Consider the following 57289-nt stretch of genomic DNA (forward strand, 5'->3'; position numbering starts at 1 on the left):
CTTGACCTCGACGGACTGGTTCTCCTTGTAGAATTGGAGCAGTCCCGACCCGTCGCGGATGTCGTCAGGGGTAATCGGCAGCTTCTCGGCGTAGTTGAGGCGTCCCGCGTCGATCTCCTCCATCGCCTTGCTCATCACGGCGACCTTGATGGTGCTGGCGGTCGGGAAAATCTCGTCGCCGCGCAGGTCAATCCGATGGTTGTGGCGGGTGTGATACAGGCTGTAGCCCATTACGCCGCGAAAGCGTTCGCAAATCGCGTCCAGCTTCGCCTTGAGTGGTCGTGGGTCGCGCGCCATGCTCGAGATTGTACCTAACGCCGTTGGGTACACTTCGGTTATGCCGCGCAAGTGCCCCTATTGCCGCGCGGAGTTGCCCTCCGACGCGCCCGAACAGGAGTGCCCCGTGTGCCGCAATATCGTGCGCCCGCCGAACCCGCACGCCCGCCGATTCGCGTGGGTCGCGCTCATCACCGCAACGCTGTACCTCGTCGCGATGTTCTCGATGCTGGCGCGCGACACGGGCTGGTGGATTGGGGTCATCTTCGGCGCGGCGACGCTGAGCGGAATCTACCTGATGATTACCATGTACCACTTCTTCAAGGCGGGATAGGGGGTATAATCCCGCCTGCAGGAGTTTCGAACAGCGAGTCGAAAATCCGCACTGTACGAAGGAGGCGTTATCGATGCTGAACGAACATTCGACCACAGGCAGAGCCGCCGTGCTGGGCGCAGGCACGATGGGCGCGCAAATCGCCGCGCACTTAGCCAACATCGGCTGGCAAGTGTTGCTGTTAGACCTCACACTCGACCACGCAAAACAGGGACTGGAGCGCGTGAGCAAACTTAAGCCTGCGCCGTTTTACTTGCCCGAACTGGCAAGCCGTATCGAGTTAGGAAGCTTTGAGACCGATTTCCCCCGCCTGAAGGAAGCCGACTGGGTAATTGAAGCCGTCGTTGAAAAGCCCGACATCAAGCGCGAGTTGTGGACGCGCGTGCAAGACTATGTCGCCCCTAATGCCGTGCTGTCCACCAACACGAGCGGGCTGTCGATCCACGAGATGAGCGACGCCTGCCGCGAGGACATCAAGCGACGCTTTCTCGGCACGCACTTTTTCAACCCCCCGCGCTACCTGAAACTGCTGGAGCTAATCCCTCGCCGTGAGACCGACCCCGACATTCTGGAGGGCGTCGCACGGTTCGCCGAGCGCGTGCTGGGCAAGCGCGTGGTGATTGCCCGCGACACGCCGGGCTTCATCGCCAACCGACTCGGCGTCCACTCGATGATGGTCGTCTTCCCACTGATGCAGGAGTTCGGGATGACCATCGAGGAGGTGGACGCGCTGACGGGTCCGCTGATTGGCAACCCGCGCAGCGCGACCTTCCGCTTGGCAGACATCGTGGGGCTCGATGTGATGGCGAGCGTGGCGGGCAACCTGCACGAGCGACTGGCGACCGACGCCGAAAAGCGCGTCTTCGCCCTGCCCGAGGTGGTGCAACGCCTGATTGCCGACGGGCGACTGGGCGAGAAGACGGGCGCGGGCTTCTACCGCCGCCAGAAAGACGGCACCATCGAGGCGTTAGACCTGAACGCCTACGAGTACCGCCCCCGCCAGAAGGCGAAGTTCCCGCACCTGGACGCGCTGGAGAAGCTGCCGCTGGAGGAGCGACTGCGCGCGCTGGTGAACCACGACAGCCGCGAGGGACGCTTCCTGTGGCGGCTGCACGCGGAGACGCTTGCCTACGCTGCGCAGCACGCCCCCGACCTCGCCGATGACCCGATTGCGATTGACCACGCCGTCAAGTGGGGCTTCAACCGCGAGCTGGGTCCGTTCCAGACTTGGGACGCGCTGGGCGTGCGCGAGACCGTCGAGCGCATGGAGCGCGAGGGGCTGCCCGTGCCTGAACTGGCGCACAACCTGCTGCGCTTCGGCAGGACGCGCTTCTACGAGACCGCCGACACGGGCGACACGACCGTCTATGTGTGGCTGGGCGCAGGGCAAGTCGCCCCGTACCGACCCGACCCTGAGTTCCTCACGCCCACCAACATGGCACGCCACTGCCCCGAAGTGGAGCGCAACGCCGACGCCTCCATCTACGACCTTGGCGACGGCGTGTTCTGTGTCGGCATCCACAGCAAGATGAATGTGCTGGGACCAGGCGTGATGGAGATGCTGTATAAGGGCGCGGAGCGCGCCGAGCGCGAGGGCATCGGGCTGGTCATCACGGGCATTGGCGAACACTTCTCCGCTGGGTTCAACCTGCAGCTGTTTCTGATGATGATTGGCACGGGCGATTTTGATGAGCTGCTGATGGGCGGCAAGGCGTTCCAAGACTCGCTGCTGCGCCTGCGCTATGCGAAGGTTCCCGTCGTGGCGGCGACTTTCGGGTACACGCTGGGCGGCGGATGCGAGTTGGCGATGCACTGCGACCGCGTGGTCGCCAGCGCGGAGACCTACATCGGGCTGCCCGAAGTGGGCGTCGGTATCATTCCTGCGGGCGGCGGCACCTCAACGATGCTGTATCGCGCCCTCAGCAGCCTGCCCCCGAACGCCGACCCGTATCCCGCGATTCGGCGCGTGATGGAGACGCTTGGCTTCGGCAAGGTGGCGACCAGCGCACTGGAAGGCGTGCAGTACGGCTTCCTGCGGCATGGCGTGGACACCATCTCGGTCAACCCCGACCGTATCCTGTGGCTGGCAAAGCAGGAAGTGCAGCACCTCGCGGCGCAGGGCTACACCCCGCCCGAAGAGCCGAAGGTGATGGCATATGGCAACCAAGTGCTGACCCGACTGCTGATTGAACTGCACAACCTCAAGCGAGGCAACTTCATCACCGAGCATGACTTCACCGTCGCCTCGCAGATTGCCTATGTGCTGGCAGGGGGCGACTTGAGCCAGCCCGCCGAGATGCCGCTGTCGTACTTCTACCAGCTGGAGATTCAGGTCGTCGGCTACTTGGCGCAACAGCCCAAGACTTGGGAGCGCATGCGCCACATGCTCGAAACGGGCAAGCCGTTGCGCAACTGAGGGGCTACCCTCACCCCCAGCCCCTCTCCCACCTTGTGGGAGAGGGGAGCCGCAAGCTGACCTGTTTGGAGTGCTGAAGCATCAGCTTCAGCGTGGGCGGAAGCTTCGCTTCCGCACTCCATAATCACTCGCTTGCTTGCGGGCGCGGGGAACCGCGCGCGGGTTCGGTTCCCCCTGCGGGCAGGGGGAACCTGAAGGAGGGGGTCATCCAAAGAGTTCACGGATTCTGGGGCGGAGTGTCCTTCTTTTCCTCTTTTTTCTCGCCCTGCTGCTGTTGCTGCTGCTGGTCGCGTTGGCGCGCCTTGTCCCAGCGCTCCTGAAGGGCTTTGGGCAGCGCGTTGCGGATTTCCTGCAGCATCTGCTCGTTGACTTCCTGCAGGCGTCGCGCGCGCTGGTCGGGTGTGAGGGAGGTGTCCTGCGTAATCTGCTGGCGGATTTTGTTGTAGCGCTGCACGATTTCGCGGATTTTCTCCATCTGTTCGGGACTAAGGCGCATATCGGCGAGGCTGCTCAGCGCGGGCGACTGCTCTTCGAGCAGCGCCTCGAATTTTTTGAGTTGCTCCTCGTTGAGGACGGTGCGGATAAGGCGCACATACTCTTCACGCGCTTGACGCAGGCGTGCGATGCGCTGCTCGGCGGTCAGCGAGGTGTCGCGTCGAATCTGCTCGCTGCGGTCGTTGTATTGTTTCCACAGCCCATCGATGCGGGCGCGCTGTTCTTCGGTGAGGTTCAGGCGTGTCGCCAGATTCGCGGGCGCGAGCACATCGCCGCGCGCGGGCTGCCGTTGCGGTTGCGCCTGCACGGAAACGCCAGGCGCGCCTTTCTCATCTTGAGTCTCTTGCGCCCACAGCGGCGCGAGCGTTGTCAAAGCGAGTGTCGCTATCAGTATGCCTATCTGTCTCATAGCGGTTTCCTCCTGTAAGCGGGGCGGTTTGTCCCCTCTTCGAAGTATACCACACTTTTGGACGGCTGTGCATAGGAAGCGTGTTGCGAACTTCGTGTGGGGTAGAATCGTATAACTACTGATGGGGCTGCAACGGACGGCTTTGGGCGGCGCGCCGCCGCTGGCGGCGTATGGCGCAGCATGGCTGCTGACATTCGCATGCGTGCTGGTGGTGCAACTGGCGCGGGTCTCTGAGTTCTCGGCGATGCCGTTTGTGATCCTGCTGACGCTGGGGGTGGGCGCAAGCGCGTGGGCGAGTCGGTTCCCTCTCTCGGAGGGCGCGCGGCTGGTGTACGGGTTCCTGGACGGCGCACTCGCGCTGATTTGCCTTACGGGACAGTCGTTCCTAAATAGCATTTTTGGCATCGGGCTGGACGCCTCCATCGAGAACTACCTCAGCCTGTCGTTTCTGTGGTATCTGTGCTTGCGCAGCGCGTTGATGGTCACGATGAACGCGCTGGTGTTCCAGAGCGTGCCCGCGCTGGCGCTGTTCGGGCTGATTGCGACCTACATGCTGGCGGCGCAGATTCTGTGGTTGTTTGCGCTGATGCTGTTAGGGGTGCTGTTTCTGATGTTGGCGAGCCATCGGCTGGAGTGGGGTCGGGCGCGGGCGTCGCTGGAGACGGGCTACGCGCTGCGCACGGTGTTCGCGTCGGGGGCGTTGGCGGGGCTGCTGGCGTTTCTGGCGACGCCGATTCTTGCGCTGACCATCGGGCGCGCCATCTCGACGGTGGTGGTTGGGATGCCGCTGCGCGGGAATTTCCGCACGACGCCGTCCGAGACGCCGCCCGAACTGCAGGCAGGCGTAGGCGCGGTCAGCCTCAGTGAGATGGAGGTGCTGCGCGTGCGCATCGAAGGCAACGCGCAGCCCAACTACCTGCGGATGGAGTCGTACAACATCTACACAGGGCGCGGCTGGAATCGCGGGCGCGTGTTCTACGAGGAGATGCTGCCGCTGGGTCAGGGCAAGTTCGTGCCCCAGCGCGTCCCCGACGCGCCCGAAACACAGCAGGTTACGGCGACCGTGACTCTCAGCACGGGCTGGCATCGTATCCTGTATTCGCCGGGCTACCCACTGGAAGTGGAGGCGCCTGTGCGCCAGTTGCAGTATATGCGCTGGGTGGGCGCGGTCAGCAGCTACCGTCCGCTGGGCGCGGGCGAGCGCTACACGGTTCGCGCTTACCTGCCGCCCGACGACCCACGCATCCTGCGCCAGTTGCCGCCTTCGGCGTTGCGGTTCCCGTTCCAAGTGCCCACGCGCTCTGGGGCTCGCAGCGATAGCAGCGGACGGCGCACACCTCTGCAGGAGTTGGCAGACCGCCTCACCCGCAACCAGCCCACCCAGTACGACAAGGTGATGGCGCTGGTGCGCTACATCGAGCAGAACACCGCGTACAATCTGAATGTGGAGGCGTACCCGACGGATGTGGATGTGGCGGAATACTTTCTGTTCGAGGCGAAGCAGGGCTACTGCGTGGAGTTCGCCACCGCGCTGGCGGTGCTGTGTTTGTATGCGGACATCCCCGCGCGGGTGGCGTCGGGGTTCATTTTGCAGGAGCGCGACCCTGAGACGGGCGAGTTTATCGTGCGCGAGAAACACCGCCACCTATGGACAGAGGTCTATTTTGAAGGCGTTGGCTGGGTGGCGTTCGATGCGACGCGCAATGCGCCCGTGATAGAGGGCGGGGCGAACGACGCGCTGACGGGCGAGGCGACGGAGCAGGCGCGGCGGCAGTGGCTGCAGCGCGCGTTGGATGTGCTCATCGGCGCGGTCGTGCTGGCGATGCTCTACCTGCTGGTCGCGCCGCGCGTGGGTTGGCGGGCGGGCGCGGCGACGCCCCGCGCCCAGCGACTCTACGGGCAACTGCTGTTCGCGTTGCGCCTGCTTGGGCTGGAGCCGCCCGCGACGGGTCAGACACCGCGCGCCTACCTCGAGGCAGCCGCCGTGCGCCTAAACCAGCAGGGCAGCCGCGCAGCGGACGCCCTGCGCACGCTCACCCCCGCGCTCGTCGCCTACCTCTACGCTCCACCCGAACAAAGCGCGGCGCAGGAACCCGAACTCACACGGCAAATCGCCCGAATCCGACGCCAAATTCTGCAGGAACTCGGCGTCCGACGGCTTACTCTGCAGTTGCTCACCTTGGGATGGCAGCGGGTTTATGGCGGTCAAAAGATATAGCGAGCTGAAAGCGAGCGACTGGCGCACGCCAGCGACAGTCTACCTGTTGGAAGGAGAGGAGCCCGTGCTGCAGCGCGAGTTTCTCGCGCAGCTGCGCCGCGCGCTACAGGTGGAAACGGGCAGCATCGACGAATCGGTGCTGGACGCCCGCGAAACGCCCACAGCGACAGTAGGCGCAGTCGTGCAGACGATACCGATGGAAGCCGAGCGGCGGCTGGTGATACTCACGCACGCGAACCGCTCCAGCCCCAACGAGTTGCAGGCGTTGGCGCGGCTGGTGGAGCAGGTTCCGCCGTTTGCGTGTCTGGTGCTGCTGCCCGCGCCCGCCGATGAGAGTGAAGGCGCGAAAGCCGCGTGGAACGCGCTCACCAAAGCCGTCGAAAAGCACGGGCTGGTGATCAAGCTCACTGCGCTCACGGGCGCGTCGCTCACCCGCCGACTGGTCGCCGAAGCGCACGCCGCAGGCAAACAGCTGCGCCCCGAAGACGCCGAGTACCTGCAGACGCTGGTCGACGGCGTCGCCGAACGCGCCCTCGCCGAACTGGAGAAGGTGTTGCTGTTCGTGGAACCGCGTATGGAAATCAGCCGTCATGATGTGGATATGGTTGTGAGCGCGTCGCAGCAAGCGCAGGTGTTCAAGCTGGTGGACGCCATCGTCGCGCGGGACGCCCCCGCCGCGATGCGCCACCTGCGCCTGATGTTCCAGTCGGGCGCACGCGCCGAAGAGACCGCCCTAAAGACCCTCGCGCTGATTGCCCGCCAGTACCGCCTGATTTGGGGCGTGCGGGTGCTGATTCAACACGGGCAGCCCATCAAGCAGCCCAGCCGCGTCAGCCCAGAGGTCGCCCAACGACTGCCCAAAGACCCCGATGTGCTGCAGGTGCTGACGCGACAGGCGTTCCTGCAGGACAAACTGCAGCGTCAGGCGGAGCGGCTCAGCTGGGCGCAACTCTGTGCAGCGTTCCACGCGCTCGACGAGGCAGACCGCGCGCTCAAGGGGCTGCGCCCCAGTGTGAACGCCGCCGAAATTGTGGAAAGACTCATCGTCAGGCTCACAGTGGACGGCGAGCCTGCACCAGCGCACCGAAGACAAGGAGGTTAGCATCTGTGGCGAAGCGTGTGGCGGAGAATCCGATTATTACGCCCGAAATGGTCAAGCCTTCGGCGCCGAATCTGGAGGTGATTGGCGCGTTCAACCCCGGCGCAACGCGGTTCGGCGACGAGATTATCTTGCTGCTGCGCGTGGCGGAGCGACCGATTATGGACGACCCTGACCTGGTGGGCGTGCCCGTGCTGAACCTGAACCATGCCGATTCGGGGCGACTGGAGATTCTGACCTTCCCGCGCCACTCGCCGCTCACAGATCTTAGCGACCCGCGCGCCGTCGTCTACGAAGGGCGCGTGTACCTCAGTTCCATCTCGCACCTGCGCCTGGCGCGCAGCAAAGACGGCGTCCACTTCACCATCGACGACGAGCCGACGCTGTTCCCCGAAACCAAGTACGAAGAGTACGGCATCGAAGACTGTCGCATCACCCCCATCGACGGGGTGTATTACATCTCGTACACGGCGGTCTCGCGTTATGGAATCTGCGTTGGGCTTGCCTGCACGGAGGATTTCAAGCGTTTTCAGCGGCTGGGGCTGATTCTGCACCACGAGAACAAAAATGTGGCGCTGTTCCCGCGCAGGGTGGGCGGGCGGTATGTGGCGATGCACCGCACGGCGTCGTCGGCGTTCAACGGACCGAACATGTGGGTGGCGTACTCGCCTGACCTGTTGCACTGGGGCGACCACCAGTTCCTGATGGCGCCGCGCGTGCATCACTGGGATTCGCGCCGTATTGGGGCAGGCGCGCCGCCTGTGGAGACGCCCGAAGGCTGGCTGATTGTCTATCACGGCGTGAACGCCAAAGACGGCTACTGCGCGGGCGTCGCGCTGCTGGACTTGGACGAACCGCACAGGGTCGTCTGCCGTTCCCACGAGCCGCTGATTGCCCCCACCGAAGACTACGAGGTGAGCGGCTTTTTCGAGCGCGTGGTGTTCCCCACTGGCTTGACTCCGCTGGGCGACGGGCGGTGGATGGTCTACTATGGGGTTGCCGACCGCTCAGTCGCCGTCGCTGAGACGACGATGGACGAACTGCTCGCCGTCGCCAAAGGCGAACTCGCGCTGACGCGCTGACAACCGCGCCAGCGCAATTGCACCCGCAACGGGTACAATACCCCCGCCGCGATGGAGCATGACCTGAGTTTGGAGACGCTGCTGCAGCACTTGGGCGAGGAGACGCCGTTCCCCTACGGCTCGGTGACGCCCCCGATTGTGCAGACGACGCTCTTTACCGCGCCCTCGCTGCGGGTGCGCAACGAGCAGGGCGGGCTGAACGACGCAGGCTATGTCTACACGCGCGAGTCGAACCCCACCGTGCGCCTTGCCGAGCAGAAACTCGCGGCGTTGGAGCAGACCGAAGACGCGCTCTGCTTCGCATCGGGCATGGCGGCAATTGCCTCGGCGATTTTGACCTTCACGCGCACGGGCGACCATGTGGTGTGCGTCGAGAGCGCGTATCCCCCCACACGCACGCTGCTCGAATCGTGGCTGACGCGCTACGGGGTGCAGGCGACCTTTGTGGCGGGCAAGTGCCCCGATGAGTTCGAACGCGCTCTGCAACCAAACACGCGCATGATTTACCTCGAAAGCCCCGCCAGCATGGTGTTCCACCTGCAAGACCTGTCGGCGGTGAGCGCACTGGCGCGCGAGCGCGGGATCTTGACCCTGTGCGACAACAGCTGGGCGACGCCGATTTACCAGAACCCGCACGCGCTGGGGGTAGACCTCGTGCTGCACAGCGCGAGCAAGTATCTGGGCGGGCACAGCGACCTGCTGGCGGGCGTGGTCGCAGGGCGCACGGAACACATCGAGCAGGTGCGCCAGACCCGTTCGCTGCTGGGCGGGGTGCTGGAGCCGTTCGGGGCGTGGCTGCTGCTGCGCGGGTTGCGCACGCTGCCCGTGCGGATGACGCGCGCCCACCACAGCGGGCTGCAGGTCGCCGAATGGCTGGAGCAGCAGCCGCAGGTCGCGCGGGTGAACCACCCTGGCTTGCCCTCGCACCCGCAGCACGCGCTGGCGCGCAAGCAGATGCGCGGCTACGGCAGCCTATTCAGCTTTGAGACGCACCCCATCCGCGCGGAGCAGGCGTATGCCTTCGCCGATTGCCTGCGCCTGTTCCGATTCGGCTGCAGCTGGGGCGGCTACGAGAGCCTGCTGCTGGGCTGGGCACAAGCCGACACGGAGCCTGCGCCGTGGCTGTTCCGCATCTACATCGGGCTGGAGAACCCCGACGACCTGATCCGCGACCTGCAGGGCGCGCTGCCCGCCCTGACGCCGTAGGGTATACTCCTGCCGATGGCGAAGACCCGTTCCCGCACGGCGCATGCGCGACGCGCCGAAACGCCTGCCACTGTGGGACGCTACAGGTTCACCCCCGAAGCGTTCCACCGCTTGGGCGCGTTGGGCTTCCTGGACGATGCCACGCGCTACGAACTCATCGAGGGAGACATCTACGCCATGCCGCCGATTGGTCCCGAACACAGCGTCACGGTGGAGGTTGCCAGCCGCGTGCTGCGCCGTCAGGAGCGACTGCCGCACTACCATGCCCGCGTGCAGAACCCGTTGCGCTTAGGCGACAGCGAGCTTGTGCCCGACCTCGCCGTCGTGTCGGGCGACCCCGAAGACTACCTCGCGCAGCACCCGACGCACGCGCTGCTGGTGGTGGAGGTCGCCGACACGACGCTGGAGTTCGACCGCACGCGCAAGTTGCCGCTCTACGCGCAGGCGGGCGTGCCTGAGTGCTGGATCCTGAACCTGCGCGAGCGCGTGCTGGAGGTCTATCGGGAGCCGTCGAGCATGGGCTACCGCGCACAGCGCATCTACACGCCCGACGAAACCGTCGCGCCCCTGTTCGCGCCTGAATGGGCAATCCCCGTGCGCACTCTGTTCGGGCGGGAGAGTCGGTAGGCTACTGTTCCTCGCGTTCGTTTTGCTCAGGCATCTCGCCCGTGAACAGCGGCAGGGTCAAGTTGTACGGGTCAAACGCCTCCGCGCCTGTCAACTGCATGAAAAAGCTGCCGAACATGTGGTACGGGATCTCTTCCGCAGCCGAGTAGGGAGGAATATCAAGCAACGCCTCCGCGACGGCGAGCAGTGCAGACGCCCAAGCGCGGTGGGTATCGAGTCCTGATCCGCGCAGCTGCTCGATGGTCGGCGCGGCGTCGATGAGGGCTTGCGCGTTGCCCAACTCTGCGAGGCATCGCGCAGCGAAGGAGACGCCCACCTCGCGCTGCAGTTCGGCGTCCTCTACAAGCGACCGTAGTGTTTCAGCAGCGCGGTGAGAATGTCCACACTGCGCCCAGCCCAGCGCCAGCAGCGGCAGATAAATCGCGCGTTCCTCTGGCAATAGCCGAAGCGACGCCAGTATCGCAGCAGCCTGCTCCAGCGACACGACGGCAGCCGCCTTCTGGTCAAGGCGGATGCGAGCAAACGCCATCCCCAGCCGCGCGGTTAGCCGCGCACGCGGCGGCTCGATTAGCTCGGCGAGCGACTCCAGCGTCGGTATCAGCGACGGCGCTGCAGCAGGCTTCTCCATCACCAGCGCCCAGTAGCCCCAAAAGCGTCCCAGCGGCGACGCAATCCGCGAGAGGAACGCCTGTGCTTTGTCAAGGTCATTCGCGCGCGCTCGTGCAAGCGCCAGCGAGAGATACGCCTGCTCGCGCTCGCGGGCGGATTCTATGCGCGGCGCATACGACGCCGCCAACTGCCACTGCCCCTTCTCGATCAATCGGTAGAGTATCCATTCCTGCCTTCCCTTGAGGCGCAACCAGTTCTGGGGCGTCAGCAGTTTGGCGAGCATGTCGTACTGTCCGTAGTCAATCAGGGCATCGACGACGGAATAGCCATTAAGGTTGGCTTTCAGGGCGGTTTCATGCGCCAGGCGCACGATTCGTGCCGCTTCAGAGAGCCGATTCGCCTCCAGTAGGGCGCGTGCGAGGCGCAGCCAAGCGTCGGCGCGGATGCGTGCGTCTTGGATGCGCCGCACAGATTGCTCGGCTTGTGCATAGTCGCCCAACGATGCGTGAGCTTCTGCAAAGAATTGACGCAGGGAGTCCTGTGCGCGTGCCTGCTTGGTGAGCGGCGCGAGTCGCTGCAGCAGTTGCTGGGCGCGCGCCCGCTGCCCCAAGCGTGCGTAGCCCTGCACGATTCGGCACCCCACACGCGCCCGTGTATACGGCTCTAACTTGGGCAACAGCGCCTCGGCTTCGGCGAGCAGCGGCAGCGCGTCCTGTGGGGCTTGCGCTTCGATGTACGCCGTTGCAAGTCGGGTGAGCCAGTCCGCGCGTTCGGGCAGCTTTCGAGTCGCACGCACAGCGTGGGTCGCCTCGCGCAGCAGGGCGCGCGCCTCCGCAAACGCGCGATTCTCCAGCCGACGACGGGCGATATGATACAGCGTGTCGGCGCGGCGCAGCGGGTTGCGCATCTGCGCGAGTGCTTGGTCGCGCAGCGCGAACTGGCGACTCTCATCCGCCGCTTTGGCAAGCGGCTCAAGCACCATTCCTTGAGTAGTGGGGTCTTGGATAGCACGCGCTATTGCGAGCGACTCCTGTAGGCTACCGACGCTCGTACAGCGCGCAGCCATCCGTTGTAGCACCGTGTCGCGCTCGATGCAGGGCGTGGTCGCCACAAGCTGACGCGCCTGCTCCACCTGCCCTGCCAACGCAAGCGCCATCCCCAGCAGCGTGCAGGCGTACTCCATGTCGAGGCGCGCCCCGGGCGTGTCGTCGCAGGGCAACTCGGCGAGTAGGGCGCGCGCCGCCGAAAAGGCGTTCTGGGCGCGTTCGGGCTTGCCCAGCTTCGTCCATACGACGCCGAGCCTGCACCACACATCCAGCAAGGGCGGGGTTCTCTGAAGCTCAAACAGAATCGCATCCGCCCGCTGCGCGGCTTGCTCGGCTGTCTGACGCAGTGATGGCTTCTGTATCCTCATATAGATCTCACTCCTCCCCAGCGTCCACCTCGTGCCCGTTGAGCGCGTGCAGGAGTTCGTTCACGAGTTCCTCGCCTTCCAGTTCGCGTTCGGCGGGGGGCGGGGGTGTGAGGGGCGGCTCTTCGGGGCGCGCCTCGTCCGAGTACGCCAGCTGCACAGGCGCGTTCGGCGCGCCCAGCGTCTTGCGCACCTCCTCAATCAAGTTCGACTCGCGGCGCGCCTGCTGCTTGAAATACTCATAGCCGAACCGCGTCGGCAACACCACGCGCACAAGACCACCGTCCAGTTCCAGCCGCGAGCCGCGCAGGTGTATCCTTCCCGCAGGGCTGCGCTGCACGAGTTCCTCCACACGCTGCTGCCAGAGTTGGTTCGCCGTCGTGGGGTCTACGGGCAGCGCGGTCGCCGAGTCGGTTGTCGGAGCAGGTTGGGACGCGCGGGGTGCTGGCGCAGGGGGTGAAGCAGCGGACGGCGCAGGCGGGACGGGGCGCGGCGTCGGCGCGGCAGGCTGCACAGAGGCGACATACTGCGGCGCGGGCGCAACGCTCGGCTCGCACGCCAAGCGCAACAGGTACAGCTCCAAAATCGCGCGGGGCGAACCCGAAGTGCGCATCTCGCTCAGTGCGCCCGCCATCTGCTCCCACCACGCCAGCAGGCGCGGGATACCCGCCCGACGCGCCTGCTCGATCATCGCGCTCCACACCGTCGGGTCATACGCGCCCGCTCGGTCGTGCGCGTGCAGGGCTGCCTGAATCAGCGCGCGCCAGTGCTGAATGAGCGATTCGGCGAACACGCGCGGCTCGCGCCCCAACAGCATCTGCCCCTCCAACAGGTGCAACGCCTTGCCCGCGTCGCGCTCCAGCAGGGCGTCCGTGAGTTGCATCAGCGTCTCGTCTTCCAGCAGTCCCAGCGCGTTGTAGACCGTCTGCGCCGTGATTGTGCCGCCCTCGCTGAAGGCGATGACCTGCTCCAGCGCGGTGAGCGCGTCGCGCCACGAGCCGTCCGCTGCCCGCGCCACCAGATGCAGCGCCGCAGGCTCCGCCGTGAACCCCTCCGCCGTTAGTACCTGCTCCAGTCGTCGCGTGATGTCGGCAATCGTGCCCCTGTGGAAATCGAACCGCTGGCAGCGCGAGCGTATCGTCGGCGGCACGCGATGGAACTCCGTCGTCGCCAAGATGAACACCACATGCGGGGGCGGCTCCTCGATGGTCTTCAGCAGCGCGTCGAACGCCTTCGCCGAGAGGTCATGCACCTCGTCGATGATGTAGATTTTGTAGCGCGCCTCCATCGGCGGGTACTTCGCGTTCTCGATAATCGAGGTGCGCACATCGTCGATGCTGGTCTCGGAGGCGGCGTCCATCTCGACCACATCGACGCAGTTGCCCTCTTGAATGGCGCGGCAGAATCGGCACACCTTGCACGGGTTGGGCGTCGGACCCTGCTCGCAGTTGAGCGACTTGGCGAGCAGGCGCGCGGTGGAGGTCTTGCCCGTGCCGCGCGGACCGCAGAACAGGTACGCATGCGCCAGCCGACCCTGCTGAATCGCGTTCCGCAGGGTGACCGTCACATGGGACTGCCCCAGCAGCTCCTCGAAATCCTGCGCCCGATACTTGCGGTAGAGGCTGATGTACGCCACGCGGTAATTGTACCTGCGCAGGCTGCCGTCAGGTATCCTTTCCGCAGGAGGACGACGATGACCCAGCGCGTGTGGAACTTTTCGGCAGGACCAGGCGTGTTGCCCCTGCCTGTGTTGGAAGAGGCGCAGCGCGATTTGCTTTGCCTGCCTGGCGTGGGCGCGTCGGTGCTGGAGATTAGCCACCGCTCCAAGCACTTCGACGCGATTATCCAAGAGGCGGAGGCGAACCTGCGCCAACTGCTGAACATCCCCGAACACTACCATGTGCTGTTTCTGCAGGGCGGTGCGAGCCTGCAGTTCGCGATGGTTGCGATGAACCTGCTCGGCGACGGAAGCGCGGACTACCTCATCACAGGCTCGTGGGGCGAGAAAGCCCTGAAAGAGGCGCAACTTATCGGCAAGGCGCGCGCCATATGGAACGGCAAGCCCGAGAACTTCGTCCGCACCCCCCGCCCCGACGAATACACAATTGACCCCAACGCCCGCTACGCGCATTTCACCTCCAACGAGACGATTCAGGGCGTAGCGTTCCCGACCGAGCCGCCCGTCGGCGATGTGCCGCTGGTGTGCGATATGTCGTCCGACTTCCTGTCGCGCCCTGTGGACATCACCCGCTACGCGCTGATTTACGCAGGCGCACAGAAAAACGCGGGTCCCGCAGGCGTGACGATGGTGATTATCCGCGACGATTTGGTGCAACGCGCGCCCGAAACCCTGCCCGCGATGCTCAACTACCGCATCCAAGCCGAGAACAAGTCGCTGTATAACACCCCGCCCGTGTTCGCGATTTACATCGTGATGCTGGTCACGCGCTGGCTGCTGCACACCATCGGCGGGCTGGAGCAGATGGCGCGAATCAACCGCGAGAAGGCGAGCCTGCTGTATCAAGTGATTGACGAGAGCGGCGGCTTCTATCGCGGGCACGCGCACCCCGAACACCGCTCGGTGATGAATGTCACCTTCCGCTTGCCGAACGAGGCGCTGGAGAAGCAGTTCCTGCAGGAGGCGCAGGCGCACGGCTTGCACGAACTCAAGGGGCATCGCTCGGTCGGCGGCTGCCGCGCGTCGATTTACAACGCGATGCCGATTGAGGGCGTGCAGGCGTTGTGCGACTTTATGCGGGACTTCGCGCGGCGGAACGGGTGACGCCCACCGCGCGCGCCCCGTTGCGAAACCTGCCCCTATCGGGTACAATCGGTAGGGCTGGCGCATGATTCCGTGCGCAACAGGCTGGGTGAGAGCATGGCGTCCAAGAAACGCAATGGCAAGGCGCGCGGCGCGGGCAAGCGCAAGGTCGCCGATGCACCCAAAGAGCGACCGCAACAGTTTTACGACCGCATCGCGATTGGACTCGCGCTGCTGGGGCTGGTGGCGCTGGTGAGCCTGACCGTGCCCAACAGTGGGGTGGTGGGCGCGGCGCTGCGCGACGGGCTGAAACTGCTGTTTGGCAACGGCGCGTTCCTGCTGCCTGTGGTGCTGTGGGTCGCGGCGGGCGCGCTGGTATTCGGCTACGGCAAACTTGCGCTGCCCGAAGTGCTGACGGGCGGTCTAATCGTGTACCTTGCGCTGCTGGGCTGGCTGGCGCAGCCGAGCGCGTCGGGCGACTGGTTCGCGGCGGACGCGCTGCGGGCGTCGGGCGGCTATCTCGGCGCGGTGCTGGGCTATGTGCTGCACCTCGCGCTGGGTCAGGCGAAGGGTGTGGTGTTGGGCGCGCTGGGCGTGCTGGGTCTGCTGATGCTGTTCAACCTGCCGCTGGCGCAGGTGCTGCGCGGGGTCGGGCGCGCAGTGTGGCACGGCTGGCGTGGCGCGTCCAACGCCACCAAGACGGTTGCCTCGGTAGCCAGCAGCGCTGCCAGCAAGGTCTCCGAGCGTGCGCAGCGCAAGTCCGACGAGCGACGCCAGAGCGTATCTGAACGCGCCGTCGTCGCCCCGCGCACAACCGACACTGCGACCCGCCGCGCCGACACGCCCTCCCCCGAACGCGCCAGCACACCCGTCGCCGATACCGCCACCGCCGACACGCGCGACGCGCCCAAACCCGCCCTGCCCACCCCCAGCGCGTCGGGCAACTACACCCTGCCGCCCTTGTCGCTGCTGCGCGAGCCACCCGCGCCGCCCAAACGCAACCAAGCCGAAATCAAAGAGAAAATCGCCAAACTGGAAGAGACCCTACAGGACTTCGGCATCGACGCAAATGTCGTGGAAGTGGCGCACGGACCGACCGTCACCCGCTACGAGATTCAACTCGCGCCAGGCATCAAGGTCAATCGCGTGGTGAACTTGGCGGACAACCTCGCGATGGCGTTGGCGGCGATCGCCGTGCGCGTGGAGGCGCCCATCCCTGGCAAGAGCGCAATCGGCGTGGAGGTGCCCAACGACCACCCGCATGTGGTCGCGCTGCGCGAGGTGATGGAGAACGCCGAGTTCTGGAACGCGCCGAGCCTGCTGACCGTCGCGTTGGGCAAGGATGTCGCAGGCGCGCCCAAGTACGCCGACCTTGCCCGCATGCCACACCTGCTGATTGGCGGCGCGACCAACTCGGGCAAGAGCATGTGCCTGCTGTCGATGATTGCCTGCCTGCTGTTCCGCGCCACCCCGCGCGAGTTGCGCTTCGTGATGATTGACCCCAAGCGCGTGGAGCTAACGCTGTTCGATGGCATCCCGCACTTGATGTGCCCTGTGGTGCGCGATGTGAAGTTGGCGGCGGGCGCGCTGCGCGCCCTGCTTAAGGAGATGGACAGGCGCTACGACCTGTTCGCCGAGAAGGGCGTGCGCAACATTCAGGGCTACAACGAGCGCGCCCCCGACGACGAACGCCTGCCCTATGTGGTGGTCATCATCGACGAGTTGGCAGACCTGATGATGCAAGCCGCGTCGGAGGTGGAGACCTCTATCGCGCGGCTGGCGCAACTCGCCCGCGCAACGGGCATCCACCTCGTCATTGCCACGCAGCGCCCCTCCGTCGATGTCATCACGGGCACAATCAAGGCGAACATCGCCAGCCGAATCGCGTTCGCCGTCTCCAGCCAAGTGGACAGCCGCACGATCCTGGATATGGTCGGCGCGGAGCGGCTGCTGGGGCGCGGCGATATGCTGTTTTTGCCGATTGACGCTTCCAAGCCGACGCGCATTCAGGGCTGCTTCGTGACGGAGGGCGAAATTGAGGCGTTGGCGGACTTCTGGCGCGCGCAGGAATCGCCGACCTACCTACTGCACCCGACCGACTTCGACGCGCCCATCGGCGGCGAGTTCGAGGAGGACGACGCCGACGACGAACTGTACCCTGCGGCGGTGCGCTTGGTCGTGGCGCACGGGCAGGCGTCCACCTCGATGCTGCAGCGGCGGTTCAAAATCGGCTACGGGCGCGCTGCGCGGTTGCTGGATCTCATGGAACGGCGGGGCATCGTGGGACCGCTGGACGGCGCGAAGCCTCGCCAAGTGCTGGTCACCCGCGCCGAAGCCGAGCAGATGCTCCGACAATACGAATAGAACAGCAGCGAACTCCATCCATGCGGGTATAATCTGCGTGCGCTGGAGTGGAAGGAGGCGCGCATGCGCAACGCCGCGAGGTATTACAAGCCCTACTTGTGGGCGACCGTCGGCGGGGGGATTGTGCTAATCACCCTTGCAGTGTTCTTTGCGTGGCAAACGATGCAGGCGCTACCAGAGGCGAAGCGCGTTGGCGACGCCGCAATCGACGCACTCGTCCGCTTAAACCAACCCCAGTTTAAGCAACTGGCGTACTGCCCCAACTGCGCGGCACACCTCTGGGCGCGTTGGCTACATCTGACCCACAGTTCAGGTAGACCGCAAAACTGGCGTTTCCAACGGGCAGGGAGAATTCTCGAATTCGGCGCGACCCGTTCGGGCAAGTCGTCGTTCTCCACGCCCTTTTTCGAGATAGAGTATCAGGTGCGCTTCGGATGGCTCCACAACGCCACGATTGTGCTGGAGGTAGTTTACACTGAGGGTGGCTATCGAGTGATGGGGATACGCCTGTCCCAGTAGGACGAGTCGTTCACCCCCTCGGATGCGCCTTTTTGTAGACCTCTTTGAGGCGGTCGAGGCTGACTTGGGTGTAGATTTGGGTCGTGCTGATGTCTTCGTGTCCGAGCAGTTCCTGCACGGCGCGGAGGTCTGCCCCGCCATTGAGCAGATGCACGGCGAACGAGTGGCGCAGGGTGTGGGGCGAGATATTTTTCTCGATGCCCGCGCTGGCGGCATACTCTTTGAGTTTGTTCCAGAAGCTGATTCGGCTCAGCGGTGCGCCGCGGTCGTTCAGAAACAGCGCGTTGCAGGGGCGTTTAGGGCGGGCGAGTTTGGGGCGTGCGTCGCTGAGATACCGCTGCAGCCAGTGAACCGTGCTGGTGGGCAGGGGCAGCCACCGTTCGCGCCCGCGCTTGCCCGCCACGCGCACTAACGCCTCGCTGAGGTTCAGTTGCTCCAGCGTCAAGCCGAGCAGTTCCGAGACGCGCATGCCCGTCGTATACATCGTCTCCAACATCGTGCGGTCGCGCAGCCCGTGTGGGGTATCCAGCGGAGGCTGGAGCAGCAGGCGGCGCAGTTCGTGCGGGGTGAGCGTGCTGGGCAGGGCGCGATGCACGCGCGGGGTCGCCAGCGCGTCGGGCGGCTCGTGTTCCAAAACCCCGCGCCGATAGAGGTGCTTCAAAAACGCCCGCGCCGCGCTGAGCTTGCGGGCGATGCTGGATTCGCTCATCGACCGTCGGCGCAGGTAGTGCATAAACCCTTCCCAGAGCGTGGCGTCCCAGTCGTCGGGGTCAGTGCGCCCTGATCGCTGCAGGTAGTCGCAAAACTGGCGCAGATCGACGGCGTAGGCGTTCACCGTGTGCGCCGACGCCTGCCGCTCCCGCGCCAGATAGTCCAGAAACCCGTCGATGTAGGCGTCCATTAGCCCGCTTCGCCTTCCACCTCGCCGACCTTGAGTTGCAGCTCGCTGCGCTTTTCGATGCGCTCGATCTTGCCGTCGCGTATCCACACGATGCGGTCGGAGATGTCGAGCATCTTGAGGTCGTGCGTGGCGGAGATGATGGTCACGCCGCGCTCTTTGTTGAGTCGCTTGAGCAGCTCGATGATTTCCTTGCCTGTTTTGAGGTCGAGGTTGCCCGTTGGCTCGTCGGCGAGGATGATGGAGGGGTTATTCGCGAGCGAGCGTGCGATGGCGACGCGCTGCTGCTGTCCGCCCGACAGCTCGGTCGGCTTGTGGTGCAGGCGTCCGCCCAGCCCGACCAGCGTCAGCAGCTCCACCCCGCGCTCGCGCGCCTCGTCGGCGTTGACGCCCGCGAACACCATCGGCAGCGTCACATTCTCCAGCGCGGTCATCACGGGGATCAGGTTGAAGGTCTGGAAGATGTAGCCAATCCGATGGCACCGCAAAAACGCCAGCTCCTGCGGATCCAGCTGCGCCATGTCCACATCGTCGATAAACACCGACCCCGAAGTCGGCTTGTCCAGCCCGCCAATCATGTTGAACAGCGTGCTTTTGCCCGACCCCGAGGGTCCCATAATCGAGAGGTACTCGCCGCGATAGATGTCAAGGTTCACGCCGTCGAGCGCGCGCACGGTCAGTTTGCCCATCTGGTACTCTTTGACCACATCGCGCACGCGCACCACGAACTCTGTCGCCGCTCCGTCGCCTGCGGTCGGTTGCGTCCCAAGTTGTGCTTGCGTCATCGTGCGATACAGATTCGCCGCACTGCCGAAAGTTCCTGCTATGGGCGGTATAATTCGCGTGTGCGACCGTTGCCGAAGGTTTCGCTGGAAGGTTCGGTAGAGCGCGGCTACTCCATCTGGTTCGTGATGGTGGTCGCGCTGTTTTTGACGAGTCTGCTGGTGTCGAACATCATCGCGGCGAAGCTGATTAGCGTCGGCGGGCTGGTGCTGTCGTCAGCGATTGTGATTTTCCCCGTCAGCTACATTATCGGCGATGTGCTGACGGAGGTGTACGGCTATCGTCGGGCGCGGCTGGTGATTTGGATTGGCTTCGCGTGCAACCTGCTGGTTGTGCTGATTATCAGCGCGGCAATCGCGATGCCCCCCGCGCCGTTCTACGAGCATCAGGAGGCGTTCGCGACGGTGCTGGGCGTTGCGCCGCGCCTGATGCTCGCCTCGCTGGTGGCGTATCTGGTGGGCGAGTTCACCAACTCGTATGTGCTGGCGAAGCTCAAAATCGCCACGCGCGGGCGCTGGCTCTGGACGCGCACCGTCAGCTCCACGATGATTGCCCAGCTGCTGGACACGGCGATTTTCACCGCGGTTGCGTTTGCAGGGGTCTACCCGACGGCGGAGTTGGTCAAAGTCAGCCTGATCGAGTGGGGCGCGAAGACGCTGTATGAGGCGCTCGCAACGCCCGTCACCTACCTCGTGGTCGGCTTTCTGAAGGCGCGCGAGGGCGTCGATGTCTACGACACCGACACGAAGTTCAACCCGTTCCTCGTGTGGGAGTAGCTACTTCAGCAGGGGCGACTCCCAGTAGATGTACGAGGTGCAGGCGTCTGCGTCGGCGGTTGATTGCATGCGCGCGCGGGTCGCCCCCAACAGCGCGACAATCGCCATCAGCCAGAGTATCCAAAGTGCGTATCGGCGCATGGTTCCACTTGGTTAGAGGCGCGACTGCCCCGAAAGGTTTCATCGAAACAGCAGGCTGCCCTCGATGAACACGAATCGGTTGCCCGTGTGGTCGAAGCCGAAGCCGACGCGCAGCCGCTGCAGCAGGCGATTCCGAAACGGCAGGCGGTAGAAGAGGCGCGCTTGATATTCGTTGCCCGCCACGCCAATCCCACGCCGATAGGCGATTCCGACGCCGTCGAAGAGGTTCTTGACGAGGTAGAGGCTGGCGGGGCGCAGTCCCGTGTAGTCCAGCGTGAACTGTTCCAAGTCGAACGCGTCGGCGATGCCTGTCTCCAGCGGCGCAAGCAGTCCAGGTAGCACTTGGGCGGTGAGGATGTCGCCGAGTTGCTCGCGGAATACCCGCGCGGGGTCGTCGCCACGCGCGATTGCCGCCAGCACCTGCCCGCGTCCCAGCAGGCTCAAGATGCGCTGCTCCGACAAGCCAGGCGGGTCGGAACGCGCGGTCAATTGCAGCCGTTCGGGGTCGTCCAGCGGTCCGCGCACATCGACTTCTACGCGGTAGCGGATGGGGTCGCCCGTGAAGTCGGGCGCGACGACGCTTGTGCTGGCGCGCACATCCAGTTCGATGCGGGCGATGGTCTCGCCTGCGGCGTTAGTGAAGGGGTAGTTCAGGCGGGCGACGCTGTCGGGTTCGATGCGCAGGCGCGCGGTAGGCAGGCTGAGCGCGCCGCTGCGCAGGTTGAATTCGCCCGCGAGACTCGGCGCCTGCAGCGCGCCGCCAATCTGCAGCGCGCCTTCCATGCGGGCGTCGAGGTTCGGGTTGCGCAGGGTGAACTCGTCGGCGATGTCCACGCGCAGGTCGAAGCGCGGGTTGATGGGCAGCGGCTCGCCTGCCGTGCGTTCGGGCAGTTCGGGCGGCAGGTACAGGAAGCCCCGCTGCACGCGCAGCGCGCCCTGCACCTGCGGCTCGGTCAGCGCGCCCTGCACCTGCACCGCGCCCGAAACAACCGCCTGCGCGCTGCCCTCCAGCACGGGCAACTTCGGCTCGCGGAGGGTTAGCCCGTCGGCGCGCAGGGTGAGGTTGGCAACTGCCTGCTCGCCCGATAGGTCAACGCCGCCCTCGATGCGCAGGCTGCCGCCTTCCGACGACCGCGCCTGCGCCTGCACGATGCGCGCCTCACGCCCGTCGAACGCCACCTGCAGCCCGATGCCCTGCAGGGCAGTGCGCAAATCCTGCAGCGCGAGTGCGCCGTCGGTGATGGTGAGGCGTCCGCGCGGCTGCGGCTCGGCAAGCGTGCCTTCGATCTCCAGCAGCGCGTCGATGGCGCCCTGCGTGCGGGCGGGGTCAATCGGCGCGACGAGGCTCAGAATCGTGAGGGGCTGCTCGCGCAGGCGCGCCTGTATCCGAATCGGCTCGTCGTCGGGGATGGCGATTGGCAACCAGCGAAATGGTAGGCGTCCCGACAGGCGCGCTTGGTAGTCGCCCATGCGTATTAGCGCGTCGTCGGTCTGTATCGCGCCCTCGCGCACTTCGATTTGGCTGAACAGGATTTGGTCGACGGTGTAGCCTGCGTAGTTGAGTTGGCTTAGCGTCGCGCTGAGGGTCAGTTCAGGCGATTCGGGCGCGCCGTCAACGACGAGGCTCAGGTCGAACGCGCCGTCGACTTCGGGCAGGCTGGGATCCCACAGGCGCGCCCAGCGCAGGGGCAGTTGCGCGGCTTCGAGGTCGGCGGTGAGGCGTTCGGGCGTGTAGCGGGCTTGTGCCTCGAGGCGTGCGGTCTCGGCTTGCCAGCGCAGTTGCTGCAGCGCGGCGCGTTGGGTGCGCAGGCGGCGGACGGTCTCCACCGCGCGGGCGAGGTCGGTGTCGGCGTCGGGGGCGTCCCCGCTGGACAGCCCGACCCATTCCGCCTGCAGGCTGAGGCTCCCCAGCGATTGGGCGCGCCACGCCAGTTGCTCGGCGTTCAGGCGCAGTTGGGCAAGCGGTTCGCGCATCGCGCCCTCAAGGCTCAGGGACGCCTGCACCCTGCCCTGCAGCGTCTCGATGCGCTCGGCGACGGCGGGCGGCAGCGCATCGGGCACAGCGCGAACCACCCGCTGCAGCCACTCGATGGGCAGCGCGCTCGTCTCAGCGGTCAGGCGCACCTGCTGACGCTGCAGGTCGCACTCGTGCAGGACAAGGCGCGCCTCGCCGTCGGGGGTGCGGAGGGTGAAATCGGCGGTGAGGTTGCCCCCGCTTTGCTCCGCGTAGGGAAAGTTTTGGACTACCTCCACCCCCCTCCTTAAGGTTCCCCCCGCTTCGCGAGGGGAACCGAGAAGCGCGCCCTGAAAAGCTCCCCCCGCTTCGCGAGGGGAACCGAACCACGCGCCCGCTGAGGTTTCCCCTGCTTCGCGAGGGGAACCGAACCACGCGCCCGCTCGGTTCCCCCTGTTTACAGGGGGAACCTTAAGGAGGGGGTTCTCGACTTCTTGTTCCCCTTGCTGTAAGATTACCCCCGCAGGCGTAGCGTACCGTGTGGATGGATTAGCCTCGAACGCGGCCCACCCCTCCACATCGCCCAGCAGTGCGCCGTTGAGGGCGATTTGGTTGCCTTGCAGTTGCACGCGCACATTCGGCGTATCGGGCGTGCCTGACGCCTCGCCCTTCACGGTTGCCCGCCCCGTGAGGCGGTACTCCACAGGCAGGTAGGGCGCAAGCGCGTCCAGCGCGGCGTTCTCCAGAAGCCACTGCGCCTCGAACTGCCCGTTGCTACGCCACTGCCCGCGGGCAAGCAACGCGCCGTCGCCTACCCGCGCCTGCGCCGAGACCACATCGACCTGCACCGCGCCGTCCCGCGCCTGCACGATGACCTGCGCCGTGTTGTCGCGCGCGACGATCTGGTCGTACTGCAGGCTCTCGGCGTAGAGGCTCGCGCGGAGTTGCCACGCCTGCGGCTCGCCCTGCGCCTCGAACCTGCCCGACGCCAACCCCGTCAACGGCAGTTCGCGGCGCAGCCAGTCGGGGATGCTCGCCAAGTCGAACTCGTACAGGTCGCCCGCGAGTTGGAAGCGCGGGGGCTGGTCGGGCGTTTCAGGCAGTTGCACTGCGCCCGATGCAATCAGTTGTGCTGCGCGGCGCAGGATCTGCGCCTGCGTGATGCGCAGTTCGCGCTCCAACAGGTTCAGGTTCACGACGGCGATTTCCGCGCCGAGGTCGCCCACGCGCCCATCGAACACGACTGCCTCGGCGACCGCTTCAGGCGATTGGAGGCTGCCGCGCACCCGCGCTGTGAGGTAGCCGACGCCGTCCAGTCGCAGCGATTCGTCCGCGCCGTTGGCGTCGCCCAGCAGTTGCGCCAGCAGGTTCAGGTCAACCTCGTTGGCGTCTACGCTGAGGTCGAAGCGCGGGTTGTCGCTTGTGAGGTCGCGCACTTCGCCCGACAGGTACACCGCGCCGAGTGCGCCCTGCAGCGTCGCCAGCGGGATGGTCAGCGCGCCGTCGGCGTACTGCACCCGTGCGCGCAGCCCGCCGATGCGCTGGTTCGCGTAGCGCAGCGCGTCCATCCGCAGGTTCGCCTCTACTGTCGGCGTGTCAAGGCGTCCGTAGACCAGCAGCGACACATCTGCCTCGCCGCTGAGTTGCGCCTCGCGCAGGGCGGGCACGCGCTGCAGGGGCAGGCGATTCGCCTGCGCGTACAGGCGCAGTTCGGGCGTGTCGGGGCGCGTGTCCAGCCACAGCTTGCCCTGCACCGTGCGCCCTGCGTACTCGGCAGACAGCGCGGGCAACAGCAGTTGCCCTCCCGCGAAGGCGACAGGGCTGCGGAGGTTGCGCAAGTCGCCCTGTGGGGTGCGCACCTGTGCCAGGGCGACCGTTCCCTGCGCCTGCAGGTCGTCCAGCGCGCCTTGCACACGCAGTTGCGCATGGTAGCGTCCCTGCACCCTCGGCGGGTCGTCGCGCAGCAGCCGCCACAGCGCGGCGGCGTCCTCGCCGACGGCTTGCGCCCGCGCGTCCACCTGCACCGCGCGCCCAGACCAATCCGCAACGCCCTGCACGCGCAGGCTGCCGTCGCGCGTATTCACGACACCGCCGATGTGCGACTCGGTGAACGCCAGCGCGAACGCCGCCTCGCGCCACGGCAGCGGTCTACGGCGGTAGGTCGCCCCCTGTGCGACGCCTTGCGCGACGCCCTGCACCTGCAGCGGCTGGTCAGGCGCGTACACGAGTTGCGCCGACACCTGCCCCGTCGCCTGCGCGAGGTCGAACTCGGTGCGCGGCAGGTAGGGCTTGAAGCGCGCCCCCTGCACCTGCGCCGCGTCGATTTCAATCAGCCACCGCTTGCCGTCGGAAAGCGCGCGCGCCTGCACATCGCCCAGCGCGTCGCTGACGCCCCGCAGGGTAATCGCCTGCCCGATGCGCGGCTGGCTCAGGGTGAACTCCTGCGCCCACAGGGTTGCCCGCACGGGCGCGTCGGGCAGGAAGTCGTCGAAGTAGAGTGTCCCCCCTTGCGCACGCACGCGGAAGGTGAACGGCGTCGGCTCAGGCGGGCGCGGCTGGCGCAGTAGCGGGTCAATATTCCATATGCCTTGCCGATTACGCTGCAGCCACACTTCGGGGCGGTCTAACTCGATGGTCAACGGCGCGCCGTCGGCGGGCAGGCGCACCTCCAGATAGCGGGCGCGCAGCAGCCGCTCGCCCGACAGCGTGCGCACCTCGGGATAGGTCAGCAGGATGCGGTTCCAGCCCAGACGGACGCGCTCGACCTGCACCTCGAGCTGGGCTTGACGGCGGGCGTAGTCGCGCAGCGCGGGCGGCAGGCTCTCCTCGACCGCCAGCTTCACCTGCCACAGATACATCGCCCCCGCCAGCCCCAGCAGCGCAACGGGCAGCGCAATCAGCACCAACTGCCCCGCGCGCCAGAGCAGGCTACGCGCTCTCTGCCGCACCGACTTTCGCGAGCCTCTCTGCCATCACGCGCTGCGAGAACGCAATCGCATTGTACGAACTGCGAATGAACGGTCCCGACGCGACGAACAGAAAGCCCATCTCCTCCCCCAAAACGCGATACTCCTCAAACTGGTCGGGATGGATATACTCCTGCACGGGCAAGTGGCGTTGGGTCGGGCGCAGGTACTGCCCAATCGTGAGCGCATCAACGCCGACGCTGCGCAAATCGCGCATGGTCTGCAGCACCTCCTCGCGCGTCTCGCCCAGCCCCAGCATGATGCCCGACTTGGTGTATATCGCGGGGTTCATCTGCTTGACCATCTCCAGCACTTGTAGCGAGCGGTCATAGCGCGCCTGCGGGCGCACGATGGCGTGCAGGCGGGCGACGGTCTCGATGTTGTGGTTGAAAATCTCTGGCTCGGCGTCCACCACGCGGCGGATGCACCAACTTTTCGCCTTGAAGTCGGGGGTTAGCACTTCGACAATCGCGTTGGGGATGGTCGCGTGCAGGGCGCGGATGGTCGCGGCGAACTGCCCTGCGCCTTCGTCGGGCAGGTCGTCCCGCGCAACGGAGGTCACCACGATGTGTTTGAGTCCCATGCGCTTCGCGGCGTCCGCCAAGCGTTGCGGCTCTTGGGGGTCTGACGCCAGCGGCTTGCCCGTCTTGATGGCGCAGAAGCCGCAGTGGCGCGTGCAGATGTCGCCCAAAATCATAAAGGTCGCCGAGCCTTTCGACCAGCATTCGGGCAGGTTCGGGCAGCGTGCGCTCTCACACACCGTGTGCAGGCGCGCCTCGCGCATCATCTGCTCCACTTGCTGCACCTTCTCTGGCTTGGGCAGGCGCACCTTCAACCAGTCGGGGAACTTGCGGTTGACCAGCTCGATTTTTGCCATCGGGGGTATTATACCCGCGCGGGTCTCACACGCCGAGATTGAAATGGACGCTGAGCGCGCCCACGAACTGTTCCAAATCGCTTAGGTCGTTGCGGGCAATCGTCAGCACACGCTGATCGTCCACTTCCCAGTAGCGGTGTAGCAGCAGGTTGCGGAACCGCGCCATCGCTTTCAGTCGCTCGGCAAGCGCCGAGTCGATGACGCCCTGCGCGGCGAGTTTCTCAAAGCATTCGGCGTAGGCGGTAGGCGCGTCGCCGCCAAGTATCGCTATCGTCTGGTTGCACAGCGCGAAGGCGTCCTCAATCGCCAGCAGCAAGTGCCATTTGATCGCTGCCAGTCGCCACGGGTCGCGCAGCAGGGTCGCGTCGTCGGCGTCCTGCAGTCCCTCGCGCACGCGCTGGAGGTTATCGCGCAGCGCGCCGATTCGCGTCAGTAGCCTCTGCGTATTGCTCATACAGCTCCCGAAACGGGCGCAGCCACTCGCGCAGGTACATCCGACGGTACGGCTCGAAATCGGCGTACTCGTGCCAGGTGCGCTCTGTCCACTCCAGTCGGAACGCCTCGTCGCGGCTGAGCAGCGCCTGCCCACAGGTTGCGCTGAATCGGAACCCGCAGGGCGCGTCGTTGAGCCGATGCACATCCACGGGGTAGCCGACTGCTCGCTCCAGCGCGTCCGCCAGCTGAAAACAGTAGCGCAGGGGGTCTACCGATTGCAGGAAGGTCGGCTCGAGGTAGACAGCGATGTCGATATCGCGGAAGGGGCGCGCCTGCGCGAACGACCCCAGCAGATACGCCAGTCGGATTTCGGGGCGCTCGGCAAGAGCCGTGCGCAGCTGCGCCACGATTCCCGCGCGCGCTTCAGGCGACGCCTCGAAATAGCGCAACTCCGGTACGCTTGGCACAGATGGAGTATACCTCTCTGAACACACGCTTAGAGTCGCCCGATAATCTCAAACTCGCGCAACTCCTTTTTGCAGTTTCTTTTGCGAAGGGGAACGACTTCGACACTGCTAAAGCCTTGCTCAGCGAAAAACTCCGCAAGTATCTGTTCTACAGGCACAAGCACGCCGTAGAACGATGAGTTGCCTCGGGCGTGTAGAGGCGCGTCTTCGCGCGGCTCAGCCAGACGAGGAACGGGTTAATCTCCACCAGCGTTGCATGATAGCCCATTTGCGCGGCGAGGAGCGCAGTCGTGCCCGTGCCTCCGAACGGGTCTAACACGCGCGTTGAGGAAGGGTAGTGTTGTAAACGCTCGGCAACCAGACGCGCCGAGTAAGCGGGGGTCAAGCGCAGCCAGCGATGCCGCCCGCGTTTCAAGTTATCCAGAAAGGTGTATTCATCGCGACGAGTGAGTTTCGTCTCCACTTTTTCCAAGTTGTGGTTGGTAGGTGCTGACATTTCGCACAGGCTTTATACGAATCGCGCAGTCAGAGCCTATGAATTGCCCCCTCCTTTAGGTTCCCCCCGCTTCGCGAGGGGAACCGAGAAGCGGGACAGGTTCCCCCCGCTTCGCGAGGGGAACCGCGCGAGGCGCGCCTACTCGGTTCCCCCTGCTCGCAGGGGGAACCTTAAGGAGGGGGTCGTCAACTCCTGTTTTTTGTGAACTCTGGATCGGCGATTGGTATCACTTGTTTTTGTAAACTTTGACAAGCGATTGGTATTAGCAGAGCTTGAAGGTATTCTCGATCGTCATCCACTGTCTCTACAGTGGGCTGCGGACAGGTTGTATCCGCAGCCCGTTGCTTAGTGCTTCCACTTAATCGTGCAGCCGATAGGCGGCACATGGGAGACATGCGGGATGTCGTTCTCCAGCAAGCAGCGGATGGCATCCCGAACATACTCGTGGCGTACTTGATCTGGATGCTCCCAGTTGTCGTCGAGTCGCCCGTGATACTTCAGGTCGCGCTCCTCGTCGAACACGAAGAATTCGGGCGTGCGCGAGGCTTTGTACGCGCGTGCAACTGCCTGAGTCTCGTCGAACAGGTACGGGAACGGGTAGTTTTTCTCTTGGGCAATGCGTTTCATGTTCTCGAAGCTGTCTTCGGGGTACTGGGTCGGGTCGTTCGAGTTAATCGCCACAAACGCCACACGGTCTTTGAACTCGCTCGCCAGTTGAATCACGCGGTCTTCATACGCCTTGACATACGGACAGTGGTTGCACCAGAAAAAGAGCACCAGCACAGGCTTGTCGGCAAAGTCCTTGAGCGAGTAGGTCTTGCCGTCCACACCAGGCAGCTGGAAGTCATACGCCGATTGACCGATTTCCATAACCGTCACCTCCTTCAGGGAATGTGTTGCGCAGGGCGGCGCGCAGCGTCTGAAGCGAGGGCAGGGGCGAGAGTCGCCCGTCCTCGTGCAGGAACGCGCGGCAGGTCAGGCGATAGGGTAAGTGAGGCTGCGGCTGCACCTCGCGCCCATCGATGCGAATCGTGGGCGACCCCACAAACCGATACTGCTCCGCCTCCTGCTGCGTGTCGATGCGAATCACTTCGATGTCGGCGCGGATGCCCTCCAGCGCCAGCGCGTCGCGGAGAAGCTCCAACGCGCGCTCGTGCGACGGGCACTCTGGGTAATACAGCAGTTCGATTCGCATCGTTGCGCCTCCCGTACTATTTTACCTGACGGTCGGGCAGTTCGCGGCGGCTCGGCTTGAACATCTGCAGCATGCGGTTGGTGACCAGAAAGCCGCCCACCACATTGATGGTCGCCAGCGCGACCGCCAGCGTGCCCAGCACCGCGCTCAGCGTGGTGTGCTGCGCGCCCGCCGACAGAATCGCGCCCAGTATCGTGATGCCCGAAATCGCGTTCGAGCCCGACATCAGCGGCGTGTGTAGGGTCGGGGGCACTTTCGTAATCACTTCGAAGCCCAAGAATATCGCCAGCACGAAGACCGTCAGCGCGGCAACGAACGCTTCCATGCCGTGTAGGATACCCGAAAAAAAGCCCCCGCAGGCGCGGGGGCGATTGGTCTCACCTTGAGTTGCTGGCTCAAGCCGTCTCGTGCGCTCGCAGCGCGACGCGCACATCCCCGTGAACGGTCTCCAGCGCGAGGGTTCCCGTACCGTCGCCAGCAACGCCTGTGTAGTAGCCGCGTCCTGAATCGACCGCGCGGCACTCCAGCCCGCATTCGATGTCACCCGACACTGTGTGCATCTGCACGCGGCAGTCGTTGCCGTCGGGCACTTCCACCGAGATGTCGCCTTTCACGGTGGTCAGGCGCACTTCGCCTTGCACAGGCGTCATCAGGTCTAAGCGAATGTCGCCGCGCACGGTCTCCACCGTGAAATTACGGGCAACGCTGCGCTCGGTTTCAATGTCGCCGTTAGTGAGTTGCACACGCACGGTGTCCGCCTGCAGGTCGCGCAGAAGCGTGTCGCCGTTGACAGCGGTAATCACGACGCGCTCGCCTTGCAGGTCGTGAATGTGGATGTCGCCGTTGACGGTCTCCAAAGTTGCGCTGCCGCGGATGTGGCGCAGGGTGATGTCGCCGTGCGGGGTGCGCAGGTCAACCGAGCCGTCCAGCTTCTCGACCTCGATGTCGCCCTTATGTTCCAGATGTACGCGCAGGTTCACTTGGCGCGGGATGCGCAGGCGCAGGTTCACCTTCTGGCGCAAGTCGCCGTCCAGTTCGGGCGCGGTGATGCGCACGCCGGCGTCGGTCTGCTCGATGGTCAGGCTGTAGCGCTGCTTGGCTTCTTCCACACGCTGCTGGGAAGCTCCCCGCAGGCGGATGTCGGCTTCGACCCGTCCCCCGTCGAAACCGCCTGTGATATGGATGTCGCCTGCGGGGAGATCGATGGACAGCGATTGCCCCCCATCAATCGCGAAGTCCATCGTCTGCTGCAAGTCGGTTTCGTACTTGCCCCACCGTCCCAAGGACCAGTCGCCTTTTTCCAGTTCATCGAGCGTTCGGCGCAGTTCGTCGAGTCCGCGTTGGGTTTGTTCGCGCACGCTTTGCCCGATTTGCTGCCAGTTGACGCTGCGCACGGCTTGTCCTGTGGCGCGCATGGTCTCCTCGACGGCGCGCAGGATCTGGTCGAACAGCCCGCGCGCGGGGTTCGCGCTGCCGTTGCCGTTCGATTGGCTCGCCTCGCTTTCGGGTTGCGTCGCGGACGGCGCGACTTCGTACAGCGCGTCAATCAAATCCGCCGCCTCTTCGGGCGTCACGGTGCCTTGCTGCATCAGGTTCAAAATCCGAAGCAGCGTCTGTTGTCGTTCGGTCATCGGTTTTACCTCCTCCTTCAGCGTAGGGTGCGCAGTTTACGCGCCGCCTCCTCGGCGGTGATTATCCCCTGCTCCAGCATGTCCAAGATTTGGCGTCGTTGCTCGGCGAGATGCCCGTTCAAGTCTTGTGTCGTTGCAGGGGTCAGCCCCAGCGCCAGCAGCAGCGCGTCCAGTTTGTTGCGCGCCGTGGGGTAGCTAATCCCCAGTTCGCGCTCGACGCCCGCCAGCATGCCCCGATTGCGCAGGAACACCTCCAGAAACTGTAGTTGCTCCTCGTCGAGCTGCGCGAAGCGGTTCGGCGTGAAGTGCCCTTGAATCGTCACGCCGCACTCTTCGCAGGCGACCTGCGTCACGATGAGTTTCCCGCTGCAGATTGGGCAGCGCGTCGGTTGGGCATACGGCTTTTTCATAACGCTACGCATGATACCCCATCGGAATCAAAAAAGTCAAGTCCTAACCGCCCTAAAACTCAGAATTTCTGAATTTCAGGGGGCAATTCGTGCAAAGATTCGTTTCGCGCGGGGGAGTGGGCTGATAAGGGTACATCGGTTCGGCACGGAGTCGCTGCGGCAGGAGCGATTTCCCCCAGCGGATGCGTGAGCAAGCAGGCGCGCCGTGTTGCCCTCATCCCTTCTGTCCCCCCTAATGAGGGTAGGTTTTTTCTCACGTAGTTGGCTTGGCGGGCGGGACGCCCGCGTTCCCAGCGTTGCGTATGCTGGGAGCGCGAGCGTCTCGCTCGCATGGAGGCAGGAATGCCCTGCTCGGCAACGCCGTGAGCAGGCACGCCCGCAAAAAAACCTACCCGTTTAAGGCGAGGCGGTAGAGGGGGATTGTGGAGTGCGGAAGCGGAGCTTACGCCCACGCTGAAGCTGCCGCTTCAGCACTCCAAACATGTCCGCGCGCGGCTCCCCTCTCCCACAGCGTGGGAGAGGGGCTGGGGGTGAGGGCGAAACAGCGTGCGATCCCCCGCACACAGTGAACTCAAGCTGAGTTTAGTATTCGCGCCACAGCCTACCCGTTGAGGTCAAATGCGTTCCGATAGAGGCGTATCTGCGCGGGGCGGTGCGTGTAGTCGATGACGACCACATCGAAGCGGCACTGGCGGTAGGCGAGGTCGGGGTGCGCGGCGAGGAACCGCTCGGCGAGCAGCGCGAGCCGTTGCCGTTTGCGGGCGTCGACGCGCTCCTCGCCTGTGCCGTAGTTGCGCGTGCGCAACGACTTGACCTCCACGAAGGCGAGCGTGTCGCCTTCACGCGCGACGATGTCCAGCTCGCCCTCGCGAACGCGCCAGTTGCGCGCGAGCAGCACATAGCCCTGCGCCTCCAGAAACCGCGCCGCATGCGCCTCGCCCGCGCGCCCAAGCCCTGTGCGACTCATTCGCCCTGCAGCCCGAAGTTGAACAGCACCAGCAGCAGGTCGGCGTCGTCCACAACGCCGTCCCCGTTCAGGTCTACCGACGGGTTGTTCGCGCCGAAGGCGAACAGCACCTGCAGCAAGTCCGCGTCGTCGATCACATTATCGCCGTTCACATCGCCTGGAATCAGCGTCAGGTTCAGCCCCGACACGCCGGGGTAGCGCATCCGCGCGTTGGGCACACGCTTGAGCAGCGTGCCCTGCGCCCGTATTGCGAGGTCGTAGTAGCCGAGGTAGTTGAAGAAGCTCACTTCGAAGTCGCGCGTAGCATTCAGCGTCCCTGAAGCAGTTGCGAGCGGGCTACCGCCGCCCACAGGACGCAGCACGACCTCCACCGTACGCCCGTTGTAGCTGCCCGCGTAGCCCTGAATCAGCACGCGCCCGCGCACAGGAACCGTGAGCGCCTTCTGTACCGACGCCTGCAGGTTAATCATCCCGTGCGCGACATAGTTGCCCGGCACAGCGGTCGCCGTCGTCTCGATGAGTTCGCGCACGGCTTGCGCCCGCGCCCGCGAGCGATCCGCGGGTCCGTCGGCGACCAGCGCATAGAGCATCGCCGCCTGCGCCGTCACAAACGGCGCGGCGTAGGAAGTTGCGCCATCTCGATTTCGGCTGTAGCTGTTGTCTGTGCTGCGAGTTGTCGAGTAGACATCCCCGCTCGGCGCGGCGACATCCACCCATGCGCCAAAGGTTGATCGGTCCGACTTCGTGCCATCCAGATTGCATGCCGCGACCGCGATACACACGGGATACCACGCAGGGTAGAACGGGTTCTGATTGTTCGTATTCCCCGCCGCCGCGACAATCACGACGCCCGCGTTCCAAGCGTTGTTCAAAGCGACCTCGAAGGTTCCGAGAGGGTTAGTAGACCCAAGGCTTAGGTTAATCGCGTGTGCGCCCTGCGCGACGGCATAGTTGACGCCGTCGATGAGGTCATTCAGGTAGCCCTGTCGCGCATCCGTGAACACCTTCACAGGCAGGATCTTGCCGTGCGGTGCGACGGCAGCGACCCCGCGTGCGTTGTTGGTGACCGCGCCCGCGATGCCCGTTACATAGGTGCCGTGCCCGAACGGGTCGCTGGGGTCGTTGTCGTCGTTGCCGAAGTCGTAGCCAGGCAATAGGCGAGCCTGCAGGTCTTGGTGATCCAGCCGCGCGCCCGTGTCCAAGATTGCCATGATGAATCGGTCGTCGCCGCGCCAGAGCGCCCACGCCTGCGGCGCGCCAATCACGGGCAGCGCAGGTTGCTGATTGTAAAGCGGGTCATTCGGGTTCCAGCCGTCGGCGAGTTCAATCCGCCAGTTCGGCTCAGCGGCGACGAACCAACCCGAACGCATCAGTTGCGCTGCCACTTGGCGCATATCGGCGTAGGGGCTGAACTGCCACAGCTCGTAGTCGGCGTATTTTCCGCGCTCGACCAACTGCGCGCCTGCCGTCTGGCGCAGCCACGCCCGCTGCATCGGCGCGACATCCTCCCGAAACATCACCACGACCTGACCAGGCGCGTATTCCAGCGCGGGAACCTCAACACGCCCGCGCAGACCATACTGCGCAACAGCCTGCCCGATCGTCAAACACACCAACAGCAACGCAACCCTTCTCATAGCCTCTATTATACATCGATTCGTCCCGACCGTGCAGACGCGCCGAAAAAAGCTCGCTGCACTATCAGTCCAATCGCCCCTCCTTCCCCAGCGTGCCTGTGTGGGGGATGGCTTCGCGCACGCGCACGGGCGGCTCAGAGGCGGGCAAGGCGGGCAGGGGCAGCTCGTCCGCGCTCCACGCGGAGCGGTAGACCCGATAACTGCGCGGGGGCAGGTTGTCCACCCAGAACGCCAAGTCGAACCGCCAGCGACGGCTCCCGTCGGGCAGGGGGCGCATCGTCCCGTCGGGCATGCGCCACTCGGCGACAGGCTCCAAGCGGCTGTGCAGGATCTGGCAGGGCACGCGCACCCCGTCGGGCGTCCACACCGCCGCTGGGCGCGGCTCGGAACCCGCCTTGAGCGGCATGTCCACATGCAGCACGGCGACGCCCGTGTAGGGCGCGTCCGTCGGGTTGACCACAATCAGGGCGCGATAATCGCCCTGCACGCCCTCGAAGCGCGTGTCCACCCGCTCGGCTAACTCGTCCAGCAGCCGTTCAATCGCCTGCGCGTCCATCCGCTAACGCCTCCGCTGTATTGCCCAGAATTTACCTCGAATTCCCCCCAAATTGCGCAGGAAACTGGCAGGAATACTGCCATTCGCAACGAATAGGAAAGGTATCCCACCCCCATCGGGCGCAAAGGGAGGCTGGTATGGCGACATGGCTGGATCGGTTTACGGGGCAGAAGTACTTGCTCAGTGATGAGCAGCTCAACGGAATTCGCGACTCAGTGGCGCAGGCAGTTGCCGCCATACTGCGCAATCAAAGCACGCCGCACGCACAGGCGAACGCCGCCGCCGAGTGGTGGCAGACCGATTACTACGAGCGCGTGTTCCCCTTGCGGTTTGGCAGGCAGCCGCAGGGCGCGTTCACGGAGGGCGCGCAGCTGGGGTACGCAAGTGCAGACGGCGCGCTCGCGCTGCCCAACAATACCCAGTGGCGCACGGCGTTTCTGGACGGGCTGCGCTTGCCGCCCATCCTGCCCGCCGAGACGCAGCCCGATGTGGGGAACCCCTACCTGCTCGCGGCGGATCACCACTTGGCGACCGCCGCACTGCTGAATGTGTGCCTGCGCCGTGCGGGGGTGAGCGACGATGTGCTGCACGAGGCGCGGCTGGGCGCGCTGCTGCACGAGCTGATTGACCTGCCTGCTGTGCGCGACGCGCTGCAGGGCTTGCCGCTGGCAACCGCGCTGGCGCAGTACCTCAAGGGCGAGACCGCCGACTGCCCCGACACCCTGCGCCCCTATCAGGCGATCATCGACGCCATCCACCGCGGGCAAGCCCCAGCGTCGCTGGAGGGCTACCCCTTCTGCCTCGTCGGGCTGGCAGCGCAACGCATCAAGCAGTATGTGTTCGAGACGCCCGGACTGCCCGAAATTCGCGGCGCGTCGCTGATTCTGGACGCGGTGGTTCATCAGGCGGCAGAGGAAGTCGCCGAAGCCATCGGGCGAGAATGCATTCTGCAGCGGGTCGCCTCGACGCTGATTTTCCTTGCGCCAGAGCCTGCGGACTGGGAGCCTCGCCTCAAGCGACGCTTCTACGAGGCGACGCAGGTCGGCTTCTGCGCCGCAGCTGCCGCCGAAGTCGCCCTGCAAGACTACCTCCAACAGTACGGGGCGTGTATGACGCGCCTGCTGAAAGCCCTCGACGCCGACCGCTACCGCGCCGAGCTGCCCACATGGGAGTGCATGCCGTTCGAGACGCGCTGCGCCTACTGCCGTAAGCGCGCAGCGACAGGGTTCACGCGCTCACCTGACGGCGACCTGATGCCCATCTGCCCCGCGTGCGACGCCAAACGCGACAAGGGCGACGCCGACGAGCGACGCACGGCAGGCGAGCAACTCCTGCGCGATGCGGGCATCGAGAACTGGCGGGAGCTTCTCACCGAGCCCAGTAAAGCCTTCGCAGGCGGGCTGAACGAGATGGTTCCCGGCTCAGACGAGGCGGAGCAGAAAAAGCAGGTCGCGTTTATCTACGGCGACGGGAGCAACTTCGGGCAAATCACCAAAAACCTCGACTCGCTGGCGCTCAGCTTGCAGTGGACGCGCCGTGCGGAGCTGACCGTCCGAGCCGCCGTCGCGCTCGCCCTCAGCCGCAGCATGCACGACGCCTTGCGCGACCAGACAACACTGCAGCGCATGCCCTTCGAGGTGCTTGTCATCGGCGGGGACGACTTCAGCCTGTTCGTCTGGAGCCGACTGGCGATGCGCTTCTGCGAGCAGTTCGTGAGGCTGACGGACATGGAGTTCGAGAAGGGCGTCGTGGCGGAGTGCATCGTCGGCGAAACGCCCATCTGCTTCGGCGTCGGCTGCCTGATTAGCGACGAGAAGGCGCCCGTGTATCGCGTGGTGGAGTTCACCGAGAGCCGCCTGCTCAAGTTCGCCAAGCGCGGCGTCAAGGCGCACGAGCGCGGCGCAATCGCCTTCCTCTACACCACCAACGCCGACCAAGTGCCCAGCGATTACGCGGATCACCTGCAGCGCAACTACCGCAAAGAGGCGCGCGTGGGCAAAGACAACGCCGCAACCGTGCCCGTGTACCTCACGATGCAGCCGCTGACTGCGCCCGAGCTGGACGCCTTCCTGCAGTGCGCCCAAGCGATTGTTGACAACGGTCAACTCGGCAGCCTACAGCGACTGGCGGAGCCGTTCGTGCGCCAGCCGATGTCCGCCGCGCTGCTGCACTTTGCCTACCAGCAGGCGCGCGCGCAAAGTTCTGACGACCGCAGGGCGTTTTTCGAGCAGATTATGAGCCTGCAGGCGTCCGACGGACAGGGCACGCGCGCGCCGCTGTTCCCAATCCGCGCACTGAGGCGAATCACTGTCGATAACGACACGGCAACGCCGCGATACTTCGCGCCGATTTTAGACCTGCTGGAAATCACGAAGAGTCTGCGTTAGGAGGCGGTTATGCTCTATCCGTTCGAGTTGGAAGTGGAGGCGACGCTACGAAGCGATTTGCATGTGGCGGGTGTGGGGCGTACAGTCGTGCTGATTGACCGCTGCATCGAGCGGGACGCGCAGGGGCGCGCGCTGATCCCTGCGACCTCGTTCAAAGGGCGCACGCGAGCGCACTACGAGCGACTGCTCCGTGCGCTGGGCGACGACCTCAAGGGCTGCAAGCCGCCCAACCCCGACACGATGTGCAACGACCCTGCCGACTTGTGCCCCGTGTGCCAGCTGTTCGGCTCCCCGATGCAGCAAGGGCGCATCGAGTTCACCGACCTTGTGCCCAACACAAGCACGGAACCCACCACGCGCATTGGAATCGGCGTCAACCGCAAGCTGAACACTGTGGCGGAGGGGCGGCTCTTTTTCTACGAGGCGACGCCTGCGCAAGCGAACCGTTTTCAGGGGCAGATTCGCGGCTGGGCGACAGAACAGGAGATCGCGCTGCTGCTGGGCGCGCTGAAGCTCATCACCCACTTCGGCGGGCAGAAAGCGCGCGGGCTGGGACGCGCCGAGGTCAAGCCCATCGCACTGCACATCCGCAGAAACGGCGCGTGGGAGATCGTGAACCCCAGCCAGCTCTTGGCGACCCTTCAGGAGGTGCGACCGTGAAGCAAGTCGTGGTGAAACTGACGGCGCAGTCGCCCATCGCAGTGGGCGAGTGGATGACTTCGCGCAGCAATGTGCGCGAGAGTCTGGCGTACATTCCTGGCGGCGTGCTGCGCGGGGCGTTGGCGCAAGCCGTGCGCGAACATCTCGGCGGGCACGCCTCCAGCCGACGCGCACTCGGCAACGACGACCCCGCGCTGAAGCAAGCGTTCGATGCCTGCTTCGGCAAGGACGGCGCACGGTTCGGCTTCCTGATGCCCTTCGGGACGCTGGAGTGGATCCCCGCGCCCGCCACCGCGCTGTTCAACAAGCAGCGCGACGAGTACCTCTACGACACGCTATTCGCTCTGCTGCGCGGCGAGGACTACCCCATGGAGTGCCCCAACACAGGCGACCGCCTCGAGCGCGGGCGCGGCTGGCTGGAGCATAAGGGCGACCAGTGGCGCAAAGCAAAAATGCCTCAACCCCGCGCGTTCGTGCGCGTGGGACTGAACCGCCAACTTGAAACCGCCGAAACCAACATCCTCTACACGCTGGAAGCCATCGACCCGACAGACGCTGACGGCAACCCTGTCGAGTTTCGCGGCGTCGTGAGTTTCCCAGATGCGGCGTCCGAGTCGGCGTTCCGAACGATACTGGACGCGCTGCGCTGGCGGGACGGGCGTGTGCAGGTGCGCATCGGCTCGGCGCGCACGCGCGGCTTCGGCGCAGTCGCGCTGGAGACCGTAAACGCCCCCGCGCCTGCGCCGCAGGTAGACCTTGAGGCGTTCGCCCAACGCGCGGGCAGACCCATCTTCACCTTGCTGGCTCGCACGCCCGTGCTGGTTCACGACGCCTGTGGGATGCCCGCGCCGACGCTCACCCCCGACCTGCTACGCGAGTACCTGCCCGACCTGCCCGACTCGGTGCAACTCCTCCCCGAAGCGACTCGCGCCGAGCGCATGCTCGTCAGCGGTTGGTCGGGCGCGTGGGGCATGCCCAAGCCCGTGCAACAGGCGTTCGCGCCTGGTAGCGTCTTCACCTACAGGTACGCCGAAAGCGACCGCGCGGCTCTGCAGAGCTGGCTGCAGCAACTTGCCCTGTATGGCATCGGCGAGCGCATCGCCGAAGGCTACGGACAATTCGCCGTCTGCAGCCGCTATCATCTGGACACAGACATCACGCAGTTCACCCAATCCAACGCAGGAGGTGCGCAATGAAACAAGACACCATCACGATTGACGAGCTGGTACGCCAAGCGGAGGCGATTATCCAAGATTGCTTCGCGTCGTCTGGACGGAGCGATGGCGGCTCCACAGGGCGCACGCAGCTCTCCAACGCCATCGACGCGATCAACCAGTCGGGGTCGGTCGCAGTGTTTCGCAACTGGCTACGCTACCAGACGGCGCGCGAGGAGTTTTGGCGCACGCGCGGCAGTAAAGGCACGCTCGCCGAGCAGATTGACAAGTATGTTCAGTCGCTGCACGAGCGTGCGCCCCAAGAGTCGGCGCGATACCTGACTTACTTTCTGGGTTTTATGCGCCGCACGCTGATTGCGCTGCGCTACCTAGATCAAATCCCGACCGAGTTCAAGGAGGCGACGCGATGAAGTGGGACACCTTCGAGAACCGCCTGCGCATTGTGGGCGAGCTGGTCGCCGTCACAGGCGTGCGCGTGGGGATGAGCGCGGAGAGCGCAATGCCCACCGCCACTGACCTGCCCGTCATCAAGGACGCCAACGGACGCCCGTTCATTCCTGGCTCCAGCCTGCGCGGAGCAGTGCGGGCGCACATTGAGCGCATTGTGCGGGCGTTCGAGCCAAGCGTCGGCAACGGCAAAGGCGCGTCGAACCCAACCAACACTGACGAGTGGGCAATCCCGCCCAACCACAGGCGACAGTTAGCCAATCGCGACGACTACGAATCGGCAGTGTTTGCCGAGTCGTGCCGTGTGGAGCGCGTGTTTGGCTCGCCGTGGATAGCCTCGCGCGTGCGCTTTACCGACCTGCCGCTGCTCACCGAAGGCGCGGAGCCTGAACTGCGCGACAGCGTCGCCATCGACCGCGAGAAAGAGAGCGTCGCCAACAAGTACGACTTCGAGGCGATGCCCGCAGGCGTGCGCTTCGGGCTGGAAATCGTCGCTGAGAACTTGGATGACGCCGAACTCGGACTGCTGTTGCTGGGCGTCCGCGAGCTGGAGCGAGGCAACATCCGCATCGGCGGATTCAAAGGGCGCGGACTGGGCGTTGTCCTGCTCGAAAATGTGCGCTACGAATGGGTAGACCGCAACTCGCTACTGGCGTACCTTGTGGACAACACAACGCAACCCGTCGATCAAGCGTGGGTCAACGCGAAACTGCAGGCGTTGTTTAACTCGATGGCGAATCAAGGAGGCTAACCATGCACGGGCGACTGTATAACGAACTCTCGCTGGAGATAGCGATTATGCCGCAGACGCCGCTGCTCATCAAATCGGGGCAGAAGGCGAGCATCGACCCCGCGCTGCCCGATATGCAGTTCGTGCGCACGCGCCGACGCCTGCCCAACGGCGAGGTCAGCGAGGCGGTCTACATCCCTGGTTCCAGCCTGCGCGGGGTCATCCGAGCGCACGCCGAGCGACTGCTGCGCACCCTCGACGAGAAACACGCCTGCTATGTCGAAGCCAAAAAGTTCTGCCTGCGCCAAAAGGGGCTGAAGGAAGACAAAGAGCCTGCCGACCGCCTCTACAAAGAGTCGTGCTATGCATGTAAGCTGTTCGGCAACACGGGCGTCGCCTCGCGCGTGCAGATGAGCGACCTGTACCCTGCAATTGACCCGCTGCGCGAGTCGCGTTTCGGTGTCGCGATTGACCGCATCACAGGCGCGGTGGCAGTCGGTCCGTTCGACCTCGAGGTGGTCACCGACGCGCGATTCGAAGGGCGCATCGTACTGCGCAACTTCACGGTGGGGCAGCTGGGCTTGCTCGGCGCGGCGCTACTGGACATCGCCGATGGGCTGGTCGCGCTGGGGCACGCCAAGTCGCGCGGGCTGGGGCGCGTCTGCATCGAGTTCACCCGCGCCGAGTTCCGATTCTCCAAGCGCACCGACGGCGCGATTCTGGGCGTCGGCGAACTGGCAGATCAGCAGCTGAAGCAAAAGTATGGGCTCCCCGACGGCGATACGCTCTCTGTAGACGGGTTCCAAGCCACACAGCGCGACGCGCTCTACTACCAAGCCCGCAGCAACGACAACGACCAGATACGCCGCTGGCTATCCCAAGCCGCGCCTCGCTGGGTGCAGGAGGCGTCCGATGCAGGGTAAGGTGTACCGCTACACGGGCGCGCCCGACGACCCGCTCGCCGTCTGGAACGGCTTGGGGCTGACCGACTCGGCGCACTGGTTCGGCTGGAGCGAAGCGAGGATATACCTGCCGAGCCCACTGCCCAACGCGCTGCCCGACGAGCCATGGGAGCGGCTGAGCCTGTTCAACGCGCAGGCGGAGTTGCGGATGCTCGCGCGCGGGGGCAAGCCCACCCTGCTGCTGCTCACCGAGACGCTGGAACCGCCCCACAACGCTTGGGAAGCCTGCGGCGAGTACGACGCCGAAGAGCGGATACACATCCTGCTGGGCGACCCGCCCAAACGCGCACGCGGCGCAACCACCCAACTGGTAGAGGTCGCCTTCCCCGCCGTGTTCGACTACGGCATCGGGCTTACGCCCAGCCCCAACACCATCCAGAAGGTCGTCGCTGACACGCGCTATTACTACGACCCAGAACGCCGCCTGCGCTACATCCGCTACGCAGGAATCGGAATGGAGGAGTTCAAGAAGGAGGAGTTCAAGTGATGAACGGAGAAAAACCCTACGATTTCGTGCCGTTTCCGAAGAGACGCCCCAACCGCGAGAAGGGCGTGGGGCAAGACAAACTGAACCCGTGCTTACTGAGCGGGACGCTGGAGCTGACCCTGCACACTCTAACGCCCGTGCATGTCGGGCTGGGCTACAGCGACTTCATCAAGGCGGGCGACCAAGAGTACCTCGCCGCACTGCAGGCGTCCAAGCCCATACGCGAAGAGGGCACAACCCGCCGACGCTACTTGATCCCAGGCTCGTCCCTCAAGGGCGCGGTGCGCAGCATCGTGGAAGCCATCACGCGCTCGTGCATCCGCATTACGCAAGGCAGGCACCGCCCCTACATCCCGCAGGGCTACGGCGGCTGCATGAGCGTCAACGACCTGTGCATCGCGTGTCGCCTGTTCGGCGCGCAGGACTATCAGGGGCATGTGAGCTTCGAGGACGCCGTCGCGCCGAGGGGGTCGCTGGTGCTGCTGGGCACGCCGCTGTTGTGGACGCCTGCGCGAGGCGGGCGCGGTCTACCGCCGCGCTACTTGCAGGGCAACCAAGCGAGGGGACGCAAGTTCTACCGCCACGCACGCCCCCCATCGGGCGTAGACCCGCGCGCTTGCATCAAAAGCGGCGCGGAGCTGCCCCTGCGCATCCACTTCCTGAACCTCAGCGAGGCGGAACTGGGCGTACTGCTCACCGCACTGGGGCAGCACCCCGACCATCCATTCCCCATCAAGCTCGGCGGGGGCAAACCCGTCGGACTGGGCAGCGTGCAGGTCAAGTGCCAGCGCATCAACCTCCTGCAAGGCGCAGACGCGCTCAAAGCGACAGGGCGGCTGGGGCAATCCCAAACCCTTGTGGGAGACGCGCTTGACAAGTTCACTACACGATGCGCCCAAGCCGCCGACAAACTCGACAAACTCATCGACGGCGACGCGCTCGGCAAACTGAAAACGATTCTGAAAGAGGCAGGGCTACAAGAAACCGCCCCTGCCGACCCCTACTGAAGGAGGACGCTATGCAGTGGGATAAAATCATGGAGGCAGCGAAACGGCTGGAGGACCTGCTCCGCCGCGCCGATGTGGATTTCAACGAGGCGCAGAAGGCAATCGGGTACTACCTGTTCAAAGGCTGCGACGATACAGCGATGGAACGATACCTTAAAGAGATGGCGGAGAACCCACCCCCGCGCAGCAAGCGCACACAGGGCTATTACCGCGAACTCTACCGCGTCTGGCGAAAGTGGAGCCCCCAGTGCGGACTGACGGGCGTGGATAAGGCGCGTGCATGGAACTGGGGGATTAGGATGGCTAAGTCGTAGCGAAGTAAAACTTCTTTACGGAGTGTGGAACCATGTATTTCAACCTGCTGGATGTATGCAAAGTGATTAGAGATTGGACAGAGAATAGCTATTGTGAGCAAAAACTATATAGAGACACTGTCAGGAGACTAGAAAGTTTAGGTTTAGAAAGTACTCGCAAGGTAGAAAGTTTTTTGGCGTCTGCAGAGCTGACAGAGATTATAGATATCTTACACCCTTTGGACGTGTACCGACTCTTCTTGGAAATAGCTACTGAAAGTATCACTCGCCAGCATAACTCGATCCACAGTGGACAACGTCGGCAACAACAGCAGCAAGTCGAGAAGATTTACTTGCACGATACTGAGGATATAAATTTTATGAAAATTTATCTCAGCCCGAACGCTGAATTCGCTTACAAATACAGTGCAGGAGATACGCTCAAGTGCGAATTGAGGCGTATTGTGCAGAAAGACATGTTAGGCTTTGAAGGACCACATAGCGTAGTTGGAAGGATAGAGGATGCATATCTACAACTGAAGCGTTTTACAAGTCACGAAAGGAGCAGATTAGGAGACTTTCGCGAGATGGAAAAACTAATCCAGTACATAAATAAAAAACTCGAAGATTTATTAAAAAGTTTGATGTGTTTTTATCTATCGTTCAAAATAGATTTATTGAAGCAACAAACCAAAATCACTCTCCCCGATGAGTGTGACTCGTGGAACTGGTATGCAATAGAAAGATACATAATCAAAGACATAGATGAATGCGATTTGTCAACATATAATAATCTAAAGATTATTCAGGATATAGTAAAAAATTTTTCAGCCCTCAGGAAGCTACGCAATGTTAGCGTTCATTCCAGATTGAGGGAAGATCAGCTACGGCAGTATGTAAAAAACTTGGGGAATTTATTAGAGAAATTAAAGGAATACAGGCTGGTTTCTGGGTATGTAAGTTCTGTCACACTTAGATATGGTCTGACAGAAGTCAGCATCAAGTTGGACGGACAGCAAGACGAGATAAGAATATATTACAAAGATGTTGAGAAACACACGGTGTATAGCAGGAATCAACTGATTAGCGCAGTAGGTTTACATCGCATTATGGTTTTCCCTTTAGTCTCGCCTCTAAGCGGTGAAGCACAGCCATACATGGTTCATTATTCCATTTTCAATAACAATCTACCTCGCAGACGCACATCTGAAGACAAAGACAAAAGAACATATGAATACCGCCAACTATGTCTGATTAGGAAATTCTTGTTCTTCCGAAAAGTACCTATAGAATGCGAAATGTCGTCCTTTACTCCTATTCCGCAATCCACTATACAGGAATAAATTTTCTTTACATACTCTAAGTTGCTCTCAGAAGCGGAGTCGTCTTTGTATACGCGAGCAGAAGTTGCGGTGTGGGACTCACCCCTCCCATAACCCCAACAACACCCTCAGCGGCGCATCCGTGCGGATGGCACTGCCGCAGTGATGCACATGCGAGGCGCGGTAGCCCTGCGCCCGCAAAAACCGTATCGCCTGCCGCGTGGACGGCACGGAACGGTTCAAACGATCCGCAAGCACGGGCAAACTATACACAATCGGCAGCTCGTCCAGCTCGCGGTTCAGCTTGGCGATAAACCGTCGCGCGTCGGCGAAATAGTCTTCCCGCGCGGCGCGGTGCATCGCGCTCAGAAACGCATGGTCGTGCAGCGGTCCCAGCCACAGCGGTCCCGCCCAACGCACGGTGGTGGAGGGGTTGTAGTGCGGGTTCACGGGCGCGGGCACGCCCGCCATCGTCGCGCGATACTCGCCGTCGGGCATCTGCGCGATAAAGCCGAGATGCTCCACATTCAGCCCGCGCGTGCCCTTGAACGCCCGAATCAGCGTGCGCCAGCAGTAGCCGTCGAAGTAGCTCAGCACGGGCGCGCCGTGCATATTCGCCTGAATCAGCCGACGCTGCACGAAGCCGATGAGGATGCGCAGTCCGATTTCGTGGCACTCGCGTCCGTAGGCGGAGACGGCGTCGTAGGACTTGAGCGCCTCGCCGCGTTGCGCCCCGCACAGCACGGGCGCGTCTGTCGCCGTGATATACAGCAGCCCCTCCCAACGCACGACGCCCGTCAGGTACGGCACATACGGCGCAGGCGTGCCGAACGGGTCTAAGTCCACCCAGTCGAAGCGGCGGTCTTCCAAGTAGAAGCGGCACAGCAACCGTTGCGCGAGTTCGTTGTGCAGCTCCACGCGCGGGTCGCCGTCCACATGCGCCTGTAGCACCTCGAAGCTGGTGTAGTTCGCGTCGTTGACCACCATCTGGGCGACGGGCGCTTCCAGCAGGTAGCGTTTCGTGCGCAGTCCCGCGCCCGCCATCAGCTCCAGCACCTCCAGCGGGCGTTCGAGCCGTTCCGCTTCCGCGCGCATCGCCAGCACGCCCAGGTCGCGCCCCAGCCGCGCCCGCGGGTTGTAGAACACATGCGCGCTCTGCGGCAGGCGAAACTCCGCCGCGCCCTCATGGTAAATCTGCACCGCCATACGGAATAGCAATTGTACCAACTTTGGCGTCCATCGGCGGCACTTAATCGGCAGTTAACCTTACGGCAGGTACACTGGAAATGATGCGACGGCTCTACGGCTGGCTGTTTGGGGTTATTGTCGGCTTGGCGGTGGCGGCGTTTTACGCGCCTGTGCTGGGCACGGCGCGGCAGGACGCGCTGGAACTGAAACCGCACGCCGTTGTTCAGCACAAGCCCATCGACGAGATGAGCGGCATCGCCCGCAGCCGTACCTACGACGGCGTCTTCTGGGTGCATAACGACAGCGGCGACCGCGCCCGAATCTTCCCCATCCGACTGGACGGGAGCGTCGTCATTCCGCCGTTTGTGTCGCGGCGCGACTCGTCCGACCGACCCGAAGACCCGTCCGTCGTCTACGAGGGCATCCACATCGAAGGCGCCGTGAACATCGACTGGGAAGACATCGCCATCGATGGCGACACGCTGTATATCGCCGATGTGGGCAACAACGGCAACGCGCGGCGCGACTTGGCAGTCTATGTGGTCAAGGAGCCGAACCCCGAAGCGACCCTGCAGGCGCACGCGCTCAAGCGCGTCCCCGTCGCCTACTCCGACCAGAAGGCGTTCCCCGGCGACGAATGGCACTACGACTGCGAGGCGGTGTTCGTGTTTCGCGGCAAGCTCTACTTCATCACCAAGCACCGCGCCCCGCGCCAGTTGAACACCCCCGAAACGAGCGCGAACCTCTATCGGCTGGACACGATGCACACCGACCGCGTGAACTTCCTGACGCGAGTGGACTCGCACGACGACTTGGGCGGCTGGGTCACGGCGGCGGCAATGTCGCCCGACGAGCGCGTGCTTGCCGTGCTGTGCCAAGCCCCCCAGCAGGCAATCTGGCTGTTCGAACGCCCCGCGCGCGGCGACCGCTTCTTCTCGCAAGGCAAGGCGCGACGCATCCCCATCCGAAACGGCAAGCAGTGCGAAGCCATCGAGTGGATTGACAACACGCGCCTCGTGATTACCAACGAGCAGCGCGAGGTGTTTATCGTGCCTGTTGCGCCGTAGGCGTCGGCAGGTACAATTTTCGCATGCCCGAAAACACTCTCTACTACGGCGACAACTTGGAGGTGATGCGCAAGTACCTGCCCGACGAGTGCATCGACCTCGTCTACCTCGACCCGCCCTTCAACAGCAACCGCGACTACAACCTGCTGTTTCGGGAGCAGTCGGGCGAACCCGCGCAGGGGCAAATCAAAGCCTTCACCGACACTTGGCAGTGGAGCGAACGCGCCTACGACGAGTTCTGTCAGACCTGCCCCAAGCCCGCGCTGGTGGAATTGGTACAAGGCTTTGTGCGCACGCTGGGGCGCAACGACCTGACGGCGTACTTGGTGATGATGGCGCCGCGCCTGGTGGAGTTGCATCGCGTGCTGAAGCCGACGGGGAGTTTATATCTGCACTGCGACCCGACGGCGAGCCACTACCTGAAGGTGATGCTGGATGTGATTTTCGGGGCGCGGAACTTTATGAACGAGATTGCTTGGAAGCGATATGCAGCACATAGCCTTTCTCAAGGGCGGTATGACCGAATCAGCGATCGTATACTTTTCTACTGTAAAGACAGTCGTTTATCGCGCACCTTCAATCCGCCCACTGAAGCACTTTCGGAAGAGGAAATTAATGAGCGATTCCCTCATGTAGAACCAGAGACAGGCAGACGCTTTCAGCATGTATCTCTAGAACAGTCTTCTAACAAGTCCAGTGCTGGTGAAACGCGGATAATTCAGGGGCGGACTGTAGTGAGCGAAATAGGATGGAGGTGGTCTCAGGAGACTTTTGACCAAAGACTGAAAGAAAACCCCTATCTCATATACTGGACAAGCACTGGCAGACCCAGATACAAAATATATGCCGATGAATACAAAGGCAAGCCTGTAGGCGATATATGGACGGATGTACCTTACCTTTCTTCGGGGGATGCCGAGCGTCTTGGCTACCCAACACAAAAGCCCCTCGCCCTGCTGGAGCGCATCCTCCAAGCCTCCAGCAACGAGGGCGACACCGTGCTTGACCCGTTCTGTGGCTGCGGCACGGCAATCGTCGCCGCGCAGAAACTCAACCGCCGCTGGATCGGCATCGACATCACCCACCTTGCGATTGCCCTCATCAAGTACCGACTCAGCGATATGTTCGACCTCAAGGAGGGCGAGGACTACCGTGTCGTTGGCGAGCCGACCACTGTCGCTGAGGCGCGTGCGCTGGCACAGCAAGACCGCGACGAGTTCCAGAAATGGGCGATTGGTCTCATCCCGCGCGCCCGCCCCTACCAAGACAAAAAAGGCAAGGACACAGGCATTGACGGCGTGCTGTTTTTCAAGGACGACCTGAAAGACCCCAAGCGCGCGCTGATACAGGTCAAGAGCGGCAGGGTGAGCGTGAAGGATGTGCGCGACTTTCGCGGGGTGTTGGAACGCGAGGGGGCGACTTTGGGGCTGTTCGTGACGCTGGAGCCGCCGACGCGGGATATGGTGCAAGAGGCGGAGCAAGCAGGGTTCTACACAACGCCGCTGGGCAACCTGCGCATTCCGCGTTTGCAGGTGCGCACGGTAGAAGAGTTGCTGGCGGGCACGGGTTTTGCGATACCGAGCGCGGCGTTGTTGATGGGCGTGGCGCAGGCGGAGCGGGTGTCGCCGTCGGGCGAGCAAGGCGCGCTGGAGATGTAATACCAATCGCGCGGACGGAGTTTACAACAGCCCCCTCCTGCAGGTCTGATAAGGGTACATCGCTTGGGTTCGCTGTGTACAAGGCACGCCCACTCTTTGCCCTCACCCCCAGCCCCTCTCCCACAGGGTGGGAGAGGGGTGTAGGGCGCACGGCGGTGCGCCCTCGCCCGCCTCGCGGGAGAGGGGGACACAGGGGGTGAGGGCAAAATAGGTTCTACGCATGCGCCAGCGCCTGATCCAAGTCGGCGATGATGTCCTCCACATCCTCGATGCCGACCGACAGACGGATGAAGTCGGGCGTGACGCCTGTGGACTGCTGCTGTTCAGGGGTAAGCTGGCGGTGTGTGGTGCTGGCGGGGTGAATAATCAGCGACTTCGCGTCGCCGATGTTCGCCAAGTGCGAGTGCAGCTGCACATGCTGAATCACACGCACGGCAGCGTCGTAGCCGCCCTTCACGCCGAAGCCCACAATCGCGCCCTGACCCTTCGGCAGGTACTTCCGCGCCAGCGCGTAGTACGGGCTGGTCTCCAAACCAGGGTAGTTCACCCAGGCGACTTTCGGGTGTTCGCTGAGCCACTGGGCGACGCGCAGCGCGTTCTGGCTATGCCGCTCCATGCGCAGGTGCAGCGTCTCCAGCCCCTGCAAAAACAGGAAGGCGTTGAACGGCGAAATCGCGGGACCCAAGTCGCGTAGCAGTTGCGCCCGTACCTTGATAATGTACGCCATGTCGCCGAACGCCTCGCGGAAGTTCAGCCCGTGATAGGACGGGTCGGGCGCGGTAATCTGCGGGAACTTGCCGTTGTCCCAGTTGAACCTGCCCGAATCGACAATCACGCCGCCGATGCTGTTGCCGTGCCCGCCGATGAACTTCGTCGCCGAATGCACCACAATATCCGCGCCCCAGTCGAACGGGCGCAGCAGCACAGGCGTCGGTATCGTGTTGTCCACAATCAGCGGGATGCCATGCTCGTGCGCGATATTCGCGATGGCTTCGAAGTCATGCACATCGAGTTTGGGGTTGCCGATGGCTTCGATGTAGAGCGCGCGGGTCTTGGGCGTAATCGCGCGGCGGAAGTTGTCGGGGTCGCGCGGGTCGACGAAATGCACCGTAATCCCGAACTTCTGCGGGAAGGTGTATTTGAACAGGTTGTAGGTGCCGCCGTACAGACTGGTAGTGGAGACAATCTCGTCGCCCGTGTTGGCAATTGCCAGAATCGCGAGCGTTTCTGCCGCCTGCCCCGACGCGACGGCTAACGCGCCGACGCCGCCCTCCAGCATCGCCACGCGCTGCTCGAACACCCCTTGCGTAGGGTTCATGATGCGCGTGTAGATGAAGCCCGGCGTCTTCAGGTCGAATAGGCTTGCCGCGTGATCGACGCTGTCGAACAGGTACGAAGTCGTCTGATAAATCGGCACGGCGCGCGAGCCTGTTGCGGGGTCTGGCTCCTGACCGCCATGCACGCAGATAGTGCCCGAGTGATAGTGTGCTTGCATACTGAACGCGAACCTCCTCAAGTGGGCGCAAGTATACCTGACAGGTACACTGATTCCATGCGCACGGACACCATCGCGGCGATCGCGACGCCCCCTGGCGAAGGCGGAATCGGGATTGTGCGGGTGAGCGGTGAGCAGGCGTTCCCGATTGCCGAGCGGCTGTTTCGACGGCGCGGGGGGAGCAAGCCCCTGCAGAGCCATCGCGCCTACTTCGGCGTGATTGTCGACCCCGCTGCAGGCGAGACGCTGGATCGCGCGCTGCTGTTGCCGTTCCGCGCCCCGCGCAGCTACACGGGCGAGGATGTGGCGGAGTTCCACTGTCACGGCAGCCCGTACCTGTTGCGGCGCGTGCTGGAGCTGGTCTGGCGCGAGGGGGCGCGCCCTGCCGAGCCAGGCGAGTTCACGCTGCGGGCGTTCCTCAACGGCAAGCTCGACTTGGCGCAGGCGGAGGCGGTCGCCGACCTAATCCGCGCCCGCTCGGAGGCGCAGCTGCGCAGCGCGCTCGCCCTGCACGAGGGCAGACTCTCGCAGCAGGTACACGCGCTCGGCGACGAGCTGCTGCGCCTGCTGGCGACGGTGGAGGCGCACATCGACTTTTCGGAGGAGATTGGCGAGTTAGACCCCCACACGCTCATCCATGACCTCCAAAGCCTGCTCCAGCGTTTGGATGCGCTGCTGGAGGGCGCACAGGCAGGACGCATCCTGCGCGAGGGGGCGCGAGTCGCTATCGTCGGTCGCCCGAATGTCGGCAAGTCGTCGCTGCTGAACGCGCTGCTGGGCGAGGAACGCGCCATCACGACCGAGATTCCGGGCACTACACGCGACACGCTGGAAGAGAGCCTGATTGTCGGCGGCGTGCCCCTCGTGATTCTGGACACGGCGGGCTTGCGCGAGAGCGCGGATGTGGTCGAGCAGATGGGCGTCGAGCGCGCCCGCCGCGCCGCCGAACGCGCGGATCTCATCCTCTTGGTGTACGACCTGACCGCACCCGACTGGGACGCCGACCGCGCCCTGCTGGAGAGCCTCCCACCCCACACGCCCAAACTGCTGGTGGGCAACAAGGTGGACGCCGCTCCCAAGCGACAGCAACACGCCCGAAGCGTCTTCCCGAACAGCGTTTTCATCTCTGCCCTCACAGGCACGGGGCTGGACGCGCTGCAGGAGGCAATCCTGACCGCGCTGGAGGTGCAGCGCGTCGGCGAGGAAACGCCCACACTGACCCACCAGCGGCATATCCAGGCAGTGGCGGAGGCGAAGCGCGCCCTTGAGCAGACGCGCGAAGCCCTGCGACAGGGCTACCCGCCCGACCTGATTGCCGTTGACCTGCGCGCCGCATGGCTCGCGCTGGGCGCAATCACAGGCGAAACCGCCGACGAAACGCTCGTGCAGCGCATCTTCCGCGACTTCTGCATCGGAAAATAGCCCCGCGATGTGGAATAACCCCCCTGCGAGGCAGGTGATGAGGGTATGCGGGTGCTAATTGCGGAAGACAGCACGGTGGCGCGGAAACTGCTGGAGCGCAACCTCCAGCAGCTGGGCTATGAGGTCGTGGCAGCGGAGGACGGCGCAAAGGCGTGGGACGCCTACCAACACGCGCCAACGCCCATCGTGATTACCGACTGGGAGATGCCACACATGAACGGCGTCGAACTCTGCCGCGCCATACGCCAGCACCCAACGGAACACTACACCTACTTGATGATGCTCACTGCGCGCGGGCAGAAAGAAGACAAACTGCAGGCGCTGGATGCAGGCGCGGACGCCTTCTTGAGCAAGCCGCTGGACATTGCCGAACTGCAAGCCAACCTGCGCGTCGCCGAGCGCATCCTCAAAGCGGAAGCGGACCTCCAAGCGCAGAAACAACAACTGCAAGACCTCAACGAGGAACTGGTCAGCCAAAACGAACAGCTCCAGCACTCATACCGACTAATCGAGCATGCCAACCGCCGCTTCTCCGAGCTGTTCGAGAATGTACCCGTCGCCTGCTTCACAATCGACTTAGAGGGCAACATCCACGAGTGGAACCTTGCCGCGCAACAACTCTACGGATACACTAAAGAGGAGGTGCTGTTCCAGCCGTTTTATACGCGGGTCTTTCGTGGGGCGTCTGCCTCGAAGATGCACGAGATACTCCAGCGCGTTATTCAAGGGAGTGTCATGGCGGGCATCGAGTCGGAAGACTACGACTCGGAAGGTAATCTGCACTATGTGCTGCGGAGCGCCTTTCCTATCCGCAACCCGAACCGCGAGGTGGTCGGGGCGATTGTGTCGGTGGTGGATGTGACCTATCGCGTCGAGTACGAAAACCAGCTCAAAGCGCTGAACCAGAAGCTCCAAAGCTTGGCGGTCACCGACGGTTTGACGGGGCTGCACAACCACCGCGCGTTCCAAGATTACCTGGAAGAGCAGTTCCAAACCGCTATGCGCAATAAGCAGCCGCTGGCGCTAATCCTGATGGATGTGGATCACTTCAAGCAATACAACGACACCTATGGGCATCAGGCAGGGGATGAGGTGCTGCGGCAAGTGGCGCAGATTCTGCAGGCGAATGTGCGCGAGGGTGACTTCGTGGCGCGGTACGGGGGCGAGGAGTTCGTGGTGGTACTGCCGCGCACGGATTCGGAGAGCGCAGTCGCTGTCGCCGAGCGGTTGCGCCGCGCCGTCGAGTCCGCGGAGTGGCAACTGCGCCCCGTCACGGGCAGCTTCGGCGTAGCATCTATCCGTCCCGACATGGAGACGCGCCAAGAACTCATCGAAGCTGCCGACCAAGCGCTCTACCAAGCCAAAAAGAACGGACGCAACCGCGTGGAGGTTTGGAACTACCGCCTGCTGCTCAAAGCCGCATAGCAGGAATCCGCAGGCACAGGGGGAACTTTAAAGCGCAGCAAAGGGTCAGAGCCATGATGAATCGGGTGCGAGTGCAGACGCGCGTTGAAGTCAAGACCGCGCCGCAAGCCAGCTTGGGCTTAAAAACGCTGGCGCGGATGCTCACGCTCAACTCGGAAGAGTTGCTCAAACTCATCGAGCAGGAGTTGGAGGAGAACCCCGCGCTGGAGGCGACCGATGAAGAGCGGATACGGGTCATCGCGCCCCAGCCGCCGACGCTCTCGCTGGATGCCGACTCCAGCGCGTTCGGCGAGGAGAGCGACTCGGACGATTGGCTCGAGATGCGCTTGGCGACGCCCCCGATGGACCTAAAGGCACATGTGCTGGGACAGCTGCGCCTGATGGTCGCGCCACGCCTAATCCCCATCGCCGAACATCTGGTCGAATCGCTGGACAGCTACGGCTACCTGCGCACGGATGTGGAAGAGGTCGCGCTCTACTTGAATGCGCCGCTGGAGGATGTGGAGTATGTGCTGGAGCAGTTGCAGGGGTGCGACCCGCCTGGGGTGGGCGCACGCGACCTGCGCGAGTGCCTGTTGCTCCAGCTGCGCGCGATTCCAACCACGCCCGATGACGAGGTGTTGGAGTGGACTCGGCGCGTGCTGCACAAGGGCTGGGACGAGTTCAGCAGCGGGCGGTGGGGCGTACTAGGGCGCAAGCTGAAACTCAACGCCGAAGCGATTGAAGCGGTCAAGCAGTTCATCCGCAGCGAGTTGCGCCCCTACCCCGCGTGGGAGCTGGAGACGCCCGAACCGCCTCACGAGCAGCTCGCGCCGCAGGAGCCTGACATCATCGTGCGCGCCTTGCAAAGCGGGCTGCGCATCGAAATCGGTGGTCCGCGCCACGACGCGCTGCGGCTCAGCCCCGCGTATTTGGAGCAAGCGGTTCGCCTCAGCCGTGGCGAGCTGCGCTGCAGCGCGGACGAACGCGAGCATATCCAGCACTACTTGAACCGCGCCCGAATCTTCCTGCAAGCGCTGCAACAACGCTACCAGACGCTCAAGCGCATCATGGAGGTGATTGCGCAGCGGCAGTACGGGTTCCTGATGACCAGCGACGCGCGGTTTCTGCAGCCGATGACGCGCGTGGAGGTCGCCGAAGCGACGGGCTTCCACCGCTCCACCGTCGGACGCGCTGTGCGCAACAAGCGGCTCCAACTGCCCAGCGGGATGGTCGTGCCGCTGGACATCTTTTTTGACGCCTCGTACCGCACCGCGCTGCTCATCCAGCAGATTCTGAACGAACACGAGGGCGCGGGCAGGCGACTCACCGACGCCGAAATCGCCCAGAAACTGGCGGAGATGGGCATCGAGGTCGCGCGGCGCACCGTCGCCAAGTACCGCCAGCGGCACAACATCCTCTCGTCGCACTGGCGCGAGCGCCAGCGGCTGGTCGGCTGAGCTACCGCTCCACTGTCAGCACCTGAATCATGTTGGTGTTGCCCGGCACATTCACGGGCACGCCCGCAGTCAGCACCACCCGATCGCCCCCTTTGACCAAGCGCGTCTGGCGCGCGGCGATCATCGCCTGCGTGGTCATCTCGTCGGTCGTGTTCACGCGCGGGATCAACAGCGGCGCGACACCCCACAGCAGCGTTAGCCGTCGCCACAGCGCCTCGTGGTCGGTCAGCGCGAGAATCGGCTGATACGGTCGGAAGTGCGAGACCCAGCGCGGTGTGCCGCCCGAACTGGTGGGCGTGAGAATCGCCTTCGCGCCGACCATCTGCGCGACGGTACATGCGGCGCGTGCGACGGCGACCGTCGCGTTGCCCGCCGTGTGCGCGTCCAGCTCGCCCAACTGCAGGAACTCCAGATGCTCTTCGGCAACCTCCGCGATACGCGCCATCCAGCGCACCGCTTGTGTCGGATACGCGCCGACCGCCGTCTCGCCTGAAAGCATCAGCGCGTCCGTGCCGTCCAGCACCGCGTTTGCCACATCGGTCGCCTCGGCGCGGGTGGGTCGCCCCTCGCGAATCATACTCTCCAGCATCTGCGTGGCGGTGATCACGGGCTTGGCGTGCTGGTTGCACAGGTGGATAATCTGCTTTTGCAGGATGGGCACTTCGGCGAGGTCTACCTGCACGCCCAAGTCGCCCCGCGCGACCATGATTCCGTCCGCGACCTCGACGATGCTTTCGAGGTCGTCCAGCGCGGCGGGCTGCTCGATTTTGGCGATCACGGGCAGGTTCGCCCCATGCTCACGGATGAGCGCCTGCAGGTTCATCACATCGGTCACGGAGCGCACGAACGAGAGCGCAATCCAGTCCACCCCCGCGCGGATGCCCTCCAACAGGTCTTCGCGATCCTTGGGCGTCATCGAGGGCAGCGCGAGCGTGCGGTGCGGGAGCGTCACGCCCTTCTGCGAGCGCAGTTCGCCGCCCTCCAGCACGGTCGCCTCCAGCCGCCCCGACTCCACATGGGTAATCTGCAGTTCGATCGCGCCGTCGTCGAGCAGCAGGCGGTCGCCCACCCGCGCCGCGCGGAACACCTCCGCCACAGGCAGCGGAATCGCCGAATCACACGCCTGCTCGCCCAGTGTGAACACCACTTGCTCTCCCTCGTGCAGTGTCAGCGGCGCGTGCAGGCTCCCGATGCGAATCTTGGGTCCCGCGAGGTCTAACAAAACGCCGAGCGGGATTTTGTAGGTCTGCTCGGCGTCTCGGATCCAGCGAATCCACTGGCGACGGGTGTCCCAGTCGCCGTGCGCGGTGTTGATTCGAAAGAGGTTTGCGCCCGCCTCGACCAGCTCGCACAGTTTTTCGGCGGTGTCGATGGCGGGTCCGAGCGTGGCAATAATCTTCGTGCGTCGCATAGGCTACGCTCCGTACAGTCCGAACGCCATCTGCCCGACATAGACTGCGCTTTCGTCGAGCTCCTCTTCGATGCGCAGCAGGCGGTTGTATTTGGCGGTGCGTTCGCCCCGTGCGGGCGCGCCCGTCTTGATTTGCCCCGCGCTGGTCGCCACTGCCAAGTCGGCGATGAAGGTGTCTTCGGTCTCGCCCGAACGGTGCGAGATAATCGTGCTGAACCCGTTGCGGTGCGCCAGCAGAATCGTATCCAGCGTCTCGGTCAGCGTGCCAATCTGGTTAAGTTTGATGAGGATGCTGTTGCCGCAGCCGTTTTGGATGCCTCGCGTTAGGCGGTCGGGGTTGGTCACGAACAGGTCGTCGCCGACGAGTTGCACGCGCGTCCCGATGGCTTGTGTGAGCATCTGCCAGCCGTCCCAGTCGTCTTCTGCCAGCCCGTCCTCGATGGAGACAATCGGATAGTCGCGCACGAGGTCTTCGTAGAGGCGCACCATCTGCTCGCGGTCGAGCGTGCGCTCTTCGGCGCGGAGGATGTAGTAGCCGCCCCTGTAGAGTTCGGTCGCGGCGGCATCGAGCGCGAGCGCGATTTGCTCGCCGGGGCGGTAGCCTGCGCGTTCAATCGCGCGCATCAGCAGGTCCAGCGCGCCCCGCACGCTGGTCACCTGCGGGGCGAAGCCGCCCTCGTCGCCGACGGCTGTGCCGTAGCCCTCCTCGTGGACGACCCGCTTGAGGTGGTGGTACACCTCCACACCCCAGCGCAGGGCTTCCGAAAAAGTGCTTGCGCCCAGCGGCACAATCATAAACTCCTGGAAGTCCGCCCCGCCTTCGGCGTGCTTGCCGCCGTTGAGGACATTCATCAGCGGCACGGGCAGCGCGTGCGCGTTCACCCCGCCGAGATACCGATAGAGCGGCAGCCCGCACGACTCCGCCGCCGCGACCGCTACCGCCATCGACACGCCCAAAATCGCGTTCGCCCCCAGTTCGGACTTGTTGTTCGTGCCGTCCAGCGCGATCATCGTCTCGTCGATGGCGCGCTGCTCCAAAGCATCCATCCCTTCGAGTGCGGGCGCAATCCGCTCGTGAATGTTCTCAATCGCCCGCTCCACGCCTTTGCCCAGATAGTATTCGGGGTCGTCGTCGCGCAACTCCAACGCTTCGTGCGCCCCTGTGGACGCGCCTGACGGAACCGCTGCGCGCCCAAACGAACCATCCTCTAAGTAGACATCCACCTCGACCGTCGGGTTGCCCCGCGAGTCGAGAATCATTCGCGCCCGAATTTGGTCTATCGTTGTCATCGCTATGCTCCTGGCGGGGAATTATACCGAAGCATGCCTGCTGCGTAGCGACGCCGCGCTCTGTTGTGGAGCGTCAGGGTATACTTCGGTTGTTGAGGCGACTACCGTGCGCGAGATTAGCGAAGCCCAGCGACTGGTTCTGGAGCTGATGCGCCACGGCAGTTTCAACGAATTCGACGGCGATGTGGTCGCCGACGACCTGTTGGAACACGCCGACCTCTGGCTTGCCTGCTGGTGGGGCGACCACACGACGCCCTTGAGTGCCCTCGCAAGCCTCGCAACGGAAGGTGTACCATATGCCGACACGCTCTACCTGCTGACCACGCAAGATCGTTGGGAACAGCTCACCGAGCTGGCGCAGGCATGGGAGTACGAAGAGATTTACGCAGTGTTCCAAGACTCGGATGAGGTGCTACTGATTGCCTATGATGAAGTCTATCATACCGACCCCGCAATAAAGCCTGAACTGGAGAAGGCTCTGGGGCGCACTCTGGAGGAGCTGAGCGACGACTTGGATGTCCCCGCGCTTGTGCTGCTCGAAATCTGGTGGGATTAGCGTTGCGCGATCGTTTGTAGGGCATCTGCTCAAGATTTCGAAACGGCGTTCCGATAATCCCTCACGAGCCGTTGCGGGAATGCGATTCGGAGTGTCCCGAAGAGGCTCGAAATCTCTTTTTCTGGAGGTCGATGATGCGTAAGCGAAAACCGAAACCGCCTGTTGAACAGCGACCCGTGTCGATTAGCACGGCGAGCGTGCTGGTAGGGGTGGAGACACACACCATCCGCTACTGGGAGCGCGAGTTTGCGGAGTTTCTGCACCCTGTGCGCACGGCAGGGGGTCAGCGCCGCTACCGCCCCGAAGACATCGAGGTGCTCAAAGAGATCAAGCGCCTGCTCAAAGAGGAACTCTACACGATTGCGGGCGCGAAGCGCAAGTTAGCCCAACGGTTCGAGGCGCAGTCGTCCGCGTCCGAGACACCCAGCGCAGGCAACAACGGCACGCACGCGACTAAACGCGGCAAACGCGCCACAGCCACGCGCTGACGCCCAGCCCAGAGAAAGGGGGGAAACCCATGTCGACCATCCTCGTGCGCCAGGAAGTGCCGCTATTTGCGGAGCAGTGGGACGCCCGCCTGAACGAGGCGTTCGAACACCTCCACGCTGAGCGTCCCGACGCGGCTTATGAGGCGTTCATGCGCCATCTGGAACAGCACCCCGATGACGCGAACGCCTACGAAGGCGCCGCCGTCGCGCTGCTGCAGCAAACGCGCTGGGATGAGGCACAGCAACTCACCGAGCGGGGACGCGCCGCATGCCCCAATAGCCCCATCCTCGCCGCACGACAGACTTGGCTGTGGGTCTACCTCACCCGCGAATCGGAAGCGTACCCGCTGGTGGTGCAACTGCTG

The 57289-nt window shown here is 63.9% G+C and carries 53 protein-coding genes (2 of these 53 only partly in view); 29 read left to right on the top strand and 24 right to left on the bottom strand.

Annotated elements, in window-relative coordinates; all coding sequences use genetic code 11:
- Positions 1-297, bottom strand: partial view of a serine hydrolase gene (locus NW855_RS15150; protein WP_414509051.1) — the start only. The gene continues 585 nt to the left of window position 1, outside the view; only the first 297 of its 882 coding nucleotides appear in the window; its start codon is at positions 295-297; its stop codon lies beyond the left edge, outside the window.
- Between the two features lie 40 nt (positions 298-337).
- On the opposite strand from NW855_RS15150, the gene NW855_RS15155 reads away from it, so the two are divergent.
- Together NW855_RS15155 and NW855_RS15160 are read left to right on the top strand one after the other, a co-directional pair.
- The gene (locus NW855_RS15155) at positions 338-610 is read left to right on the top strand and encodes a hypothetical protein (protein ID WP_414509052.1); all 273 of its coding nucleotides are present in this window, start codon (positions 338-340) and stop codon (positions 608-610) included.
- A 73-nt stretch (positions 611-683) separates the two neighbouring features.
- Positions 684-3026: a 3-hydroxyacyl-CoA dehydrogenase/enoyl-CoA hydratase family protein gene (locus tag NW855_RS15160; protein ID WP_414509053.1), complete on the top strand. Its 2343-nt coding sequence runs from the start codon at positions 684-686 to the stop codon at positions 3024-3026.
- Between the two features lie 217 nt (positions 3027-3243).
- On the opposite strand, the gene NW855_RS15165 is transcribed toward NW855_RS15160, so the two are convergent.
- Positions 3244-3930, bottom strand: a complete 687-nt coding sequence (locus tag NW855_RS15165; RefSeq protein WP_414509054.1) for a hypothetical protein — start codon at positions 3928-3930, stop codon at positions 3244-3246.
- Between the two features lie 121 nt (positions 3931-4051).
- On the opposite strand from NW855_RS15165, the gene NW855_RS15170 reads away from it, so the two are divergent.
- From NW855_RS15170 to NW855_RS15190, 5 genes are read left to right on the top strand one after another with little or no spacing between them, the layout of a single operon-like run.
- Positions 4052-6148 carry a transglutaminaseTgpA domain-containing protein gene (locus NW855_RS15170; RefSeq protein WP_414509055.1) on the top strand — a complete coding sequence of 699 codons (2097 nt, stop codon included), beginning with the start codon at positions 4052-4054 and terminating at the stop codon, positions 6146-6148.
- A complete protein-coding gene (holA, locus tag NW855_RS15175; RefSeq protein WP_414509056.1) occupies positions 6129-7250 on the top strand; it encodes a DNA polymerase III subunit delta in 1122 nt (373 codons plus the stop codon). Before NW855_RS15170 ends, holA begins: the two co-directional genes overlap by 20 nt.
- Positions 7251-7255: 5 nt before the next feature.
- The gene (locus NW855_RS15180; RefSeq protein ID WP_414509057.1) at positions 7256-8329 is read left to right on the top strand and encodes a glycoside hydrolase family 130 protein; all 1074 of its coding nucleotides are present in this window, start codon (positions 7256-7258) and stop codon (positions 8327-8329) included.
- A gap of 51 nt (positions 8330-8380) precedes the next feature.
- Positions 8381-9535, top strand: a complete 1155-nt coding sequence (locus NW855_RS15185; RefSeq protein ID WP_414509058.1) for a trans-sulfuration enzyme family protein — start codon at positions 8381-8383, stop codon at positions 9533-9535.
- 15 nt (positions 9536-9550) lie between these two features.
- Positions 9551-10162 (top strand): Uma2 family endonuclease, encoded by a 612-nt coding sequence (locus NW855_RS15190; protein ID WP_414509059.1) that lies wholly within the window; start codon positions 9551-9553, stop codon positions 10160-10162.
- A gap of 1 nt (position 10163) precedes the next feature.
- On the opposite strand, the gene NW855_RS15195 is transcribed toward NW855_RS15190, so the two are convergent.
- Together NW855_RS15195 and dnaX are read right to left on the bottom strand one after the other, a co-directional pair.
- Entirely contained in the window at positions 10164-12185 is a 2022-nt protein-coding gene (locus NW855_RS15195) for a hypothetical protein (RefSeq protein ID WP_414509060.1), read from the bottom strand.
- A 7-nt stretch (positions 12186-12192) separates the two neighbouring features.
- Positions 12193-13818 carry a DNA polymerase III subunit gamma/tau gene (dnaX, locus tag NW855_RS15200; RefSeq protein ID WP_414509061.1) on the bottom strand — a complete coding sequence of 542 codons (1626 nt, stop codon included), beginning with the start codon at positions 13816-13818 and terminating at the stop codon, positions 12193-12195.
- A 57-nt stretch (positions 13819-13875) separates the two neighbouring features.
- On the opposite strand from dnaX, the gene serC reads away from it, so the two are divergent.
- The 3 genes from serC (at position 13876) to NW855_RS15215 (ending at position 17826) form a co-directional block, all read left to right on the top strand.
- Positions 13876-14964: a 3-phosphoserine/phosphohydroxythreonine transaminase gene (gene serC, locus NW855_RS15205; protein ID WP_414509062.1), complete on the top strand. Its 1089-nt coding sequence runs from the start codon at positions 13876-13878 to the stop codon at positions 14962-14964.
- Positions 14965-15060: 96 nt separating this feature from the next.
- Complete coding sequence (locus NW855_RS15210; protein WP_414509063.1) at positions 15061-17307, top strand: DNA translocase FtsK; 2247 nt, start codon at positions 15061-15063, stop codon at positions 17305-17307.
- Between the two features lie 63 nt (positions 17308-17370).
- The gene (locus NW855_RS15215; protein WP_414509064.1) at positions 17371-17826 is read left to right on the top strand and encodes a hypothetical protein; all 456 of its coding nucleotides are present in this window, start codon (positions 17371-17373) and stop codon (positions 17824-17826) included.
- Between the two features lie 10 nt (positions 17827-17836).
- Here the strand turns inward: NW855_RS15215 and xerD are convergent, their stop codons facing one another.
- Positions 17837-18727, bottom strand: a complete 891-nt coding sequence (gene xerD, locus NW855_RS15220; protein WP_414509065.1) for a site-specific tyrosine recombinase XerD — start codon at positions 18725-18727, stop codon at positions 17837-17839.
- Entirely contained in the window at positions 18727-19509 is a 783-nt protein-coding gene (locus NW855_RS15225; RefSeq protein WP_414509066.1) for an ABC transporter ATP-binding protein, read from the bottom strand. Before NW855_RS15225 ends, xerD begins: the two co-directional genes overlap by 1 nt.
- Positions 19510-19569: 60 nt before the next feature.
- On the opposite strand from NW855_RS15225, the gene NW855_RS15230 reads away from it, so the two are divergent.
- Positions 19570-20283, top strand: a complete 714-nt coding sequence (locus tag NW855_RS15230) for a queuosine precursor transporter (RefSeq protein ID WP_414509067.1) — start codon at positions 19570-19572, stop codon at positions 20281-20283.
- Here the strand turns inward: NW855_RS15230 and NW855_RS15235 are convergent, their stop codons facing one another.
- The 14 genes from NW855_RS15235 to NW855_RS15300 form a co-directional block, all read right to left on the bottom strand.
- Positions 20284-20424 (bottom strand): hypothetical protein, encoded by a 141-nt coding sequence (locus tag NW855_RS15235; RefSeq protein WP_414509068.1) that lies wholly within the window; start codon positions 20422-20424, stop codon positions 20284-20286.
- A gap of 39 nt (positions 20425-20463) precedes the next feature.
- Positions 20464-25326: a translocation/assembly module TamB domain-containing protein gene (locus tag NW855_RS15240; protein WP_414509069.1), complete on the bottom strand. Its 4863-nt coding sequence runs from the start codon at positions 25324-25326 to the stop codon at positions 20464-20466.
- Positions 25307-26221, bottom strand: a complete 915-nt coding sequence (gene lipA / locus NW855_RS15245) for a lipoyl synthase (protein ID WP_414509070.1) — start codon at positions 26219-26221, stop codon at positions 25307-25309. The genes NW855_RS15240 and lipA overlap by 20 nt, the downstream gene beginning before the upstream one ends.
- 25 nt (positions 26222-26246) lie before the next feature.
- The gene (gene hepT / locus NW855_RS15250; RefSeq protein ID WP_414509071.1) at positions 26247-26675 is read right to left on the bottom strand and encodes a type VII toxin-antitoxin system HepT family RNase toxin; all 429 of its coding nucleotides are present in this window, start codon (positions 26673-26675) and stop codon (positions 26247-26249) included.
- Entirely contained in the window at positions 26626-27123 is a 498-nt protein-coding gene (gene mntA / locus NW855_RS15255; protein WP_414509072.1) for a type VII toxin-antitoxin system MntA family adenylyltransferase antitoxin, read from the bottom strand. Before mntA ends, hepT begins: the two co-directional genes overlap by 50 nt.
- A gap of 148 nt (positions 27124-27271) precedes the next feature.
- Positions 27272-27619, bottom strand: a complete 348-nt coding sequence (locus tag NW855_RS15260; protein ID WP_414509073.1) for a hypothetical protein — start codon at positions 27617-27619, stop codon at positions 27272-27274.
- Between the two features lie 345 nt (positions 27620-27964).
- Positions 27965-28489, bottom strand: coding sequence for a thioredoxin family protein (locus NW855_RS15265; RefSeq protein ID WP_414509074.1), 525 nt, complete (start codon positions 28487-28489; stop codon positions 27965-27967).
- On the bottom strand, positions 28464-28814 hold the full coding sequence (locus tag NW855_RS15270) for a hypothetical protein (protein ID WP_414509075.1): 351 nt from the start codon (positions 28812-28814) through the stop codon (positions 28464-28466). The genes NW855_RS15265 and NW855_RS15270 overlap by 26 nt, the downstream gene beginning before the upstream one ends.
- A gap of 16 nt (positions 28815-28830) precedes the next feature.
- Complete coding sequence (locus NW855_RS15275; protein WP_414509076.1) at positions 28831-29139, bottom strand: NAD(P) transhydrogenase subunit alpha; 309 nt, start codon at positions 29137-29139, stop codon at positions 28831-28833.
- 70 nt (positions 29140-29209) lie between these two features.
- Positions 29210-30445, bottom strand: coding sequence for a DUF4097 family beta strand repeat-containing protein (locus tag NW855_RS15280; RefSeq protein ID WP_414509077.1), 1236 nt, complete (start codon positions 30443-30445; stop codon positions 29210-29212).
- Between the two features lie 17 nt (positions 30446-30462).
- Positions 30463-30867: a DUF2089 domain-containing protein gene (locus NW855_RS15285; RefSeq protein ID WP_414509078.1), complete on the bottom strand. Its 405-nt coding sequence runs from the start codon at positions 30865-30867 to the stop codon at positions 30463-30465.
- Positions 30868-31456: 589 nt separating this feature from the next.
- Positions 31457-31822, bottom strand: coding sequence for a YraN family protein (locus NW855_RS15290; protein WP_414509079.1), 366 nt, complete (start codon positions 31820-31822; stop codon positions 31457-31459).
- The gene (locus NW855_RS15295; protein WP_414509080.1) at positions 31819-33429 is read right to left on the bottom strand and encodes a S8 family serine peptidase; all 1611 of its coding nucleotides are present in this window, start codon (positions 33427-33429) and stop codon (positions 31819-31821) included. The genes NW855_RS15290 and NW855_RS15295 overlap by 4 nt, the downstream gene beginning before the upstream one ends.
- A gap of 94 nt (positions 33430-33523) precedes the next feature.
- Positions 33524-34015, bottom strand: a complete 492-nt coding sequence (locus NW855_RS15300; RefSeq protein WP_414509081.1) for a hypothetical protein — start codon at positions 34013-34015, stop codon at positions 33524-33526.
- Between the two features lie 137 nt (positions 34016-34152).
- Here NW855_RS15300 and NW855_RS15305 point away from each other — a divergent pair, with 137 nt between their 5' ends.
- The 10 genes from NW855_RS15305 to NW855_RS15350 are packed head-to-tail and all read left to right on the top strand — an operon-like array spanning position 34153 to position 43506.
- Positions 34153-36402 carry a hypothetical protein gene (locus NW855_RS15305; protein WP_414509082.1) on the top strand — a complete coding sequence of 750 codons (2250 nt, stop codon included), beginning with the start codon at positions 34153-34155 and terminating at the stop codon, positions 36400-36402.
- A 9-nt stretch (positions 36403-36411) separates the two neighbouring features.
- Positions 36412-37062, top strand: a complete 651-nt coding sequence (locus tag NW855_RS15310; RefSeq protein WP_414509083.1) for an RAMP superfamily CRISPR-associated protein — start codon at positions 36412-36414, stop codon at positions 37060-37062.
- The gene (locus tag NW855_RS15315; protein ID WP_414509084.1) at positions 37059-38258 is read left to right on the top strand and encodes an RAMP superfamily CRISPR-associated protein; all 1200 of its coding nucleotides are present in this window, start codon (positions 37059-37061) and stop codon (positions 38256-38258) included. Before NW855_RS15310 ends, NW855_RS15315 begins: the two co-directional genes overlap by 4 nt.
- Positions 38255-38647, top strand: coding sequence for a hypothetical protein (locus tag NW855_RS15320; RefSeq protein WP_414509085.1), 393 nt, complete (start codon positions 38255-38257; stop codon positions 38645-38647). The genes NW855_RS15315 and NW855_RS15320 overlap by 4 nt, the downstream gene beginning before the upstream one ends.
- On the top strand, positions 38644-39435 hold the full coding sequence (gene csx7, locus NW855_RS15325; protein WP_414509086.1) for a CRISPR-associated RAMP protein Csx7: 792 nt from the start codon (positions 38644-38646) through the stop codon (positions 39433-39435). Before NW855_RS15320 ends, csx7 begins: the two co-directional genes overlap by 4 nt.
- Positions 39436-39437: 2 nt before the next feature.
- Entirely contained in the window at positions 39438-40337 is a 900-nt protein-coding gene (locus NW855_RS15330) for an RAMP superfamily CRISPR-associated protein (protein ID WP_414509087.1), read from the top strand.
- Entirely contained in the window at positions 40327-40863 is a 537-nt protein-coding gene (locus NW855_RS15335; protein ID WP_414509088.1) for a hypothetical protein, read from the top strand. Before NW855_RS15330 ends, NW855_RS15335 begins: the two co-directional genes overlap by 11 nt.
- Complete coding sequence (locus tag NW855_RS15340) at positions 40863-41870, top strand: RAMP superfamily CRISPR-associated protein (protein ID WP_414509089.1); 1008 nt, start codon at positions 40863-40865, stop codon at positions 41868-41870. The genes NW855_RS15335 and NW855_RS15340 overlap by 1 nt, the downstream gene beginning before the upstream one ends.
- An 11-nt stretch (positions 41871-41881) precedes the next feature.
- Positions 41882-42184: a hypothetical protein gene (locus NW855_RS15345; RefSeq protein ID WP_414509090.1), complete on the top strand. Its 303-nt coding sequence runs from the start codon at positions 41882-41884 to the stop codon at positions 42182-42184.
- 32 nt (positions 42185-42216) lie between these two features.
- Positions 42217-43506 carry a hypothetical protein gene (locus NW855_RS15350; protein ID WP_414509091.1) on the top strand — a complete coding sequence of 430 codons (1290 nt, stop codon included), beginning with the start codon at positions 42217-42219 and terminating at the stop codon, positions 43504-43506.
- Positions 43507-43584: 78 nt separating this feature from the next.
- Here the strand turns inward: NW855_RS15350 and NW855_RS15355 are convergent, their stop codons facing one another.
- Complete coding sequence (locus NW855_RS15355) at positions 43585-44691, bottom strand: hypothetical protein (RefSeq protein ID WP_414509092.1); 1107 nt, start codon at positions 44689-44691, stop codon at positions 43585-43587.
- 80 nt (positions 44692-44771) lie between these two features.
- Between NW855_RS15355 and NW855_RS15360 the strand changes: the two genes are divergently transcribed.
- Positions 44772-45740 carry a hypothetical protein gene (locus tag NW855_RS15360; protein WP_414509093.1) on the top strand — a complete coding sequence of 323 codons (969 nt, stop codon included), beginning with the start codon at positions 44772-44774 and terminating at the stop codon, positions 45738-45740.
- 23 nt (positions 45741-45763) lie between these two features.
- On the top strand, positions 45764-47398 hold the full coding sequence (locus tag NW855_RS15365) for a DNA methyltransferase (protein WP_414509094.1): 1635 nt from the start codon (positions 45764-45766) through the stop codon (positions 47396-47398).
- Positions 47399-47612: 214 nt separating this feature from the next.
- On the opposite strand, the gene NW855_RS15370 is transcribed toward NW855_RS15365, so the two are convergent.
- Complete coding sequence (locus tag NW855_RS15370) at positions 47613-48893, bottom strand: O-acetylhomoserine aminocarboxypropyltransferase/cysteine synthase family protein (RefSeq protein ID WP_414509095.1); 1281 nt, start codon at positions 48891-48893, stop codon at positions 47613-47615.
- 57 nt (positions 48894-48950) lie between these two features.
- Here NW855_RS15370 and mnmE point away from each other — a divergent pair, with 57 nt between their 5' ends.
- From mnmE to NW855_RS15385, 3 genes are read left to right on the top strand one after another with little or no spacing between them, the layout of a single operon-like run.
- On the top strand, positions 48951-50315 hold the full coding sequence (gene mnmE / locus NW855_RS15375; RefSeq protein ID WP_414509096.1) for a tRNA uridine-5-carboxymethylaminomethyl(34) synthesis GTPase MnmE: 1365 nt from the start codon (positions 48951-48953) through the stop codon (positions 50313-50315).
- Between the two features lie 45 nt (positions 50316-50360).
- Positions 50361-51740, top strand: coding sequence for a diguanylate cyclase (locus NW855_RS15380; RefSeq protein ID WP_414509097.1), 1380 nt, complete (start codon positions 50361-50363; stop codon positions 51738-51740).
- Between the two features lie 53 nt (positions 51741-51793).
- Entirely contained in the window at positions 51794-53179 is a 1386-nt protein-coding gene (locus tag NW855_RS15385) for an RNA polymerase sigma-54 factor (protein ID WP_414509098.1), read from the top strand.
- A gap of 1 nt (position 53180) precedes the next feature.
- Here the strand turns inward: NW855_RS15385 and pyk are convergent, their stop codons facing one another.
- Entirely contained in the window at positions 53181-54590 is a 1410-nt protein-coding gene (gene pyk / locus NW855_RS15390; protein ID WP_414509099.1) for a pyruvate kinase, read from the bottom strand.
- A gap of 3 nt (positions 54591-54593) precedes the next feature.
- Complete coding sequence (eno, locus tag NW855_RS15395; protein WP_414509100.1) at positions 54594-55880, bottom strand: phosphopyruvate hydratase; 1287 nt, start codon at positions 55878-55880, stop codon at positions 54594-54596.
- Between the two features lie 106 nt (positions 55881-55986).
- Here eno and NW855_RS15400 point away from each other — a divergent pair, with 106 nt between their 5' ends.
- From NW855_RS15400 to NW855_RS15410, 3 genes are all read left to right on the top strand, one after another.
- Positions 55987-56436, top strand: a complete 450-nt coding sequence (locus tag NW855_RS15400) for a hypothetical protein (protein ID WP_414509101.1) — start codon at positions 55987-55989, stop codon at positions 56434-56436.
- Positions 56437-56570: 134 nt separating this feature from the next.
- On the top strand, positions 56571-56924 hold the full coding sequence (locus NW855_RS15405) for a MerR family transcriptional regulator (protein ID WP_414509102.1): 354 nt from the start codon (positions 56571-56573) through the stop codon (positions 56922-56924).
- Positions 56925-56953: 29 nt separating this feature from the next.
- Positions 56954-57289 carry the start of a tetratricopeptide repeat protein gene (locus tag NW855_RS15410; RefSeq protein WP_414509103.1) on the top strand. 1959 nt of this gene lie beyond the right edge of the window, so 336 of the gene's 2295 nt are visible here — the first part of the coding sequence; it begins with the start codon at positions 56954-56956; the stop codon falls past the right edge of the window.

The organism is Synechococcus sp. RC10B2 (assembly GCF_047502635.1).

Excerpts from the sequence above, each read along its gene's own strand:
- NW855_RS15305 (WP_414509082.1), top strand. The coding sequence starts at position 34,153 with ATGGCGACATGGCTGGATCGGTTTACGGGGCAGAAGTACTTGCTCAGT.
- NW855_RS15300 (WP_414509081.1), bottom strand. The coding sequence starts at position 34,015 with ATGGACGCGCAGGCGATTGAACGGCTGCTGGACGAGTTAGCCGAGCGG.
- mnmE (WP_414509096.1), top strand. The coding sequence starts at position 48,951 with ATGCGCACGGACACCATCGCGGCGATCGCGACGCCCCCTGGCGAAGGC.
- NW855_RS15160 (WP_414509053.1), top strand. The coding sequence starts at position 684 with ATGCTGAACGAACATTCGACCACAGGCAGAGCCGCCGTGCTGGGCGCA.
- NW855_RS15235 (WP_414509068.1), bottom strand. The coding sequence starts at position 20,424 with ATGCGCCGATACGCACTTTGGATACTCTGGCTGATGGCGATTGTCGCG.
- NW855_RS15335 (WP_414509088.1), top strand. The coding sequence starts at position 40,327 with ATGCAGGGTAAGGTGTACCGCTACACGGGCGCGCCCGACGACCCGCTC.
- holA (WP_414509056.1), top strand. The coding sequence starts at position 6,129 with ATGGCGGTCAAAAGATATAGCGAGCTGAAAGCGAGCGACTGGCGCACG.
- NW855_RS15290 (WP_414509079.1), bottom strand. The coding sequence starts at position 31,822 with ATGAGTCGCACAGGGCTTGGGCGCGCGGGCGAGGCGCATGCGGCGCGG.
- NW855_RS15405 (WP_414509102.1), top strand. The coding sequence starts at position 56,571 with ATGCGTAAGCGAAAACCGAAACCGCCTGTTGAACAGCGACCCGTGTCG.
- NW855_RS15265 (WP_414509074.1), bottom strand. The coding sequence starts at position 28,489 with ATGGAAATCGGTCAATCGGCGTATGACTTCCAGCTGCCTGGTGTGGAC.
- NW855_RS15185 (WP_414509058.1), top strand. The coding sequence starts at position 8,381 with ATGGAGCATGACCTGAGTTTGGAGACGCTGCTGCAGCACTTGGGCGAG.
- NW855_RS15165 (WP_414509054.1), bottom strand. The coding sequence starts at position 3,930 with ATGAGACAGATAGGCATACTGATAGCGACACTCGCTTTGACAACGCTC.
- eno (WP_414509100.1), bottom strand. The coding sequence starts at position 55,880 with ATGACAACGATAGACCAAATTCGGGCGCGAATGATTCTCGACTCGCGG.
- NW855_RS15350 (WP_414509091.1), top strand. The coding sequence starts at position 42,217 with ATGTATTTCAACCTGCTGGATGTATGCAAAGTGATTAGAGATTGGACA.
- NW855_RS15340 (WP_414509089.1), top strand. The coding sequence starts at position 40,863 with ATGAACGGAGAAAAACCCTACGATTTCGTGCCGTTTCCGAAGAGACGC.
- NW855_RS15275 (WP_414509076.1), bottom strand. The coding sequence starts at position 29,139 with ATGGAAGCGTTCGTTGCCGCGCTGACGGTCTTCGTGCTGGCGATATTC.
- NW855_RS15270 (WP_414509075.1), bottom strand. The coding sequence starts at position 28,814 with ATGCGAATCGAACTGCTGTATTACCCAGAGTGCCCGTCGCACGAGCGC.
- NW855_RS15345 (WP_414509090.1), top strand. The coding sequence starts at position 41,882 with ATGCAGTGGGATAAAATCATGGAGGCAGCGAAACGGCTGGAGGACCTG.
- NW855_RS15310 (WP_414509083.1), top strand. The coding sequence starts at position 36,412 with ATGCTCTATCCGTTCGAGTTGGAAGTGGAGGCGACGCTACGAAGCGAT.
- lipA (WP_414509070.1), bottom strand. The coding sequence starts at position 26,221 with ATGGCAAAAATCGAGCTGGTCAACCGCAAGTTCCCCGACTGGTTGAAG.
- NW855_RS15280 (WP_414509077.1), bottom strand. The coding sequence starts at position 30,445 with ATGACCGAACGACAACAGACGCTGCTTCGGATTTTGAACCTGATGCAG.
- NW855_RS15215 (WP_414509064.1), top strand. The coding sequence starts at position 17,371 with ATGCGCAACGCCGCGAGGTATTACAAGCCCTACTTGTGGGCGACCGTC.
- NW855_RS15225 (WP_414509066.1), bottom strand. The coding sequence starts at position 19,509 with ATGACGCAAGCACAACTTGGGACGCAACCGACCGCAGGCGACGGAGCG.
- NW855_RS15385 (WP_414509098.1), top strand. The coding sequence starts at position 51,794 with ATGATGAATCGGGTGCGAGTGCAGACGCGCGTTGAAGTCAAGACCGCG.
- NW855_RS15330 (WP_414509087.1), top strand. The coding sequence starts at position 39,438 with ATGCACGGGCGACTGTATAACGAACTCTCGCTGGAGATAGCGATTATG.
- NW855_RS15365 (WP_414509094.1), top strand. The coding sequence starts at position 45,764 with ATGCCCGAAAACACTCTCTACTACGGCGACAACTTGGAGGTGATGCGC.
- csx7 (WP_414509086.1), top strand. The coding sequence starts at position 38,644 with ATGAAGTGGGACACCTTCGAGAACCGCCTGCGCATTGTGGGCGAGCTG.
- NW855_RS15370 (WP_414509095.1), bottom strand. The coding sequence starts at position 48,893 with ATGCAAGCACACTATCACTCGGGCACTATCTGCGTGCATGGCGGTCAG.
- NW855_RS15285 (WP_414509078.1), bottom strand. The coding sequence starts at position 30,867 with ATGCGTAGCGTTATGAAAAAGCCGTATGCCCAACCGACGCGCTGCCCA.
- serC (WP_414509062.1), top strand. The coding sequence starts at position 13,876 with ATGACCCAGCGCGTGTGGAACTTTTCGGCAGGACCAGGCGTGTTGCCC.
- NW855_RS15190 (WP_414509059.1), top strand. The coding sequence starts at position 9,551 with ATGGCGAAGACCCGTTCCCGCACGGCGCATGCGCGACGCGCCGAAACG.
- xerD (WP_414509065.1), bottom strand. The coding sequence starts at position 18,727 with ATGGACGCCTACATCGACGGGTTTCTGGACTATCTGGCGCGGGAGCGG.
- NW855_RS15360 (WP_414509093.1), top strand. The coding sequence starts at position 44,772 with ATGATGCGACGGCTCTACGGCTGGCTGTTTGGGGTTATTGTCGGCTTG.
- NW855_RS15195 (WP_414509060.1), bottom strand. The coding sequence starts at position 12,185 with ATGAGGATACAGAAGCCATCACTGCGTCAGACAGCCGAGCAAGCCGCG.
- NW855_RS15355 (WP_414509092.1), bottom strand. The coding sequence starts at position 44,691 with ATGGCGGTGCAGATTTACCATGAGGGCGCGGCGGAGTTTCGCCTGCCG.
- NW855_RS15320 (WP_414509085.1), top strand. The coding sequence starts at position 38,255 with ATGAAACAAGACACCATCACGATTGACGAGCTGGTACGCCAAGCGGAG.
- NW855_RS15170 (WP_414509055.1), top strand. The coding sequence starts at position 4,052 with ATGGGGCTGCAACGGACGGCTTTGGGCGGCGCGCCGCCGCTGGCGGCG.
- NW855_RS15210 (WP_414509063.1), top strand. The coding sequence starts at position 15,061 with ATGGCGTCCAAGAAACGCAATGGCAAGGCGCGCGGCGCGGGCAAGCGC.
- pyk (WP_414509099.1), bottom strand. The coding sequence starts at position 54,590 with ATGCGACGCACGAAGATTATTGCCACGCTCGGACCCGCCATCGACACC.
- NW855_RS15155 (WP_414509052.1), top strand. The coding sequence starts at position 338 with ATGCCGCGCAAGTGCCCCTATTGCCGCGCGGAGTTGCCCTCCGACGCG.
- NW855_RS15260 (WP_414509073.1), bottom strand. The coding sequence starts at position 27,619 with ATGTCAGCACCTACCAACCACAACTTGGAAAAAGTGGAGACGAAACTC.
- hepT (WP_414509071.1), bottom strand. The coding sequence starts at position 26,675 with ATGAGCAATACGCAGAGGCTACTGACGCGAATCGGCGCGCTGCGCGAT.
- NW855_RS15380 (WP_414509097.1), top strand. The coding sequence starts at position 50,361 with ATGCGGGTGCTAATTGCGGAAGACAGCACGGTGGCGCGGAAACTGCTG.